The sequence below is a fragment of the Streptomyces sp. B15 genome (assembly GCF_018070605.1).
Taxonomy (GTDB): domain Bacteria; phylum Actinomycetota; class Actinomycetes; order Streptomycetales; family Streptomycetaceae; genus Streptomyces; species Streptomyces smyrnaeus.
Map to the genome: position 1 here is coordinate 1 of NZ_JAGPXJ010000042.1, position 57671 is coordinate 57671.

The window sequence follows — 57671 nt, forward strand, 5'->3', positions numbered from 1 at the left end:
TCGCCGAGCTCTCCGCCGCTCGCCTCGGCGACCTGGTGGAGCCCGAACTCACCGGGCTGACGCCCTTCCTCTCGGCGGGCCCGCCCGGCAGCTCCGGCATCATGATCCTCGAGTACGTGGCCCACGACGCCCTCAGCCGGCTGCGCCACGCGGCCGCTCCCGTCACCCTCGGCACCGCGGTCATCTCCCGCGGCCTCGAAGACCACGCCAGCTTCTCCACCCAGGCCGCCCGCAGCACCTCGGCGGCCATCGGCGCCTACCGCACCGTACTGGCCTGCGAACTCCTGGGCGCCGTGCGCGCCTTGCGGATGGGCTCGGTCGAACTGCCCGCGGCGCCCGTCGCGGAAGCCTTCCGCACCGCCGCGGAAGCCCTCCCGATGATCGCCGAGGACCATACGCTGACCGAGGAGATCGCCCGCGCCGAGAGCACGCTTCCCGAATGCGCTGGGCTGTGAGACCGACGGCCCACCGCGCCGCGCCTCAGCCCGCGCGGGAGGGGGTGCCCGTGGCGGGGGTGGTCCTGGGGTGCTCCCCGGGGAAGTCGAAGTCCCCCAGTGCCTGAGCGCCGCCGCGGCGGCGGCCCAGCAGATGGAGGAGGGGGCCGGCCATGGCGGTGGTGACCAGCGCCATGACGACCATCAGGCCGTACAGGTCGGGGCCGATGACGTCCAGTTGCAGCCCTACGGTGAGGATGACCAGCTCCGTCAGCCCGCGGGTGTTCATCAGCGCGGCCAGCACCCCGCTCTGCACGCGCGGCACCCGGTTGAGCCGGGCGCCCAGATACGCGCCGGCGAACTTTCCGGTGATGGCGGTCAGCAGGATCAGTACGAGCTCGCCCATGCCGCGGGTGCCGATGCCGGAGAGGTCGACCTGGAGCCCGGCGACGACGAAGAAGGACGGCAGCAGCAACAGCCGGGTCACATACTCCAGCCGGTCGGTGATCTGGTGCCGCAGCTGCCGGGAGGCGTCCCGTGGCATCACGGCACCGAACAGGAAGGCGCCGAAGACGAAATGGGCGCCCATCCACGCGGTGGCCAGGCAGGAGAGCAGCAGCCCGCCCAGTACGACGATCAGCTGGTCCGCGGTGACGTGCTCGCGCATCCACCCCTGCCAGCCGGCCCGCGGTCCGGACCCGCGCCGACCCTCGAACAGCCGCCGCAGCCAGGGCCGTACGACCAGCAGCATCGCCGCGAGGTAGACCGGAGCCAGCAGCAGCCGCCATTGGCCACCGCCGCCCGCGACGGCGGCGACGACGGCCAGCAGCGACCAGGCGAGGATGTCGTCGAGCGCCGCGCCGGCCAGGGCGATGCCGCCGATCCGGGTGCGTCCGAGTCCGCTGTCGGCCAGGATGCGGGCCAGTACCGGGAACGCGGTGACCGCCATGGCGGCGCCCAGGAAGAGGACGAAGGCGGCCCGGCTTCCGGTGGCGTGGCGTTCGGCGAGGTGGAGGGCGAGCAGCCCGCCGAGGCTCAGCGGCACCAGCACGGAGCACAGTGAGACGCTGACCGCGACGCGTTCCCTGCCCCGGAGCCGGGCGAGGTCCAGCTCGTAGCCGACGACGAACATGAACAGCACCAGGCCCAGCTCGGCCAGCGCGCCGAGCATGGGCCGGATGTCGGTGGGGAACAGGTGCCGGGCCAGGGCGCCGTCGAAGAGGGTGGGGCCGACGAGCACTCCCGCGAGCAGTTCCCCCACCACGGGCGGCTGTCCGATTCTGCGGGCCGCGGCGCCCAGCAGCCGGCTGAGCGCCAGGATCGCGGCGAGTCCGATGAAGAACGACTGGGCCTGCTCCGGAGTCATGAGTGCGCCCCCTGCGCGGTACCGAGCGGTGCGGCCGGTCGTCCGGCCGACCGGCTGTCACGCCGTGACCAGGCAGCATCCGGCGCCGGACGATGAGGCTAAGGGGGCGCGCTCGACGGCGCTTGGAGGTTTCAGCGGGACCGGCTCGCGGCCGCCTCGTGGTGCCGCCCGGCTTCAGGGCGGGGGTGGAGCTCGCCGGGGTCGGGCAGTACCGGCCAGGTGCCGTCGCGGTGTGCGGTGCGGCAGTCGTCGATGAACTCGCGGGAGAACATCGCGCTGAGGGTCGCGACGCCGCCGCGGGCGACGCGGATCTCGCTGCGCTGGAGGGTGCCGGTCAGCCGGACGACGCGGCCGTGGTGCGGCACATGCCGCTCGCGGTCCTTGATCTTGCAGCGTCCGACCAGCCGCAGCTCGCTCTCGTCGAGGACGGCGTCCTGGGGGAGCAGGAGCTTGAGCATGCTCCGCTCGCTCAGCAGCCGCAGTTCGATCTCGCCGTCGGGCAGTTGCGCCGAGCGCAGGTCGAGGTGGACGGCCGAGCGCCGGGTGCGTACCTCGACGGTGCGGGACCGTGTCCAGTGGCCCAGCCGTTTCACACTGGTGTAGAAGGCTTCGACCCGCTCGGTGTGGAGGTCCGGCGTGTGCTCGGTGTGCTGGTTGCTCATCGCAGTGTTCCTTCCTGGAACCCGGGCAACAACCCGATGGTGGAAGTACCTTGGAAACCGGCTATCTTGGCAATCAAGCTAACCGGTCGGTCTTTATTTTGAGAGTCGAGATACTTGTATGTCAAGTGAACAGGTTTCTCCGCCGCAGGAGTCGAAGGAGACCGAGCTGCGCCGACAGCTCGGTGAGCAGATCCGCGCGCTGCAGAGCGCGACCGAGGCCGTGGACGCCGCCACCGCCGACCGGCTCGGTATCAACCGCACCGACCTGCACTGCCTGGACGTCCTCACCCAGCGCGAGAGCGCGACCCCCAGCCAGCTGGGGACCGCCCTCGGGCTGACGACGGGCAGCGTCACGGCGATGCTCGACCGCCTGGCCCGGCTCGGCTACCTCACCCGCGAACCGGACCCGGACGACCGCCGCAAGTCCGTCGTCCGCGCCACCGCCGCGATCCGGCGCGGTGCCGACGACCTCTACGGGCCCCTCGCGGAGGAGGGTGCGGCGCTCCTGGAGCGCTACTCGCTGCCCGAACTGGAGCTCCTTCTGGACTTCGCCCGGCGCAGCCGCGAGATCCAGGAGCGGCAGGTGCGCAGGCTGCGGGACGCGGAGTGAGCTGAGCCGGCACCCGGGGGCGAGCCGACCGCCCCCGGGGCCGGGTGCAGGGGAGGGGGAGGGGGTACGAGACCGCTACCGACCGCTTGTCGAACCAAGACCGTTACCCGGCCAAGAAGGTTGCACAGCCAAGAGGTTGTACTTTGCATGAACGCACTCTTGACTTCACATGAACATTCTGTGGATCCAAGGAAGTAGAGCATGCGCTCAGACATACCGCCCCTGTCCGAAGTGCGTCGCATCACGCAGAAGAAGCGCGACGCATGGTGGACGGTGTTGCTCGTGGACCCGGTCGCCACCCCGCTGGTCCGGCTCACGGCACGCACCCGCATCACTCCCAACCAGATCACCTGGGGCGCCCTGCTGCTGGGACTGGGCTCGGCAGCCTGCTTCGCCATGGGCGACTGGCGCTGGCTCGTGGCCGGAGCCGTCGTCTACCACCTGAGCTTCATCCTGGACTGCATGGACGGGAAGACCGCCCGGCTCACCGGCACCGGCTCCGTCTTCGGCGCCTGGCTGGACTACATCTTCGACCGCGTCCGCGTCATGTTCTGCGCCGTGGCGCTGATGGCCGGGCAGTACCAGCGCACCGAGGACATCCGGTACGTCTGGCTCGCGGCGGCGGTCATCTTCCTGGACGGCCTGCGCTACATCAACTCGCTGGAGATCTTCAAGACCCGGCACACGATGCGCAAGCAGATCAAGGGCAGGATCCGGGCGGCCCGCCGGGCGGAGAACCAGGTCGAGCTCGCCTTCATGGAGGACCTGCTGCGCGACAACCCCGAGGCCGACGTCGAGCAGGATCTGCGCAGGGCGCACGGGGAGACGGTCGGTACGGTCTCGGAACCGCACGCGGTGCCGAGTACGGCGCCGGCGACGGGAACGGTGCAGGCAGCCGCCGGAGGCGTCGCCGGGCCCGGCACTTACGCGGCCTCCGACCGCGCGGAGCCGGCCGAGGAACAGCTGAGCGAGCAGGTCGGCGAGCAGGACCGGGAAACGGCGCGGTCCCGGCGACCGGTCATCGACCTGCACCAGGAGTTCCGGCACCGCTTCCCGTGGTACCTGCGGATGCGCTCCTTCCTGCTGCGGCACCGCATACGCACGCATCTGATCAGCGGTATCGAGTTCCAGATGGGGGTGTTCATCGTCGGCCCGCTGCTCGACCAGGTGCTGGCCGTCACGCTCGTCTCCGGGGTGCTGCTCCTGGTCTTCGAGCTCGCCATCGTCTACAAACTGCTGCTGTCCACCCGGGACTTCGCCAGGACCATCGACGCCTTCGACCGGGAGGCGCCCGCCGTCGAGACGCTGCCCCACGTCACCGAGGCCCCCCAGGGCGAAGCCAGCCCGGCGGTGGTGGCCTGAGAACGGCCCGCCCTCCCCTTACCCGTCACCGGGGAGGGAGGGCGGGACAGCGGAGTATGCGCGGTCGAGGCGGCGATCACGCCCTCTTGTGTGCGATCACAAGGGTGACGTCATGCCCGAGGGAGCGGTGCTCGACCGAGTCGAACCCCGCCTCGCGCATCCACGCCGCGCACTGCGCCAGCGTGTACCCCTTGCCGTGCGGGGTCATCAGCTGGAGGTTGAGGCTGCGCAACAGGTTGCGCAGATAGCTCTCCTCCTCCGGCACGATCACCGGGTCCCACACCAGGAAGGCGCCACCGGGCCGCACTCCGGCGAAGGCGTTCTTGACCAACTGGGCGCGCTGGTCGTCGTTCCAGTCGACCAGCGCGTGCCCCAGCATCAGCACATCGGCCTCGGGCAGCGGCCCCGCGAAGAAGTCGCCGCCCACGAAGCCGAGCTTGCCGGCCATTCCCAACGTCGCCATATGGGCTGCGAAGTCGCCCTCCAGCTGCGGCAGGTCGAAGACCCGTGCGTCCAGGTGCGGATGGGCCGCCACCAGGCCGGCCAGCACGTTGCCGCGGCAGCCGCCCAACTCCAGCACGGAGCCGTACGACGGCCAGTCGAAGACCTCCGTCAGCGCCGGGATGAGCGGGCGACTGGCGTCCTCCGCCATACCGACCAGCCCGTCCTTGTGCTCCTCGCTGTCGTAGAGCTGGTCGAACATGTCCTCACCGGAATACGTCGCCGCCTGCGGCTCGCCGGTGCGCAGGCCGTCGGCCAGCCGCTCCCACGCCGGGTACATCACCTGGTCGGCGAGGTGCAGGAAACCGCTGAGCGAGGCCGGGTCGCCGGGCACCAGCAGCTGGTCGGCCACCCGGGCGTTGGCCCAGGTGCCGTCCCGCCGGCGCTCCAGGAAGCCGAGTTCGGCCAGCGCCGCCAGGAAGTGGTCGCAGCCGCGCGGATGCAGGCCCAGCCGCTGCCGCAGCCGCTCCTCGGGCAGCGGGCCCTGGGCAAGCGTGCCGAAGAGGCCGAGCCGTACCCCGGCCAGCACCAGCTTCGCCGGCTGGAACGCCATGGCCTGGCCGAGCACCTGACCGGCGCGGGCCGTCATATCGTCACCCACGAAGCCACCTCCCGGTCACGAGCCGGCCTTCGCGCCGTCGGCGGCCGAGGCGCGTGCCACCACGTCGTCGAGCACCGCGTCCGGGTCCGTGACGGCCGAGGCGTCGCCCTCGGAGCGCCAGGAGACGAAAGCGTCGGGCCGCACCAGCACGGCGCCGCCCGCGCCCACCCCGTACGCCGCCGCCCAGTCCCGGTCCGCGGGCCGCAACTCCTCGTCCGGGCCCACGGCGTGGGTGCGCAGCGGCACCCCCAGCCGCTCGGCGGCCTTGACCGCCGCCTTCGCCCAGGCGCCGCCGGCGGGGCCGTGCAGCAGGACGAAGTCGTCCCAGAACAGGTCGACGGTGGAGATCCGCTCCTCGCCCCCGGCGCCCGTGCGGGTCAGCCACACGTGCGGGGCGCGGGTGCCCGGCTCGCCGGTCAGCTCCAGATCGGGAGTGAGGACCTTGGAGCCCTCGGCGCCGATGATGGACGAGGACCGGTAGCGGTAGCCGAGCGTGATGATCACATCGTCGACGAAGTTTTGCCGGTCCTGCTCGGTGGCGTAGCCGTGCCGGATGCGGTTGCGCACCAGCGCCTGCTCGGACATGGCGGTGCCCAGCGGGCGGCGCTCCGCGTCATAGGTGTCCAGCAGCGCCTCGGTGCCCCAGCCGGCCCGTACGGCGGCCAGCTTCCAGGACAGGTTGTGCGCGTCATGGATGCCGGTGTTGGCGCCGAAGCCGCCCGCCGGCGGGTGCACATGCGCGGCGTCACCCGCGAGGAAGACCCGGCCGACCCGGAAGGTCTCGGAGACCAACTGGGCGCCCTGCCACGGCACCTTGTCCATGATCTCGACGTCGATGTCCTTGCCCGCCGCACGGCGGACGATCTCCACACACCGCTCGTCGGTGTAGTCCTCGGGCCTCTCGCCCTTCTCCGGGTAGTAGATGGGCGCCGCCAGCCACGGGTCGCAGCCGTGCAGCCGGGAAAGCCCCATCAGGGAGCCGCCCGCCGAGGCGTAGCACAGGATGAACTTGCGGTCCTTGAGCAGCGTCTCCAGTTCGGGCGCGCGGAAGTAGATGCTCAGCGCGTTGAAGACGGTGCCGCGGCCGACCCGTTCGACACCCAGTGCCTGCCGGATGCGGCTGCCCGCGCCGTCGGCGCCCACCAGGTAGTCGGCGCGAATGGTCAGCCGGTTGCCCGTGGCGGCCTCCTCGGCGACGGCGGTCACGCCCTCGTCGTCCGCCTCGAAGGAGAGCAGCTTGGTGTTGAACCGCACATCGGCGCCGTACTCACGGGCCTTGGCGACCAGCACCTTCTCGTAGCGGTCCTGGCCGCAGCCCATGACCCGCTCCGGGCTGACGGTCGGGCCGTCCAGCGAGGGGGACTCCAGCAGCTCGGCGTTGTCTATGTCGGAGAAGGTGTCGACCTTGATGATCCCGCCCTCGAAATAGGCGTGCGAGTTGCCCTTCTCCAGCGCGCGGATGTCCTTCCCGAGCCCCGCGGCGCGGAACAGCTCCATCGTGCGGGCCTGCAGGCCGGGGGCGCGGGGAAGCATGGAGGTGCTGTCCCGCTTCTCCAGCAGCATCGTGCGGACGCCACGCCGGCCGCTGAACAGCGCGGTGGAGAGTCCGACGGGACCACCGCCGACGATCAGCACCGGGATCTTCACGTCATACATGCATGTCCCCTCTGAACGGCTGGGCTTGGCCGATTTCGGCACCCCTGATGAGTAGCCACGGCCCCTAGAGGGCCGCTGGAGATACGGCGGGGAGCGAACGGGGCGCGGCACGCCATGGGCGGGCCCCCACCGCCGTTCGAGGGGCGCTCAACTTCCCGGTGTGACCCTCCCGGGGCGGCCCTGGCGCCAGGCCATGTGCCGTTTCGGAAGGAGTCCTGCGCATGACGCACACCAGCCTGGATGTCAGCACCCCGGCCGGAATCATCCGGCTGAGCAACGCGTTCTGCGACGCGAAGGCGCTGCTGACCGCCGTCGAACTGGGCCTGTTCACCGCCCTCGCCGAGAAGGGCCCCGCCACCCCGGAGGAGATCCGCAAGGAGCTGGGTCTGCACGGCCGCGGGCTGAGCGACTGGCTCAACCTGCTGGCGGCGCTGGGTCTGCTCACCCGCGAGGAGGGCGGCAGGTTCGGCAACGCGGAGGGCGCCGGCACCTATCTGGTGCGCGGCAGCCACACCTACGTGGGCGGCTTCCTGGAGCGCTCCAACCGCAATCTCTACCCCGCCTGGGGCAAGCTCTCCGAGGCGCTGCGCACCGGCGAGCAGCAGTCCGGCAGCGACTTCGAGGAGGTCACCAGGAACCCGCACATCCTGCGGCAGTTCGTCGGCATGATGGACGCCCTCACCCATGTGGTCGGGCCGGAGCTGGTGGGCAAGTTCGACTGGAGCGGACACAGCTCCGTGCTGGACATCGGCGGCGCCCGCGGCAACCTGTGCTCCATCATCGTCAAGGCACAGCCGCATCTGCAGGGCCACGTCTTCGACCTGCCGCCCATGGAGCCGCTGTTCGACGAGAAGGTCGCCGAGTACGGGCTGACCGGCAAGGTCACCTTCCACGGCGGCAGCTTCTTCACCGACCCGCTGCCCAGCGCCGACGTCGTCACCCTCGGGCATGTGCTGCACGACTGGGACGAGAAGCAGCGCGGCGAGCTGGTCGCCAAGGCGTACCAGTCCGTCAACCCGGGCGGCGCCCTGCTGATCTACGACCGGATGCTGGACGACGAGCCCGACCACGTCGAGAACCTCGTGATCAGCCTCGACATGCTGCTGGTCACCGACGGCGGCTCCGAGTACCCGGTCTCCGAGGCCGTCGCGCACGCCGAGCGCGCCGGGTTCGCCTCCACCGAGGTGCTGCCGCTGAGCGACTACGACACCCTCGTGATCTGCCGCAAGGCCGGCTGAGCGCGCCGCCCGAGGAGAGGAGTCCGTACCCCATGAGCGACACCCAGCAGGCCCCGCAGCAGGTTCCGGTACTGGTCGTGGGAGGCGCGGTGACAGGACTGTCCACCGCGGTGTTCCTCGGCTGGCACGGCATCCGCTCGCTCGTCGTCGAACGCCACCCCGACACACTGAGCCACCCGCGCTCGCGCGGCGTCAACCCGCGCACGGTCGAGCTGTACCGGCAGGTCGGACTGGAGGGCCCCATCTGGTCCGAGGCGAGCCTGGCCACCGACTTCAGCAAGCTGCTGATGATCCGCGCCGAGACACTGGCGGGTCCGGAGATGTTCAGCGGCCCCACCGACCAGCCCGACCCCACCGGCGGCGTCAGCCCCTGCGAGTGGGCACCCATCGACCAGGACCGGCTCGAACACCTGCTGCGCGGCCGGGCCACCGAACTCGGCGCCGAGCTGGCCTTCGGCACCGAGCTGGTCTCCTTCACCCAGGACGACCACGGGGTCACCGCCGTTCTCAGGGACACCGCGACCGGTCAGGAGCGCACCGTGCGCGCGGCGTACCTCGTCGCGGCCGACGGCAGCCGCAGCCCCATCCGTCAGGAACTGGGCATCGTCGCGGACGGACCCGGCGAGTTCGCCACCACCCTCTCGGTGCTCTTCGAGGCGGACCTGAGCCAGGCGGCACGGGGCCGGGACGTCGGCGTCTGCTACCTGGACAAGCCCGCGCCCTCCACCATCCTGTTCGCGCACGACGGCAAACAGCGGTGGATCTTCGCCACCGCCATGCCCGAGGGCGAGACGCTGGAGACCGTCACCGAGGAGCAGGCGATCGGCCTCGTCCGTGCCGCCATCGGCCAGCGGGATCTGGAGGTGCGCATCGTCCCCCAACTGCCCGCCGGCGGCGCCAAGTGGCTGAGCTTCATCATCGGCGCCCAGGTCGCCCGCGACTACCGCAGAGGGCGGGTCTTCCTGGTCGGTGACGCGGCCCATCTGGTGCCGCCCACCGGCGGGTTCGGCGCCAGCCTCGGCATCCAGGACGCCAACAACCTCGCCTGGAAGCTGGCCGCCGTCCTCGACGGCGAGTCGGGACCCGAACTGCTGGACACCTACCAGGCGGAGCGCCACCCGGTCGCCTGGATGACGCTCCAGCAGGCCCTGGGCATGATGCAGGAGCGCACCGGTCCCGACGGCGACGGCGAAGGGGAGGGCCCCGACCCCGCGGAGGCGTACAGCACCACGGTCTTCGGCTACCGCTACGGCGACGGTCCGCCGGTTCCCCCGCACGGCCTGCGCGGTGAGCCCGGCACCCGGGCCCCGCACATCGAGCTCGACCGTGCCGGGGAGCGGATCTCCTCCCTCGACCTGTACGGCCGGGCGCCGGTACTCCTGACCGCCGAGGGCGGTCAGCCGTGGGTCGACGCGGCCACTGCCGTGGCCGCCGACACCGGTGTGCGGGTGGACGCCCACCGGGTGGGCGGTCCCGGCGCCATACTGACGGCCCCCGGTGGCCGCTCGGTTGCCGAGTCGCACGGCATCGCGGACGACGGCGCCGTGCTCGTGCGGCCGGACGGATTCGTCGCCTGGCGCTCCGAAGGGGCTGCCGCCGACCCGAAGGCGGCGCTGCGGGAGGCGGTGCGCGCCCTGTATCCGCGTACCTGACCGGTCCGGGGCCGCCCCGGCCGGCCCCGGACCGCTTCGGACAGGGCCCGGCAGCGTGCGAGGCTGCCGGGCCCGTTCGCGTGCGCGCGGCTGCGCTGCGGGCCAAGATGATCCCCATGGATGTGGCCGAGCTCGTTCTCAGGTACGTCGAGGCCGTGATCTGGCCGCTGGTGACACTTACGGTGGCCTGGTGCCTGCGCGCGTATCTGCGGGAGGCCTTCGCCCGTATGACGCGGATCGAAACCCCCGCCGGAGCCATCGAGTTCGAGACGGAGGCACGGCAGCTGCGCCAGCGGGCCGAGGAGTTGCGGCAGCAGCCCGCCGCGCCCCGAGAGCCGGCGCCCAGCCCCTGGAGTGTCCCGCAGCAGCCGCAACCCGGCGCCGGTCCGTATGCCGCGCCCCCGGCCAGGGACCGGCCCCAACCGGGTCCGCGCCCCCAAGGGCCGTCGCCCTCGCCCGCACCGCCGTCCCCCGCGCCTGCCCCCCGTCCGGCGCCCGCCGGGGATCCGGCGCCCTCCCGACCGCTGCCCCCGCCTTCGCAGCGGACGGCGGCGGACCCGCGTCGGACGGCCTTCCACGAGGCGTGGGAGACCGTCGAGGCCTCGCCCACGGCGGCGTTGGTGACGGCCTGGGCGACGACGGCCGGGATGCTGGCCGCTGTCCTGCCGCCGATCGTCCCCCGCCCCGGCGAGGAGGCACCGGCCGCGGCGGACCGCGCGCTGCGCAGCCGGCTGCAGCTGGGCGGGGCCCCGGCGGGGCTGGTCGCCGTCTTCGACGGACTGCACCGCCTGCGCGATGCGGCGGTGCAAGACCGCGCCCTCGTCACCCCCGAGGCGGCCCGGCACTACATCACCGGCTGCGAACGCCTGATCGAGGAGGTCGTCGACACCCACTAGGGTGTGCGCGGCAGTTGAATCTCCGTTGTGCACAGGGGGCACCGCATGACCGTCACGCCGAAGCCGCGCAGCACCGACAGCGACGCCGGACAGGGCCGCCGGCGCAAGTTGCGCTCCTCGACCGTCGTACTCGGCAGCATGGGCGCCCTCGCGGTGGCGCTGTCCGGGTACTCCTCGGAGCCGGACCGGCGGTGCGTGGACCCCGACAGCTACGACGCGGTGCGCGGCTACCGCGTCCTGCCCCCGAGCCAGTGCGAGACCGGCGGCGCCGGCGCTTCGGCCAGGACCGCGGCCTTTCCCGCCGCCGGGGGCGCCGAGGGGCGGGAGGACGTCTGGTACTACGGCGGCCGGGAGGCGAAGGGCCGCGCGAAGGGCGGTACGTTCATCCACGCCGCGGCCGTCGAACGGGCCGGCTTCGGATGCGACGACGATGACGACGGCAGCAGCGGTGGCGGCGGGTACGGCGGCTGAGACGGGCGCGGCTCAGGAGAGGAGACGCCCCGAGTGGAACGCCACACCCTCGCTCCGCGCCCCGGCTGGCAGGAGACCGTCGAGGAGCAGGGCTGCATCTATCCGCTGACGCGGTACCCCGACGGCTCGCTGCGCCCCTACTGGGACGAGAGCGCCTACTACGCCTTCACCCTGCCCGAGGTCGAGGCCCTCGAGGAGGTCGTGGAGGAGCTGCACGAGATGTGTCTGCGGGCCGCCGCGCACATCGTGGAGCAGGGCCGGTTCGCCGAACTGGGCATCACCGACCCGGCCCTGATGGCCCGGGTCGCCGAGAGCTGGCGGCGGCGCGACGAACTGCCCAGCCTCTACGGCAGGTTCGATCTGCGCTACGACGGCAGCGGTGAGCCGGCGAAGCTGCTGGAGTACAACGCGGACACCCCCACCTCGCTGGTCGAGGCGGCCTCTCCGCAGTGGTTCTGGATGGAGGAGCGCTTTCCCGGCGCCGACCAGTGGAACTCGCTGCACGAGCGGCTGGTCGACACGTGGAAGAAGCAGGCGGCGCTGCTGCCGCCGGGCGCACCCGTGCACTTCGCCCACTCGGCGCGCGACGAACTGGGCGAGGACCTGATGACCGTCGCCTACCTCCAGGAGACGGCCGAGCAGGCGGGCCTGGAGACCGTCGCGATACCGGTGGAGGAGATCGGCTGGGACCGGCTGTCGGGCCGGTTCGTCGACCAGCGGCTGAAGTTCATCCGCGCCTGCTTCAAGCTCTACCCGTGGGAGTGGCTGGCCTCCGACAGGTTCGGCCCGCATGTGCTGGAGACCCTCGACAACGGGGGCGGCACCGGCACCACGCTGTGGATCGAGCCGGCCTGGAAGATGCTGCTGTCCAACAAGGCGCTGCTGGCCATCCTGTGGGAGCTGTTCCCCGGCCACCCCAATCTGCTGCCCGCCTATCTGGACGGGCCGCGCGAGCTGGCGGCCACCACCGGATGGGCGGCCAAGCCGCTGCTGGGCCGCGAGGGCGCCGGGGTCACCCTGCACCAGCCCGGGACCGAGCCGTCGGTACGGGGCGAGCCGTGCTGCTACCAGGCCCTGTGCCCGCTGCCGGACTTCGACGGCAACCGCACGGTGCTCGGCACCTGGGTCGTCGACGGTGAGGCGGCGGGGCTGGGCATCCGCGAGTCGGCGGGGCCGGTCACGGACGAGTACGCGCGGTTCCTGCCGCACGTCATCCGCCAGTAGACCGGCGGACGGCAGTGGGCCGCCGGTTGCCGGGACACCGCCGGACGGCAAGGACAACGGTGTGCGGACCGGTCCCGGCTCGCGGGGAGGCGGGTGGCGGGGCCGGTCCGCAGGGTCATTCCTCCGTCACCCGGATGGACTTCGTCGGACAGCCCCGGGCCGCCCGGCGGACCTCCTCGTGGAGCTCCCCGTCAGGGGTCTCGTCGAGGACCACGACCAGTCCGTCCTCGTCCTGGTCGAAGACGCCGGGCAGCCGGTAGACACACAGGCTGCTGACCGCACAGGTCTCGGAGTTCGCGGTCACACGGAGCATGTCACCACTCCACAGGAATCTCGGTGAAGCCCTCCATGAACCCGCCCAGCGCCCGCGGCAGCTCCTCGGCGGGGGCCGCCAGCCGGATGTCGGGGAAGCGGCGCAGCAGCGACTCCGTGGCCACCTGGAGCTCCATCCGGGCCAGTGCGGCGCCCACGCAGTAGTGGATGCCGGCCCCGAACGTCATGTGGTGGTTCTCCTGGCGGCGGATGTCCAGCTCGAAGGGGTTGTCGAAGACCTCGGGGTCCATGTTGGCCCCTTCCTCCGACAGCAGCACGCTGGTGCCCTTCTTGATGACCGAGCCGTCCGAGAGGGGGATGTCCTCCACGGCGTAGCGCATGGTGCCGACCGAGGAGCCCATGATCTGGGTGCGCAGCAGCTCCTCCACCGTGGAGGGCACCAGCGACCAGTCCGCCTGGATCTGCCGCACCAGCTCCGGGTGGTGCAGCAGCACGGCGGTGCCGGTGCCGATCTGACTGGCGGTGGTCACATAGCCGGCGATGAGCAGCCCCTGGCACCAGAAGTGCAGCTCGTGGTCGTTGAGCCGGTTGTCCTCCTCGTCGCGGACCCGGATCAGCTCGCTGACCAGGTCGTCACCGGGAGCGGCCCGCTTGGCGTCGATCAGGTCGCCCAGGTACTTCCACAGGTTCTGGCGGCACTGCCCGACCTCCTCGGGCGGCAGCTTGGTCACGGACAGGAAGCCGTCCACATAGGCGCGGAACTGGTCGCGGTCCTCCGCCGGTACGCCCAGCAGCTTGCAGATCACCTTGATCGGCAGCGGGAAGGCCAGCGCCTCGTTGAGCTCCACCGGCTGCGGACCGGCGGCCATCTCGTCCAGCAGCTCGTCGGCGACCTGCTGCACATACGGCCGCAGGGCCTCGATCCGGCGGGCGGTGAACGCCTTGGTCACCAGCGAGCGCACCTGGGTGTGCTTGGGCGGGTCCGGGTCGATCTCCGGGTCCATGAACAGGTCGTTGTCCTTGGAGATGCGCGCGCAGTCGGGGCGTGCGATGTTCCGGGACAGACGCTTGTCGGCGAACAGGGCGCGCACGTCCTTGTAGCGGGTCACGAGCGTCGCCACGTCCCCGCTCGGCAGCGTCACCTCCATCGCGGAGCTGCTGTGCACATGCCGCAGCGCTTCGGGCACCTGCATGGGCGGGGTCCAGGCGAACGGATACCTGGGCGGGGTCTGAGTGCTCACGGTTGTCCCTTCGGGTTGCGGTGATCGGATACGGGAGGGGGGCAGGGGCGTACGGGCACGACGGACGCGCCGGTCACACGGGCCATTCGGGGCGCTCCCACGCGGACTCGGCGAACGCCCACTCGTGGCGGATACCGGTGCGGAAGTGCGCGACCAGCCGGTCGCGTTCGGCCGGAGAGGCCGTCTCGCCGAGTTCGTCGGCCAGCCCCATGAAGGCCCGCACCGCATAGCCGTAGCCCGGACCCGGGTGGTACGCCTCGATCCACTTCGCGTAGCGGGAGCCGGCCGTGTGGCGCTCCAGCAGATCGTCGGAGACCTGGAAGTTGAACCACACCATCGGCAGCAGCGCCCCGACGCCCGCGGTGAAGGACGCCGCGCTGGAGGCGTTGAAGAACGCGCAGTGCGCGTGGGTGACCGGGCCGACCGACGGTGTTCCGTGCCCCGGCCCGGGCAGCCCGAGACCGTCCGCCAGCTCCGCGTACTTCTCGCGCAGCCGGTCGCGGGCCTCCAGCGTGCCGGTGATCGAGCGGCCCAGCAGCGCCGTGTGCGCGTCCTGCTCGGCGGCCGCCGCCGTGCGGGCCAGCGCCCGTGCGTAGGCGGGCAGCAGATGCCCGGTGTCCTGCTCCACGAAGTACGTCAGTGACTCGCCCGGCAGGGAGCCGTCCCGAAGCCCCGACCAGAACGGGTGGGCCCGCACCTTCTCCAGCACCGGCGCGGCCAGCTCCTTCAGCTGATCGCTCAACAGCATCGATCTCGCCCCTCTTCCCTCGCTCCGTCGGCTCTCACAGGTCCAGCCGCACCCGGTAGTGGCGCAGCCACGCGTCGAGCTGGAGCACCATCTCGACGTTGCGCCGCTCGCCCCACCCGTCCACCGCGATCGGCCTGTCCTCGGCGGCCAGTTCGGCGCACGCCGGTCCGTCCAGCAGCGGCCTCACGGGGCTCGCCGGATCGGCGACGACCGCGTTGAAGCGCCGCCGCAGCACCTGCCCGTAGTGCGGGTCCTGGGTGATCGGGAAGGGGCTCTTGCGGCGCTGGGTGACCGACTCGGGGAGCAGGTCGGCGACGGCGGAGCGCAGCACGCTCTTCTCCCGGCCGTCGGCGGTCTTCATCGCCCAGGGAATGTTGTAGACGTACTCCACCAGCCGGTGGTCGCAGTACGGCACCCGCAACTCCAGGCCCACGGCCATGCTCAGCCGGTCGTCGCGGGCCAGCAGCAGCGGCAGCCAGCGCGTCAGATGGGCGTGGCCGACCCGCCGCATCACCCGCTCGGTCTCCGACTCCCCGGGTACGTCGGGTACCTCGGCGACGGTCTCGGACCAGCGCTGCGCCGAGTAGCCCGGCACGTCGATCTTGCGCAGCAGGCCCGGGTCGAGCAGCCCTGTGCTCATCCCGTGCGGTGCGACCCGCAGGCCCATCGTCACCCAGGGGAAGTTGGCGGTGTCCACCAGCGTGGGATCGCGGAAGGACTGGTAGCCGCCGAAGAGTTCGTCGGCGACCTCACCCATCAGCGCCACCGTCGAGCGCTGCCGTACCGCGCGCAGCAGCAGATACAGCGAACGGTCCATGTCGGGGATGGGCCGGGGCAGATCCTGGGCGCGCAGCGCCGCCGCGTCCACCACATGGTCGGCCAGATCGGCGGTACGCAGCACGACGGGCTCGTGGTCGGTGCCCACGTGCCGGGCGACCTCGGCGGCGTAGGGCGCGTCAGGGTCCTCGTGCCAGAAGTCCTTGCGGAACCGTTCGGTGTGCCCCTCGAAGTCGACCGCGAAGGTGCGCGGCCGCCCGGAACCCGAGCGGGCCGCGAAGGCGGCCAGCGCACTGGAGTCGACACCGCCCGACAGCAGCGTGCACAGCGGCACATCGGCCACCAGATGATCGCTGACCGACTCCTGGAGCAGCCCGCGCACCGTCTCCACGGTGCGCTCCAGCGGATCCGGGTGCGCGTGGTTGGGCAGCGACCAGTAGCGCGACTCGCGCAGCACGGCACCGCCGGCGCCCTCCCGCAGGAGCGCGGTGTGCCCGGCGGGCAGCTCGCGGATGCCGCGGTAGACGGCGTGCCCCGGTGTCGCGATGTAGGCCAGCAGCTCGGCGAGCCCCTCCGCGTCCACCACGCACTCCAGCGACGGGTGCGCCAGCAGCGCCTTGGGCTCGGAGCCGAAGAGCAGCCCCTGCGCCGTTCGCGCGTAGTACAGCGGCTTGATGCCCAGCCGGTCGCGGGCCAGCAGCAGCTGCCGGCTGCGCGGATCCCACACGGCGAAGGCGAACATGCCCTCCAGCCGCCGGGCGCACTCGGGCCCCCACTCCAGATAGGCCCGCAGCACCACCTCGGTGTCACCGGCGGTACGGAAACGGTGCCCCCGTGCCGTCAACTCGGCCCGCACCTCGCGGTAGTTGTAGACCTCGCCGTTGTGCACCAGGACGGCGAGGGTGCGCCCGTCGTGCTCGGCGGTCATCGGCTGGGTGGAGTCGTCGACGTCGATGACGGCGAGCCTGCGGTGCCCCAGCGCGGCGTCCGCGTCGGTCCACACCGCCTCGTCGTCGGGGCCCCGGTTGGCGAGGGTGCCGGCCATGGCCCGGACGGTGCTGCCCTCCTCGCTCATCTCCCGCGCGAAGTCGATCCAGCCCGCTATGCCGCACATGCGACCACCCGCTTCTCCAGTTCACCGACGACCGCGGCGGGCGCGGGCTGCTCCAGCATCCCGTCGCGCAGCGTCCGCGCCGCCTCGCGCCGCCCGGCGCCCTGTGTGCGGTCCAGCAGCCCGGCCGCCTCCTCACGAAGCCGTTCGGCGTCGGCCTCGTCCCTGGTGAGCACCTCACCGGCGCCGGCCGCCAGCACCCGCGCCGCGTGCCCGGCATGATCGGGCAACTGGGGTACGAGCAGCATCGGCAGACCCGCGCGCAGCGAGGTGAGCACGGTGCCCGCACCGCCGTGCGCGACCACCAGGCCGGCGCCGCCCAGCAGCGTGTGCAGCGGTGCGTCGACCACCACCCGGACCCTGTCGCCGTCGGGCACCCGGCCCAGCAGCGGGCGCTGCGCCGCGGTGACGGCCAGCACCAGCTCCGTGTCCGGCAGCGTGGCCAGCGCCCGCGCGGTGTGCCCGGCCAGGAACAGCGCGGGGTCCAGCCGCGCCATCGTGTGCCCCCAGGTGACGACGATCCTGCGGTGGCCGTCGCGCGGTGGGGCAAGCGGCGGATCGGGCGGGGTGCCGGGCCCGTTGAACGGCACGTACCGCATGGGCACCCGGGGGTGCTCCGCCGGGGCGGGGGCCTGGAATCCCGGCGGGCACGGGTCGATGGTGAAGTCCCCGAACGGGTGGTAGCCCTCCGGATCCACCCCCACCCGTTCGGCCAGCGGCGCCAGCGCCTGTGGCAGCAGGGCGCGGGCCCGCGCCATCAGATCGGCGCCGTACAGCAGCCGCACCGCCGGCACCCCGGCAGCGGCGGCGGCCAGCGGCCCCGCCAGCGCCGTCGGTTCGGAGACCACCACATCGGCGCCCCACTCGCGGGCCGTCCGCGTCACCCCGTCGACCATCGAGTCGGCGTGCGCGGTGAACATCCGCAGCGCCCGCGGCCCCTTGCCGCCGCGCGGTGCCCGCTGGTCGCCGGTCGGATCGTCCTGGCTCGGCAGCACATAGCCGCGCACCATGCCGACCCCGTCGACGTCCTTGCCGACGGCGGCGCCCGGCAGCCCCGTCCGCTCGATGAGGGGCAGCAGCTCCGGCTGGCTGACGACCAGCACCTCGTGGCCCGCGCTGCGGCAGGCCCACGCCAGTGGCACCAGTGCGTACAGATGTGAGGGCCAGGCCCAGGTGGTGAACAGTACCCGCATCGCAGCCCCAGCCCCTTCCGCCGCCAACATGACGAGGAAGACGGTGGCCGACCCGCCTAGGAGACGGGTCGGCCTTCGCTGGAGCCGGCTGTCACCACGGCCCGGGCCCTCGGTCGCAGGTGCTCACACCACGCGGAAGTCCGCCATCATCGCCATGTCCTCGTGCTCCAGGTTGTGGCAGTGGAACATGTACCGCCCCCGGTACCCGGAGAACCGTACGAGGACGTCCACCACCTCGTACGGCCGCACATCCACCGTGTCCTTCCATCCCGCGTCGGTGGCCGACGGCGACTTCCCGCCCCTGGCCAACACCTGGAAGTGCGCCAGGTGGAGGTGGACCGGATGGTGGAAGTCGCTGGTGAAGCGCCACCGTTCCACGGTGCCGAGCCGGGGCCTGGCGAGCGGCGCGCCGGGGTCGTACGGCTTGCCGTTGACGGTCCACATCCGCATCCCGTCGACCTGCTTGAGGCGGAAGTCGAACTGCCGCTCGGCCACCGCCTGCCCGGCCCGCAGCTTCCGCAGGTCGGCCAGCCGCCCGGGCACCTTCGGGGCGCCGTCCCGGCCGGCCTTCCGGGTCACCCGGAACCGCATCACATCCCGGGTGCCGCCACTGCCCAGCGTGTTGACGAGCCGCACCAGCGACCCCACGGGATACGCCCCGAAGTCGACGACGACATCGAACCGCTCGGCGGGCGAGACGGGCAGCGCCTCGTGCGAGCGGGGCGCGTCCAGCAGCCCGCTGTCGCTGCCGACCTGGACGAACGCGGCACCCTGGCGGGGGCCGGGATCGAGGGTGAGCCGGTAGCGGCGCGCGTTGGAGGCGTTGAGGACACGGAAGCGGTACCGCTCGGCGCTGACCTCCAGCTCCGGCCAGGGCGCCCCGTTGACCAGGACGACATCGCCCATCACCCCCTCCATGTACGCCTCGCGCACGCCGGGCTCCTTGGTCAGCGAGGGGTCGAGCGAGGGGTAGCGCAGCGAGCCGTCCTCCTCGAAGGCCCGGTCGCAGATCATCAGCGGAACGTCCCGGCTGCCCGCGGGCAGCGGCAGCCCGGTCTCCTCGTCGTCGTGTATCAGGAACATCCCGGCCAGCCCCCGCCACACCTGCGGAGCGCTGAAGTCCATCCGGTGATCGTGGTACCACAGCGTGGCCGCCGGCTGGTCGAGCGGATACACGTACTCCTTGTCGCCGCGCGAGACCGTCCACTCGGAGGGCTTCACCATGCTGTGCTTCCCGTGCCCGTGGCTCTTGCGCGGATCGGGGAAACCGGATGGCAGCACCAGATCGGTGGGGTGCCCGTCGAACTCCGGCTTCTGGACGCCGCCGTGCAGATGGGTGGAGGTCGGCAGCGCGAGCTTGTTGCGTACCCGCAGCCGCAGCTCACGACCCGACTCGCCGACGAAGGTGGGGCCGGGGAAGCGCCCGTCGTACCCCCACACCTCGGTCTTGAGGCCCGGCAGGATCTCCTGGCGCGCCGTGCGCTGCTCCACCTCGTGGACGGTCGCGCCGCCCCGCGTACGCACCGGCTCGGCCACCGGCGGCACCGGCAGCGGTACCTGGAAGGGCTCGGGCAGCTCGGCGCTGCTGCGCAGCAGTTCACCGGCGACCTCGTCACCGGGGCCCGGCGCACCGCATCCGGCGGTCCCGCCCAGCGCGGCGGCCGCTCCCGCGCCCGAGGCCAGCGCGAGGAAGCGCCGCCGGCCCGGGCCGCCGCGCATCGGGCCCGGCCCGCCGGCTTCCTCGGGTTCGCGCGGCGCGCTCATCCACGCCTCCCGCGTCCCGGCCGGTACCCGTAGGCCCAGTGGAGCAGGGCGGTGGAGGCGGCCACCATGAACACTCCGACCGGAATGTGCAGGTCCAGTTCGCGCGCGTACCCCCAGCCGTCCTGCATGACGACGGTGAAACTCAGCAGCACGGTGGCCCCGATCGGCCACAGCGGGCCGCGGCCCGGCCGCCACACCAGCACGGCCGCCAGCACCTGGAACCAGCTGGTGATGGAGATGACGAACGAATTGGTCTCGTGCAGCTTGAGCAGATCGACATCGCCGCTGATGAACATGCCGGCCAGCACCGGCTGGATCAGCAGGAGCAGGAAGAAGAGCGTCGCCACTGTCCGCAGCGCGACGACGGGCCAGCCGCGCACCATGGGCGAGGGCGCGGCAGCGGTGCCGTCCTCGCCGGTGGTCGCCGTGGTGGCGGCTGCGGTGGTGGCGGGCGGCGGGGCCTCTCCCGGGGCGGACCCGCGAGCAGCGTCCGGGGCGCCGGTGAGGCCCCCGTCGGGAATGTGTGCCATGGCGTGATCTCTCCGGGGTCGGGGTCTGCACCGAGCGTAGAAAGACGCCCTCGAGCAAGACTTGAGCCGCCTGCCCGCCGGTGCCCGCCGCCCGGTCCGGAGCGTGCCTCGATCGGATGTCGAGCGCGGACGGCGACCGTGGAGGGCGATCCCACGCATTGGAGGCCGCACCATGGAAGCTGACTCCCGGCCACCGTTCCGCGTCATGCTGCGGATGGAGGTCCACCCCGGCAGGCGGCAGGAGTTCGAGCGCACCTGGCGCCAGGTGGCCACCGGCATCGCGCGCGAGCCCGCCAACCGGGGCCAGAAACTGGTGCGTTCGGTCGACGACGAGCACGTCTACTACGTCTTCACCGACTGGGCCGACGAGCCCTCCTTCCGCGCGTTCGAGCTGAGCGAGGCCCACGTCGAGAACCGGCGCAGGCTGCAGCCTTTCCGGCGGGGCGGTGAGATGGTCGTCACCGAGACCGTCCACGACCTGCCACCGACGCCCGCGGCAGGCACCGGGACCGCGGCACAGGACGCGGCCGACCGGCCGAGCCCCGGGTCCGCCACCGGGGAACCGCTGGCCTTCGTCGGTCTGGGCAACATGGGCGGCGGCATGGCGCACCGGCTCCTGGCGGCGGGACGCACCCTGACCGTCCACAACCGCACGGCCGCCAAGGCGGCGCCGCTGGCCGAGGCGGGCGCCACGGTGGCCGCGAGTCCCGCCGAGGCCGCGAAGGGCCACGGCGTCGTGCTGCTCAGCCTGGCCGACGAGGCGGCCGTCGAAGAGGTGCTCTTCGGGCAGGTGGCCGAGGTGCTGGCGCCGGGCGCCGTGGTCGTCGACACCTCCACCGTCTCGCCCGCGTACGCGCGCGAGTGCGCGCAGCGGCTCGACCGGCTCGGGTTGCGCCGGGTGGAGGCGTGCGTGGTCGGCAACCCCTTCCAGGCCCGTGAGGGCAAGCTGCGCGTCTACACCAGCGGCGAGCAGAGCGACATCGCCCGGGTCGGCGACATCCTCGACACCCTCGGCGCGCAGGTCGTCCACCTCGGAGCACCCGGCACCGCCGCCACCCTCAAGCTCATCTTCAACCTGCTGCTCGGCGCGCAGGTGGCCTCCCTCGCCGAGGCGGTGGCCTACGGCGTCGCCGCCGGGCTGGACCGCGACCGGCTGCTGGCCTCCGTCGCCGAGAGCGGATTCAGCTCGGTGGTACTGCGCTTCCGCGCCGAACTGATGCGCAAGGCCAGCTACGAGCCCGCGTTCTTCCGCTCCACGCTGATGGAGAAGGATCTGCGCCTCGCCCTCGGCGACGCGGCGGTGGCCGGTGTGCCGCTGCCCGTCCTCGACTCCGTACGCGAGCGCTTCGCCGACGTCAACGCGGCCGGCGACGGCGACAAGGACGCCTCCGTACTGCTGGAGCACACGGTCCGCGACGGCGGCGCCAAGGCGGTGTCGTGACCGCGCGCGAGGCGATGTTCCACCAACTGCGCAACATCGCCCGCTCCAGCACGGCCGCCACCCCCTCGCCGCCGCCCGACGAGGTGGAGGCGCTGCTGGACCTGGTCTTCGAATGGTTCCGCGCCCGGTTCAGCCCCCGGCGCGCCGGGCGCGCTTCCGGCACCTTCCACTACGAGATCGACACCCCGCTCGGCGTACGGCACCGCTATGTCGTCGTGTGCCGGGGGACCTGCACCACTCCCGCCACGCTCGACGGCGCACCCGACGCCACCATCGGCGTGGCGCTGCCCGATCTGGTGGCACTGGCGGTGGGGGAGTTGAAGGGCACCGACGCGTTCGTGGGCGGCCGGCTGAAGGTCTCGGGCGACGCGTTCTTCGCCATGAACTGGATCGAGTGGTTCGGCGCCCGCAGCGGTCACCCGCCCGGCCCCGGCGCGGACCCGGCCTGACCCTCATCCGACCCCCACCCCCACCGCAAAGCTTCCAGCCGGCAAGGAGATTCCCGTGCGGATAGCCGTGACAGGTTCGATCGCCACGGACCACCTGATGACGTTCCCCGGCCGCTTCAGCGACCAACTCCTGCCCGACAGCCTGCACACGGTCTCGCTCTCCTTCCTCGTGGAGGAGCTGGAGATCCGGCGCGGCGGGGTCGCGGCCAACATCGCCTTCGGCCTCGGCGGGCTCGGACTGACCCCGGTGCTGGTCGGGGCGGCGGGCAGCGACTGGACGGACTACCAGCTGTGGCTCAAGGAGCACGGCGTCGACACCGACTCCGTGCACGTGAGCGGCAGCCGCCACACCGCCCGCTTCGTGTGCACCACCGACGCCGACCACAACCAGATCGGCTCCTTCTACCCGGGCGCCATGAGCGAGGCCCGTCACATCTCGCTGCATGAGGTGGCGCGCCGCACCGGCGGACTCGACCTGGTCGTCGTCGCCCCCGACGACCCCGAGGCGATGCTGCGCCACACCCGCGAATGCGCCGAACTGGGCGTCCCGTTCGCCGCCGACATCTCCCAGCAGCTCGCCGTCCTGGACCGCGACGGTGTACGGGCGCTGCTGGCCTCACCCGCGTATCTGTTCACCAACGCCTACGAGGCGGTGCTGCTCCAGGAGCGCACCGGATGGACCGAGCAGCAGATCCTCGGCCGCGTCGGCACCTGGATCACCACCCGCGGCGCCGACGGGGTGCACATCGAGCGGGTCGGGGTCCGCCCCCTCGACGTCCCCGCCGTGCCCCTGGAACCGTCCGCCACCGTCGACCCGACCGGCGCGGGCGACGCGTTCCGCGCGGGTTTCCTGGCGGGTCTCGCCCGGGCCCTCGGCCACGAACGCGCGGCCCGGCTCGGCAGTGCCCTGGCGACCACGGCACTGGAGGTGACCGGCACCCAGACCTACGCCCTGGACCGGGGCCTGCTGGCGCGCCGGTTGCGTGACGCGTACGGCCAGGTTGCGGCACAGGAGCTGGCCCCGTGTCTGTCGTCACTCGACTGACGCCTGTTGCCTGACGCCTGGGACGTTCGGCCGACCCCGTCTGCGGCAGGGGGCCCGGGGGGTCGGCAGCGCCCTCAGGAAGCCAGCCGGGCCGGGAACCCGCCCTTGGCGATCGGCCCCCACCTGCGCGGCGTCACCCGGATCAGCGACTTGCCCTGCTTGAGCATGGCCGTCCGGTACTCGTCCCAGTCCGGGTGCTCACCGGAGACGGACCGGTAGTACTCGACCAGCGGCTCCACCGCCTCGGGCACGTCCAGGACCTCGGCCTCCCCGTCGATCTGCACCCACGGCCCGTTCCACTCGTCGGACAGCACGATCACGCTCACCGCGGTGTCGCGCCGCGCGTTGTGCGTCTTGGCGCGCTCCGGGTACGTCGCGACGACGATCCGGCCCTCGGCGTCGACCCCGCACGTCAGCGGCGACGCCTGCGGTGTGCCGTCCGCCCGGCGCGTCAGCAGGATGGCCCGGTGCCGGGGCCGCACGAACTCCAGCAGTTCCTCGACCCCGACCCGGGTGTTGGTGGCAATGGAAGGGCTCATCCTCCGAACCTACGCCATGGCGCGCCCCGCCACGAGAAGCTGCGGCGGAAGGGACGGGCCGGGGCTGCCTAGGTGTCGCAGGGCCACACCGAGCCGCACAGCCCGCACCGGGCCCGCACATGTCCGCGTACCGGCACCCGCACCCGGCAGGTGGGGCATGGGAAGGAGACCCGCAGCGCCGAGCCGTCGCCCGGCTCGAAGGAGTACCCGGCGGCGCCCGGGCCGGCGTCGGTGCCGCCGCCCTGCCCGTGCCGCCGGTCGCGCACATAGCGCCGCCGCTCCAGCCACGGCGCCGCCGCCAGCGGCGGCATCTCCTCGTCCCGGTCGGCCACCTTCCGTCCCCGCTCGTAGGCCTCGTACGCCTGCGGGCTGGTGAACCAGATCGCCGGGTCCTCCCCGAACAGCCGCGCCCGCTTGGCCAGCACGTAGCCGAACTCCTCCGGGGTCAGATAGCCGAGCTTCTGCGAGGTGAGGGCGTCCTGCCGGAACGCGTCCAGCAGCAGCCAGCCGGCGCCCAGATAGGTGGTGGCGGTGTCGGTGAGGATCTCGTTGGCCCGGGTGCCGTCGAACGCCAGGCCGAGGCGGTGCAGCCAGACATGGGTGACCTCGTGGGCGAGGGCGGCGCCGATGTCGTGGCGGTGGCGTTTGAAGCGGGAGTTCAGCTCCACGAAGTACTCGGGCCCGGCCGTCAGTTCGACGTTCGCCGCATGTGTCATCTCGCGGAAGGTGACGATCACCCGCGCCTCGGGCAGCCGCAGGTGCCGCACCATCACTCCCGCGACGCGCTGCGCCCCCAGGTAGAGATCGTCGGCGTCCGCGAAGGCGACATCCCCCGGGGCCACGCTGGTGTCGAAGCCGCGGACGGAGTCCGCCGACATCCGCCGATACAGCGCGGTGATCGCCTCGCGCACCGTCTCCAGGTGCGGAAACCCCCGCTCCACGGGGTCAGCCACCGAACCACCCATCCCACACCCCCAGCACGCGGCCTACCGCCACGATAACTCCGCCCCGGGCGCCCCGCCGGGCATCCTCGGCCACGGGCATCACGGACGCCACCGGCACCAAGGGACAACAGGCGGCAACCGTTGTCCCTTGAGAAAAGTTGCGATCACCGGGGTTTGCGGCCGGTGCTGCCGGTAAGACGAAACGCCAGGTGCTTGGGAGGACAGGCACATCCGCGGGAGGTGACCGCCAACGGTCGCCCCGGGTGTGTCACCCGAGCCGCCTCCCGCGGTTGCCGGGGATGTTCGAGACCGGGAGGAGCGAGATCCTATGTGCGCCGCACGCCACCGTCACGTCCGTGACCGCCGGGACCTGCACACGCCCCACCAGGTGCGTGAGCTGAGTGAGAAGGTGCGCGCCGCTGTCCGAGAGCTGAGCGGTACCACCCGGGCCCAGGCCCCCACCGTCGAACGGATCGCCCGGCAGGCCGGGCTGGCCGGGGACGAGGTGCGCGCCGTGCTGGAGGCCATGGACAACGGCTGCGTCCTGGGACGGCACCGTGCCGCCGGGCCCGGGCACCACACCGTCCGCCGGCACGCGACCGGGCGCGTGCCGGCCGCCTGACGGCCGCGGCCGCGGGGCGCTCTCCCCGTCCCGCGGCCCCCGTGCGCCCCACGGCCACTGACGGGCCCCGGGCCACGGGCAGGCGAGGGCGAGGTACGGTCGTCGGTGGGAGGTTTCGGCTTGCGCGTGGGGGTACTGGATGTCGGTTCGAACACCGTACGGCTGGAGATAGCCGACGCCACCGGAGCGGTTCCCCTCCCGGTGCACACCGTCAAGTACCGGCTGCGGCTGGCGGACGACGTGGACAGCGAGGGCCGGCTGCCCGAGTACGCGGTCGAGCGGCTGGCCGAAGCGGCCACGGCGGCCGAGGAGGAGGCCCGCTCCTGGGGAGTGACCCGGCTGGCGGCCTTCGCGACGGCCATCGTCCGAGAGGCGCCCAACCGCGACCAGATCGTGGAAGCCGTACACAAACGCTCGGGGCTTCAGCTGCGGATCATGTCCGGCCGCCGCGAGGCGGAGCTGACATTCCTGGCGGCCCGGCGCTGGATGGGCTGGCGGGCCGGACCGATGGTGCTGCTCGACATCGGCGGCGGCTCCGTGGAGGTGGCCTTCGGCCGCTCCGGAGTGCCGGACCTCGCCGTCTCGGCCCCGCTGGGCGCCGGCCGGCTCACCCGCGAGCACTTCGGCCCCGCCGACCCGCCGCCCGCCGAGCAACTGCGGGCCGTACGGCGCCAGGTACGGCACCAACTGCGCGATGTCACCGCCCGCATCCGCTGGGAGCAGCCGCACACCGCGGTGGCCACCTCCCGCACACTGCACCAGCTGGCCCGGCTGTGCGGGGCGGCGCCCGGCAGGGAAGGCCCGTTCACCCCGCGCTATCTCAAGCGCGGCCGGCTGCGCAAGGAGCTGAGCAGGCTGGCGCGGCTCCCGGCCGCCGAACGCGCCGAGCTGCCCGGTATCTCCCCCGCCCGGGCCGGCCAGGCACTGGCCGGCGCCCTGGTCGCGCACACCACCATGACGCTGCTGGACATCAAGACGCTCCAGCTGTGCCCCTGGGCACTGCGCGAGGGCGTCCTGATCCACGAGCTCGAACAGGACGCCCCCGGCGCATCCGGAAGTCCAACAACCGCCCACACTTGTCCATAGGCAGCCGCACATCCGTCGGCGAAGGCTGGGTCGCCCAACCGGACCGTAGGGCGACAGCCGAGCGGAGGCGGACCCATGGCGAGCGGCGAGGCGAGCACAGACGCGACCCGTAGTGTGACCCGCAGAGCGGTGGTGGCGGCAGGCGCGGCGGTGGGAGCCGGCACCGTACTGGCCGGCTCCGCCCACCCGGCGGCGGCGAGCGCGGCGGCGCCGCGCACCCACACCCTGCGCACCCCCGCCCTCGACGTCACCGTCGACACCGGATTCCCCCGCGTCGTCGGCTACACGGACCGCGAGACCGGCAAGACCCTCCACGGCCAGCAGGATCCCGTCGACAGCCTCCTCGTCGACGGCGCGGAACACCGGCCCCACGTCACGAGCAGACCGGACGCCCGCAGCATCACCTACACCCTCACCCTGGACACCGGCACCGTACTCACCGTCGAGATCGAGGCCGACGGCCACCAGGTGCACTGGCGCGTCACCCGCATCGAGGAGAGCGCCACCGGCCGCATCGGCACGCTCGGCCTCCCGCGGCTGGCCTTTCTGTCCGTCCGCTCCGACCAGCGGCCCGCGCCCGTGCTGTACGCCGCCCGTATCGAGCTGGACAAGGCCGCGAGCGGCGACACCCTCGTCGAACTGGCCGACGGCACCCGGACCGATCCGGAACCGGTCGGCTGCGCATACGCGGTCGTGGCCACCGGCGATCTCGCCGCGGCCGTCGAGACCAACACCAGCTACGACAAGCCGACCGGGACCAAGGGCGCCACCTGGGAGAACGGCAGGCTCTGGCGGCAGACGGTCAGCGACCGGGGAGCGGTGGTGGCCCGGCTGACCTGCGGCCAGTGGACGTACCGCGCCGCCACCGCCGGGCCCGAGCAGACCGAGCCGCTGCCGCAGGTCACCGTCGTCGTCACCCGGGACCGCAACGGCGACGGGGTCGCCGACTGGCAGGACGCGGCCATCGCGATGCGGGACATCATGGTCGAACCGCGCGGCGCCGACGAACAGCATCTGCGGGTGGTCCCGCACATCCCGTTCAACTTCGCCAGCCAGGCCACCAACCCGTTCCTGACCACCCTCGACCACGTCAAACGCATCCACCTGGCGACCGACGGGCTGCGTCAGTTCACCCTGCTCAAGGGCTACCAGTCCGAGGGCCACGACTCCGCGCACCCCGACTACGCGGGCAACTACAACAAGCGCGCCGGCGGGCTGGCGGACCTGAACACCCTGCTGCGCAACGGCAAGCGGTGGAACTGCGACTTCGCGGTGCACGTCAACGCCACCGAGTCGTACCCGGTCGCCCACGCCTTCTCCGAGACCCTCGTCGACAAGACGGACGAACAGTGGGACTGGCTGGACCAGTCCTACCGCATCGACCAGCGCCGCGACCTGGTCTCCGGCGACATCGCCGCGCGCTTCCGCAAGCTGCGCGAGGACACCGACGAGGGACTGAACTGCCTCTACATCGATGTCTTCCGCGAGTCGGGCTGGACCTCCGACCGCCTCCAGCGGGTCCTGGACGAACAGGGCTGGATGGTCAGCACCGAGTGGGGCCACGGTCTGGAGCGGTCGGCGCTGTGGTCGCACTGGGCGACCGAGACCGACTACGGCGGCGACACCTCGCGCGGCATCAACTCCCGCCTGATCCGCTTCATCCGCAACCACCAGAAGGACGTCTTCGCCGACAAGTGGCCCACCCTGCTCGGCGCGCCCCGGATGGGCAACTACGAGGGCTGGCGGGGCAAGACCGACTGGCACGCCTTCTACCGGCTCATCTGGACCCACAGCCTCCCCGCCAAGTACCTCCAGGCCAGACCCATCCGCACCTGGCGGGAGCACGAGATCACCTTCGAGGGCGCCGAGGCCACCACCGTCACCGACACCGACGGCAGGCGCCGCATCACCACCGACGGCCGGAAGGTCTACGACGACGGCACGTACCTGCTGCCCTGGGAGCCCCGCAAGGCCACCGACCCGCCGAAGCTCTACCACTACAACCCCCGCGGCGAACGCACCACCTGGCGGCTGCCCGCCGGCTGGTCGGACGCCCGCACGGTCCACCTCCACCCGCTGACCGGCCAGGGCCGGGGCGCGCCGCGCCGGGTGGCCGTCTCGGGCGGCGAGGTCACGCTGACCGCCGAACCCGACCAGCCGTACGTCCTGTACCGCACCCCCGCGCCGGCACCGCCCGACCCGCGCTGGGGCGAGGGCACCCCGCTGGCCGACCCCGGCTTCCACGCGGGCGACCTCGTGGCGTGGACCGTCCAGGGCGCGGCGAGCGTGGCGGCCGGCGAACGCGGCGACAACGAACTCGTCTTCCCGCCGGGCGGCGCCGCCTCCGTCAGCCAGCGGCCGGCCCGGCTGCGGCCGGGCAGCTACGCCGCCTCGGTCCAGGTGCAGGTGGGCACCGAGACGGGCCACCGGCGCCGCGCCGCCCTCACCGTCCGCACCGCGGACGGCGTCACCGCGCAGAACTGGACCACGTCGTCCACCGCCACCAACCACGTCGCGGCCGACCTCAAGCACGGCACCCGCTTCCAGCGGATGACGACCTGGTTCACCGTGCCCGAAGGCGGCGGACCGGTCACCCTCGCCCTCACGGTGGGGAAGGGCGAGGTACCGGTCCGCTTCGACGACGTACGGATCGTCCCCGGCACTCCCTCCGGGCGGCGCGGCACGCTCGTGCACGAGGACTTCGAGCATGTGCCGCACGGCTGGGGACCGTTCGTCAAGGGCGACGCGGGCGGCACCACAGACCCGCGCACCCTCCCCCAGCTAACGCTGGGAGGTGCCCCCAGCCCAGCGGCACGCGCCCTACACCCAGCGCGGCTGGAACGGCAAGTCCATAGATGACGCGATCGACGTGATCGAGGGGAGCGAGTCGCTCAAGTCCCGGGGCGAGAACACCGGCCTCGTCTACCGCACGGTCGCGCACACCGCCCGCTTCGAGCCGGGGAAGACCTACCGCGTCGCGTTCCGCTACCAGAACGAGAAGGCGGGCCAGTACGCCTGGGTCACCGGGGTGGACGAGCCGGACGCACGGGAGCTGGGGCGCACACCGCTGCCGGTCGCCACCGAAACGGCCACCCACACCTACGAGTTCACCGCACCCGAGCAGGGCGAGGCGTGGGTCGGCCTGCGCAAGGTGGGTGACGACGGCAAGGCCGAGTTCGTACTGGACACCTTCACGGTGACCCGGGTGAGCGCATGAGCGGCGGTCGCCGGCCGACGGACCGGTGACCGACCGGGGGTGATCACCGTACGCTGCTGCCCTGAACGAGTGAGGGGAGCGCCTGCGGTGGCCGAGCACCGGTACCAGTCCTGGATGCGGTACTTCACCCCGGGGCCCGTTCACCACCGCCTCGGCCTGGTCTGCCTCGGCGTCGGAATGCAGCACGGCGCTCTGCCCCCGGTCGGTCCCCGCACCCTCGACCACCATGTCGCCGTCGTCGTCAGCGGCGGCCGCGGCTGGTACGTCGACCCCCGCGATCCGGAAGGGGCCCGCCAGGAGGTGGTGGCCCCCGCGCTGCTGTGGATCGTCCCCGGCGTACCGCACCACTTCGGCGCCGACCCCCGCGAGGGCTGGGACGAGAGCTTCGTCGACTTCACCGGCTCCGCCGTGACCGCCTACACCGAACTGGGCTGCATCGAGCCGGCACGCCCCCTCGTCCCGCTCACCGACGCGGACCCGGCCCGCGCCGCCATAGCGCGCGTCGCCCGCGCGGCACGCCCCGGGAACCCGCTGCTGGAGGTGGAGGCGGCCGCTGCCGTCCACGAACTCCTCGTCGCCCTGCGCAGGGCCCGCGCCGACACCACGGCCGACGGCGCACCCGTGCTGGAGGCCCTGGCCCGCGACGCGTTCCTCCCGCTCTCCGTGGCCGACCACGCCGCCCGGCACGGTATGACCCCCGCCGAGCTGCGCGCCGCCGTACGCCGCGGCGCCGGGTGCAGCCCGAAGGACTATCTGCTGGGTATCCGGCTGGGCCGCGCCAAGGAACTGCTGGCCGGCACCCAGCTGCCCGTCTCCACGGTCGCCCGCCGCGTCGGCTACGACGACCCGGCCTACTTCTCCCGCCTCTTCACCCGCCGGGTGGGCACCCCGCCCGTGCACTTCCGCGCCACCCAGTCCCGCAAGGTCCCCGGCGGCTACGCCAGCCGCGTCCCCGACCCGGACCACCCGCCGACCATCCCGTGCAGTCGGCTCAGCGGATAGGGTCGAGCGATGACCAGCAGCAACATCCAGCAGCCCGACGAGTCCGTTCGCGCGGAGCTGACCGCGCTGCGCGACAGCATCGACAACATCGATGCCGCCGTGGTGCACATGCTCGCCGAGCGTTTCAAGTGCACCCAGCGTGTCGGCCGCCTCAAGGCCGACCACCAGCTGCCCCCGGCCGATCCGGCCCGTGAGGCCCGGCAGATCGCCCGCCTGCGTGAGCTCGCCAAGGACGCCAAGCTGGACCCGGCCTTCGCGGAGAAGTTGCTGAACTTCATCATCGCCGAGGTCATCCGCCACCACGAGCAGATCGCCGGGGGAGCCGGGCAGCAGGACCGCTGACCCGGCCGCCGTCCCGCGGCGGCCGGGTCGCACCGGTCCGGCGGCGAACGGCTCGGCCCCTGCTTGTCATGGGCCGCCGACTGTCAGGGCTCCGTCTGTCAGGGCCCCGTCTGGCAAAGGCTCTCGCCGGCCCTCAGGAATCGTCCCTCAGAAGTCCTCCCTCAGGAGTCCTCCTCGCCCAGCCGGTGCACCCGCACCAGGTTGGTCGAGCCGGGGACGCCGGGCGGCGAGCCGGCGGTGATGATGACCAGGTCGCCGCGGTCGCAGCGGCCCAGCTTCAGCAGCATCTCGTCGACCTGGTCCACCATCTCGTCCGTCGTCTGCACCATCGGGCCGAGGAAGGTCTCGACGCCCCAGGTGAGATTGAGCTGCGAACGGGTCGACGCGTCCGGGGTGAACGCCAGCACCGGGATGGGGGAGCGGTAGCGGGACAGCCGGCGGACCGTGTCGCCGGACTGGGTGAAGGCCACCAGGTACTTGGCGCCGAGGAAGTCGCCCATCTCCGCTGCCGCCCGCGCCACGGCGCCGCCCTGGGTGCGCGGCTTGCTGCTCTGCGTCAGCGGCGGCAGCCCCTTGGCGAGCATGTCCTCCTCGGCCGCCTCGACGATCCGGCTCATCGTGCGCACCGTCTCGATCGGATACTTGCCCACGCTCGTCTCGCCCGAGAGCATCACCGCGTCGGTGCCGTCCATCACCGCGTTGGCGACATCGGAGGCCTCCGCGCGGGTGGGGCGGGACGCGTCGATCATCGAGTCCAGCATCTGCGTCGCCACGATCACCGGCTTGGCGTTCCGCCTGCACAGCTTGATGGCCCGCTTCTGCACCAGCGGCACCTGCTCCAGCGGCATCTCCACGCCCAGGTCACCGCGGGCGACCATCACACCGTCGAACGCGTCGACGATGGACTCCAGATTCGCCACCGCCTGCGGCTTCTCCAGCTTGGCGAGGACCGGCAGATGGCGGCCCTCCTCCGCCATCACGCGGTGCACCTCCTTGATGTCGTGCCCGCTGCGCACGAAGGAGAGCGCGATCAGGTCGGCACCCGTGCGCAGCGCCCAGCGCAGGTCCTCGACGTCCTTGTCGGAGAGCGCGGGCACGGAGACGGCGACGCCCGGCAGATTGAGGCCCTTGTGGTCGGAGACCATCCCGCCCTCGATGACCATGGTGTGCACCACGGAGCCCTCGACGCGGGTGACTTCCAGGGTGACCCGGCCGTCGTCCACCAGGATCCGCTCACCGGCCGTGACATCGGCGGCCAGCCCCGGGTAGGTGGTGCCGCACATCGAGCGGTCACCCTCCATGTCCTCGACGGTGATGGCGAACTCGTCGCCCCGTTCAAGGAGTACAGGACCTTCCTGGAAACGACCCAGCCGGATCTTCGGACCTTGAAGGTCCGCGAGCACCCCCACGTTCCGCTTCGTCTCCTCGGCGGCGGCGCGCACCCGGTGGTAGCGCTCCTCGTGCTCGGCGTGCGTGCCGTGGCTCATGTTGAACCGGGCGACATCCATTCCCGCTTCCACGAGCGTCTTGATCTGCTCGTACGAGTCGGTGGACGGGCCCAGGGTGCTGACGATTTTCGCTCGGCGCATAGCCAGAGCCTAAGACTTACCGACGCGTAAAGAACCGGCACTGGACAATTGTCCAACCGCCCTTTACCGAAAAGCCATTGAATCCCGAGGACAACTAATAAATTGGGCGCCCATTCGCTCTGATGAGCATGCACCGGGCTGTTCCGTCTCGACCGCCGAGACGGAACAGCCCCCGCACACCCCTCGCCCGCTCCTCGCGCACCGCCCCCCTCGCGGAGCTGCGACGGACCCGCGCACACCAGCCGTGCACCAGCCGCAGACCTGCCGCGCACCAACCGCCGATCAGTCCAACTGCGGCGGACTCATCACAAAGCGCGCATTCACCTGCGCGGAGACCGTCTGCCGCTGCGGTTCCAGATCCAACTCCGGCGGCGGCCCCGCCGCCCTGCCGTACCCGCGCATCCCCCCGGGCGCCGCCGGAAACGGCGGCGGAACGCTGTTCTCCGCACCGAGATCCGCCAGCTCCACCAGCGCCACCAGCCGCGCCCCCAGCGCCTCCGCGTACTCCCGGGCCCGCGTCACCGCCTCCCGCACCGCCTGCTGCCGCGCCTCACGGTGCGCCGGCGAATTCCGCCACAGCCCCCACCACGGGCCCTGCACCTGAGTCAGCTCCAGATCGGCGAGCCGCGTCGTCAACTCGCCCAGCACCGTGAAATCCGTGACGGTGGCGTTCAGCCGCACCCGCCCGTCGTAGGCGTGCACCCGCTCCCGCTTGCTGCCGTCCCGCATCTGAGGCTGCACACTGAACGTACCCGTCGACAACTTCTGCACCGCGTCGCCGTAACTCTTGATCAGCTCCAGCGCCCGCGCGTTGCGCCGCGTCAGATCCTCCAGCGCGGCGCGCCGGTCGGTACCGCGAGCGGAGACCGAGACACCGATGCGCGCGTAGTCCGGGTCGAACTCCAAGCTCGCCTCCCCGCGCACCGCCACCCGCGGCGCCTGAGGAGTGCCGTAGGGAAGCGCCCCGAAGCCGCCGTCCGCCTCGGCGGAGGCCGGCCCTGCGGCGGAGCCGGCACCGTGGGGCGGCGGATCGGGAGTCGGCCACGTTCCGGGTATCTGCGTCATACGCCAACTGTGGCAGACCGGTCCGCGGGCCCCGCGGCACCGGCGGCGCCCGACCGCTCCTCCCGGAGCCCGAAGCGGGTGAAGGCCGTACGCCTCGGCAGCGGATAGCTCTCCCGCCCCGTCACCGCGTTGAGGATCACCGCGCTGCGATGCGCCGCCAGCCCCAGATCCGGCGCGCCCACCCCGTGCGTGTGCCGCTCCGCGTTCTGCACGAAGACCGCACCGGTGACCGCGCGCTCCAGCACCAGCCGGTACTCCTCGTCCACCAGCGGACGGTCCGAGCCGTCCCGCCGCAGATACGGATGGAGCGCCGCCAGCATCCCGTCCGTCGCACGCTCGGTGTAACCCGTCGCCAGCACCACCGCGTCCGTCGTCAGGACACCGCGCTCCTCCTGCTCCGTGTGCTCCACGTGCAGCTCCAGCCCCGACCTGCCGCCCCTCCCGGCCGTCCGCACCCGCACCCCCGGGGTGAGCACCGCGTCCGGCCAGCCGCCGCCGTCACCGTCACCGTCGTTCAGCGCCTGCGTCCTGCGGTACAGCTCGTCGTGCACCGCCGCGAGCGTCTCGGCGTCCACCGCCTTGTGCAGCTGCCACTGGCGCGGCAGCAGCCCGTCGCGCACCCGCTCGGACAGACCGTGGAAGTACCGGGTGTAGTCGGGGGTGAAGTGTTCGAGCCCCAGCTTGCTGTACTCCATCGGCGCGAAAGCACCGCTGCGCGTCAGCCAGCGCAGCCGCTCCCGCCCCACCGGCCGCCTGCGCAGCAGATCCAGGAACACCTCCGCACCCGACTGACCCGAACCGATCACCGTCACATGCCCGGCCGCCAGCAGCTCCTCGCGGTGCTCCAGATACTCCGAGGAGTGGTACACCGGAACCGACGGCGCCTCCGCCAGCGGCCGCAGCGCCTGCGGCACATACGGTGCCGTACCGACCCCCAGCACCACGTTGCGCGCGTACGATCTGCCCAGCGCCTCCGCCTCGCCATGCGCGTCCAGCTGAGTGAAGTCGACCTCGAACAGCGCCTGTTCGGCGTTCCAGCGCACCGCGTCCACCTGGTGCCCGAAGTGCAGCCCCGGCACCCCCTCGCTCACCCAACGGCAGTACGCGTCGTACTCGGCCCGCTCGATGTGGAACCGCTCCGCGAAGTAGAACGGGAACAGCCGCTCCCGCTCCCGCAGGAACCGCAGGAACGACCACGGGCTCGCCGGATCCGCCAGCGTCACCAGGTCCGCCAGGAAAGGCACCTGCAGCGTCGCCCCCTCGATCAGCAACCCGGGATGCCAGCGGAACGCGGGCCGCTGCTCGTAGAACGCGCACCGCAGCCCCGGCACCCCTTCCCCCAGCGCCGCCAGCGAAAGGTTGAACGGGCCGATCCCGACCCCCACCAGATCCAGCGGCTCCGCCGCCGACTCGGCCGCCGCCCGCGCTTCCTCGCCGTCCCTCACGCGTCCACTCCCTCGCATACCGATCCCTCCGACTCCGCTCCCGCCGCCTGCCCCGCCGCCGTACGACCCGCCGCCGTTGCCGCGCCTGCCGCCGCACCAGGCGACGCAGCCCGAGCCACCAGCTCCAGCAGCGCGGCCAGATCACTGCCCCGCACCGCCGGGTTGAGCAGCGTCACCTTCCACCACAGCCGACCGCCCAGCGCGGCCCGGCCCAACACCGCCTGACCAAGCTCCAGCAACTGCCGCCGCACCCCCGCCACCAGCGCGTCGTCCCCGCCCACCGGGCGGAAGACCACCGTGGAGATCACCGGACGTGCGTACAGCTCGAACCGCTCGTCCCGCGCCAGCCGGTCCGCGAGCTCCGCCGCCGCCGCACAGGTGCGCTCCACCAACCGGGCCATCCCCGACCGCCCCAGCGCCCGCAGCGTCACCGCCACCTTCAGCACGTCCGGGCGCCGCGTCGTGCGCAACGAGCGCCCCAGCAGATCCGGCAGCCCCGCCTCGGTGTCGTCGTCCGCGTTGAGATAGTCGGCGCGATGGTCCAGGACGCCCAGCGCCGTCCGGTCCGGCACGGCCAGAAATCCGGCGGCCACTGGCTGCCAGCCCAGCTTGTGCAGATCGAACGTCACACTGTCGGCGCGCTCCAGACCCGCCAACCGCCCCCGCAGCGCCGCACTGAACAGCAGCGGACCGCCGTACGCCGCATCCACGTGCAGCAGCGCGCCGTGCCGGTGCGCCACCTCGGCGAGCCGCGGCAGCGGATCCACCGCACCCGTGTCCGTCGTCCCCGCCGTCGCCACCACCCATGGCACCGCGCCGCCCTGCCCCGGCGCAGCCTGATCCGGTGCCGCCTGCCCCGCCGCCTGGTCCGGTGCCGCGTCGCCGCGCGCCAGATCCTCCAGCGCCGTCTCCAGCGCCGCGGGATCCAGCACCCCGCGGGGCGTCGGCACCACCAGCGGCGGCGCCATCCCCAGCAGCCACGCCGCACGGTGCACGCTGTGGTGCGCGTTCGCGCCGCACACCACGCGCACCGGGCCGCCACCACCCTCCGCCGCGGTGCTGGCCCGCTCCCGGGCCAGCAGCAGCGCGAGCTGGTTCGCCTCCGTACCACCGGTCGTCACCAGCGCGTCCGGTCCCACCGCCGAGGCGTCCGGCCCCGCCGCCGCACCCGCCGTGGGGAAGACCAGCCGCGCCAGCGCACGGCACACCAGCGTCTCCAGCTCCGAGGCGGCGGGCGCCTGATCCCACGAGTCCAGCGACGGGTTCAACGCGCTGGCCGCCACATCGGCGGCCGCCGCCACCGCCAGCGGCGGACAGTGCAGATGAGCGGCGCACAGCGGGTCCGCGGGGTCGGCGGCCCCCCGCGCCACCGCGCCGACCAGGACGTCCAGCGCCTCGGCGGCCCCCGCTCCCCGCTCCGGCAACACCGCACCCACAGCCGCCCGCACCCGCGCGGCGACCGCCTCGGGGCCGCCGGCCGGCAGCGGCCCGCCGCGCTCCACCGCCCCCCGCGACAACGCCCCCACCACCGTGCCGAGCAGTGGACGCAGCGCGGCCGGACCGGCGGCCCCGCCCGCGAGCAACTGACCGGTGTCCGGGCCCGGACCCGGTTCGGGACCTGCCCTTCCCTCCGGTCCCGGGGCGACATCCTGCAGGCCATCGACGGTGAACGCAGACATGGCGGCTCTTTCGTACGCGGCGGCCGAACCGAACACGACGGCGGCCTTGGGCGGTTAGGGCGACCTAACTTAGGTGCCGTGCGACCCATGACCCGACGATCTCCGCGCTACTTCGCCCGAAGGAGGTAGCCGGGAGCCGACCCGCGCGACGGATCTGATAAAAGGGTCACCGCGTGCACCTGCCGCCCGCCGCCGGCGGGCCCCGCAGCCGCGTCGCCGCTCAGGAGATCGCCGCGCGCACCCCCAGCGCACGCCGCAGATCATCGAGCTGATCCTCCAGCCGACGCCGCAGCGCCGGGACCGGACGACCCGAGGCCAGACACTCCTCACCCCGGGTCAGCGTCTCCTCGTCCACGAAGACGGCCGGGAACGCGTACCGTCCCGCCGCCTCCGCCAGAGCCGGGCCCCGCCGCGCCGCCAACGGCACCACATCCGTGAAATACCGCGCCACGAACCCGTGCAGCAGCCCCGACTGCTCCGGCTGCCAGAAACCCTGCGCCGTCGCCGTGAACAGATAGTTCGACAACGCGTCCGCAGGACCGAACATGTCCTCCCACGCCTTCTCCTTGGCCGCCGCCTCCGGCAGCGCCGCCCGGCACCGGGCAGCGGCCTCCGCACCGCGCGCACTCGCATCGGCCGCCCGGGCCTCCTCGATCTCGGCAGCGCCCACCGCACCCAGCACCGAAAGCCGCAACAGCAGCCGCCACCGCAGCTCCACATCCAGGGCCGGACCGCCCCCCGGCACCTCGCCCGCCGCCTGCCACGCCAGCAGCTCCTCCGGCCCGGTCGCGCAGTCGATGAAATACCGCGCAGCCGTCAGCCGCACCCCCGAACCACCGGCACCCGCCCCACTCCCGACACCGTCGCCACCCCCGGCGGCCAGCAACTCCCGACACACCTCGCCCAGCAGCCCCAGCGCCTCCGTGCGCTGCGCACCCGACAGACAGCGGTCGGCCGCATACCCCCGCGCGAACGCCAGCACCCCCTGCACCACCGCGTTGTCCGTCTCGAACGGCAGATGCGCCCGCGCCATCCGCACATACTCCAACGGGCCCAACTCGGCCTCCCGCAGCATGTCCCGCGCCGCGTTCCACACCACCGCACGCGACAACTGCCCCGGCAACCCGGACAGCACCGAACGCACCGTTCCCCACGAGACGGGATCCAGCCGCACCTTCGCATACGTCCAGTCCAGATCATTGACCAGCACCAGATCCGGACGCGGCCCGTCCAACGTCACCGTCAACCGGCCCCCGTCCGGCGGCACATCCCGCTCCAGCCGCTCCCGCAGCACCAACCGCGACTCGTCCGCCGCAGCCCGGTCGTACAACCCCACCGCCAACCGGTGCGGACGATCGCCCCGATGCTCCACATCCACGTACCAACGCCGGGCCTCCGACTCGCCCACCCGCGGCACCAGCGTGTCCACCCCCGTCGTACGCAGCCAGCTCTCCGCCCAGCCACGCACATCCCGGTCCGAAGCACGGGCCAGCGAGTCCAGGAAGTCCCCGAGCGTCGCGTTGCCGAACCGGTGCCGGGCGAAATGCTCGTTGATGCCCGCCAGGAAACTCTTCTCGCCCAGCCACACCACCAGCTGCCGCAGCGCCGACGCGCCCTTCGCATACGAGATCCCGTCGAAGTTGCCCAGCGCCGCCGCCGTGTCCGGCACCGCGTCCGGATCCGGCGCCACCGGATGCGTCGAAGGCCGCTCGTCCGCGTCGTAACCCCAGCTCTTGCGCGCCACCGCGAAGTCCGTCCAGGTGTCGCCGAAGCGCGTCGCCTCGCTCAACACCTGATACCCCATGTACTCCGCGAACGACTCGTTCAGCCAGATGTCGTCCCACCAGCGCAGCGTCACCAGATCGCCGAACCACATGTGCGCCATCTCGTGCGCGATCACCATGGCCCGCGTCTGCTGCTCGGTTTCCGTGACCGCCGAACGGTGGATGAACTCGTCCCGGAAGGTAACCAGACCAGGATTCTCCATCGCACCCGCGTTGAACTCCGGCACGAAAGCCTGATCGTAGGAGTCGAACGGATACGGTTCGTCGAAGATCTCGTGATAGCGGTCGAAGCAGCGCCGCGTCACCTCCAGCAACTCCGCCGAGTCCGCCTCCAGATACCGACCGAGCGAGCTGCGCACATGCAGCCCGAACGGCAGCCCCGCGTGCTCGGTGCGCACCGAATGGAACGGGCCCGCCGCCACCGCCATCAGATAGGTACTGAGCGGAGGCGTGGGCGCACACTCCCACCGGCCGGCGCCGCTGCCGCCCTCCCCGACGCGGGCGGCCACACCGTTGCCCAGCACCGTCCACCCCTCCGGCGCCGTCACCGACACCCGGAAGACCGCCTTCAGATCCGGCTGATCGAAACAGGCGAACACCAACGGCGCATCGGTGACACAGCACTGCGTGTACACGTACACATTGCCGTCCTCCGGATCCGTGAACCGGTGCATGCCCTCGCCCACCCGCGAGAACGGCATCAGCGCCTCGACCCGCAGCACATGCTCCCCGGCCGCCAGCCCGCGCAGCGGCAACCGCCCCTCGCGCAGCTCACCCGGATCGATCGGCGCCCCGTCCAGCTCCGCCCGCACCAGCCGGCTCGGCCGCAGCTCCACGAAGGTGTCCACCCCCGCCTCCAGCGCGGCGAACCGCACCACGGTCGTGGACCCGAACACCTCCTCCCCCCGGGTCAGGTCAAGATCCACCGCATACTGCTCGACCCTCACAACCCGGGCCCGCCCCTGCGCTTCCGCACACGTCAACACGACCATGCGCGCCATAGTGCCCCACACAGGTACATCGCGCACCGGTATCCACGCACAGCGGATCACCACCGGGCGCCACCGCCCACCACCGGGCGCCACCCCGCGACGGCCTCCGTCCGCCGCCCCTCCGCGAGGGGCGCCGCACCGTGTCCGGATCCGACAGAAGACCGTCATTGCCGCCATGACCGACCAGGCGTGACGATGAACGCATGACCACAACCCGCCGGGTCGTCATCGCGGTCTTCACCGATGTCGACCTCCTCGATGTCACCGGCCCGGCCGAGGTGTTCGCGCTCGCCAACCGGGAGACCGGCGGCCGGGCGGGCTACCAGGTGCAGCTCGCGGGCCCCGCCGCCGGAGTGATCACCACCTCCGCGGGGGTACGGCTGGTCGCGGACCTCTCGTTCGCCGAGGTCGACGGCGTTCTCGACACGCTGCTGGTGCCCGGCGTCGTGGACATGCCCCCCGAAGGGCCGGTCGCCAGGATCGACCCCGACATCGTGACGTGGCTCAAGACGACCGCGCCGCTGGCCCGGCGCGTGGCGTCGGTGTGTGTGGGCGCACACCTGCTGGCCGCGGCCGGCCTGCTGGACGGCAAGACGGCCACCACCCACTGGACGACCGCCGCACAACTGGCAACCGACCACCCGGCGGTGACGGTGGACCCCGACCCGATCTTCGTACGGTGCGGAAACGTGTGGACCGGCGCCGGTATCAGCGCCTGCATGGACCTCGCGCTGGCACTGGTGGCCGAGGACCTGGGCGAGGACATCGCCCTGGCAGTGGCCCGGCAACTGGTCATGTACCTCAAACGCCAGGGCGGCCAGAGCCAGTTCTCGGTTCCGCTGAGCCGACCACCGGCCACCCGCCGGGACATCGACGAACTCCGGATGTTCATCGCCGACCACCTGGACGGCGACCTGTCCGCAGCCGCCCTCGCCGCACACATGTGCCTGAGCGAACGGCACTTCGCCCGGGTCTTCCGCCAGGAGACCGGCACCACCCCCGCCGCATACGTCGAGGCCGCCCGGGTGGAGGCGGCCCGCCGCCTGCTGGAGAGCACCGACCAGCCGCTGGACCGGATCGCCACCGCCTGCGGACTCGGCTCGGTGGAAACGCTCCACCGAGCGCTGCGCAAGCAGATCGGCACCACCCCGGCGGCCTACCGCCGCCGCTTCCGCACCGCCGGCTGAACCCCTGCCGAACCGACACCCATGAAACGGAGCCCTGCCATGACCGCTGCCCCGACTGCTTCCCCGACCCCTTCCCCGAGCCTGCGGGAGGTGATCGGCCTCGACAACCGACTTCCCCGGCTCGCCGAGTCCACCCTCGTCATGATCGACTTCCAGAACACCTACCGCACCGGCGTCATGACCCTCGAAGGCGCCGAGCCGGCCCTCGCAGCCGGGGCCCGCCTGCTGGCCGCCGCCCGCGCCGCGGGCACCCCCGTCGTCCACATCGTCAACGACGGCGGCGAGGACACCCCCTACGACATCCGCGCCGACATCGGCGCCATCAGCCCCGAAGTCGCCCCCGCCGACGGCGAACCCGTCGTGGTCAAGCACCACCCCGACGCCTTCCACGACACCGATCTGGACAAGACCCTGCGAGAACTCGGCGCGGGCACACAGTTGGTGCTGGCGGGCTTCATGACCCACATGTGCGTCACCTTCACAGCCCAGGGCGCCTTCAACCTCGGCTACCGCCCCACCGTCGTCGCCGAGGCCACCGCCACCCGGTCCCTGACCGCCCCCGACGCCACCGTCATCCCCGCCGCCACCCTCCACCTGGCCGCCCTCACCACCATCGCCGACCTCTTCGGCCCCATCGCCCCCACCGTCGCCGACCTCACCCCCTAATACTTGGCCCCGACGTGCGCGTCCATCAGCGCCACGGAGGCACGACGGGCGACGGAGATGTTGCAGCCGCCTCTGCTGTGGGGTGTGCTGGTCCACTCGACGCCGAGTGTGTCCAGGGTGCGGCAGTAGAGGCGCAGGATGTCGGGGGACTTGTTGGTGAAGAAGTAGCGCGGATACTCGTACCGTTTGCGCTGCCCGCCCACCATGCGCGTGGTCCAGTTGGTGATCCGGCAGCCGTCGGAGTGGATGAGTCCCCGGACCAGCTCCCAGGGGTACACGTCGACGATCTCCTGCTGCCAGGGGGCCAGTACGATCCGGCGCTCGTGCTTCCTGCCGGGTCCGTGCTGGGGAAATAGACAGGGCCAGTGACTGGAGTAGGCGGTCACATTGACGCAGCCAGGACGCTGGACGCGGCAGACCTTGTTCTCCGGCCGGACCAGGCGCATCGCATGCTCGCATGCGTCGATGAGCCCGGGCCAGGCGTCCGCACACGCGATCCGGAGGGTGTAGGTGCGGGCCAGCCGACTGACGCAGCCGTCGCCGAGGTAGAGGCCTAAGAGGTAGCTGTAGGCAGCGACGTCCGCCGGTGGTCGAGGAGGAGAGGAGCACCGCTCGCATGTGGTGGTGCATCGGCGGCTCGGGCGCATCCTCTGCTGCCACGAGCGGAGGCACCACCGCGAGATGCCGGTCTGCTTGCTGACGGAGTTGAGGCTGCGGCCCTGCGCGACGAGAGCGAGAGCGCGCCTCCTCGTGTCGATGTCGTACATGCGAGCAGCATTCGCTGACACGTGCGACACGGGAGGGTGAAAAGGGCTCCGTTAGCTCGATAGAGCGGAATCAGTCGCTTCCGCTTGCCACCTTGGAATCGAAGGTGAAGTGCCCCGGGTCGGACTCGAACCGACACTGTATGGGTTTTGAATCCATTGCCTGCTGCCAATTGGGCTACCGGGGCCAGTGGAATCGAAGGCTAACGCCCACCCGCTGTGCTCTTACTTTACAGGACCTGGGTAGGCTCGAAGGTCCCACCTGTGCGGAAACGAGGAGCCAAGTGAGCGCGGCGGACTTCCCCGAGCCTGAGAGTGCCCAGAGTGCAGAGTCCGTCGAGGCGGAGGCCTCGACGGACGGTAGTGCGCATGTACCTCCGGCGACGACCCGGGTCGTGATCGCGGAGGACGAGGCGCTGATCCGGATGGATCTCAAGGAGATGTTGGAGGAGGAGGGCTACACCGTCGTCGGCGAGGCCGGAGACGGTCGGCAAGCTGTGGAGCTGGCTCGTGAGCACCGCCCTGACCTGTGCATTCTCGATGTGAAGATGCCGGTGCTCGACGGTATCTCCGCGGCCGAGAAGATCGCGGAGGAGAGCATCGCTCCGGTGCTGATGCTGACGGCGTTCTCCCAGCGGGAGCTGGTCGAGCGGGCTCGGGACGCCGGGGCGATGGCCTACCTGGTGAAGCCGTTCAGCAAGAGCGATGTGGTGCCGGCCATCGAGATGGCGGTCTCCCGGTTCACGGAGTTGAAGACGCTGGAGAAGGAGGTCGCCGACCTCTCCCAGCGGCTGGAGACGCGGAAGCTGGTGGACCGGGCCAAGAGCGTGCTGCAGACGCAGTACGGGCTGACGGAGCCGGCCGCTTTCCGGTGGATCCAGAAGACCTCGATGGACCGTCGGCTGTCGATGCAGCAGGTGGCGGAGGCGGTCATCGCCGACGCCGAGGAGCGCAAGAAGCAGCAGTAGGCCGGATGCGGTGGCCGGGGCCGGGGCGGGGTCGCCCCGGCCCCGGCCCCGTTCCCTGCTGGGGCCCCGGCCCCGGCCACCGCCGACTCCCTCAGTCCTCGCCGAGGTACGCCTTGCGTACCGACTCGTCGTGCATCAGTTCCTCACCTGTTCCCGAGAGGGTGATGCTGCCGGTCTCCATGACATGGCCGTGGTCGGCCAGGGAGAGCGCGGCCTGGGCGTTCTGTTCGACGAGCAGGATCGTCGTGCCCTGTTCCTTCAGCTCGCTGATGGTCGACATGATCTTCTGCATCATGATCGGTGAGAGCCCCATGGAGGGCTCGTCGAGCATCAGCAGCTTGGGGCGGGACATCAGGGCGCGGGCCATGGCGAGCATCTGCTGTTCTCCGCCGGAGAGGGTGCCGGCGGCTTGGCGACGGCGTTCTCCGAGGATGGGGAAGCGCTCGTAGGCGCTGTCGATGTCCTTGGCCACGGCGTCGGCGTCCTTCCGGAGGAAGGCGCCGAGCTGGAGGTTCTCCGCGATGCTGAGCCGGGGGAAGATGCGACGGCCTTCGGGGGAGTGGGCCAGGCCCATGGAGACGATCTTGTGGGCGCCGACCCCGTTGAGCACTTCTCCGCCGAAGGTGATCTTCCCGGTGACGGGTTTGAGCAGTCCGGAGAGGGTGCGCAGGGTGGTGGTCTTGCCGGCGCCGTTGGTGCCGATGAGGGTGACGACTTCGCCGGCGTCGACGGTGAACGAGATGCCTTTGACGGCCTCGATCTTGCCGTAGGCGACGCGTAGGTCCTCGACTTCGAGCAGGGCCATCAGTCCGTCTTCCCTTCCTGCTGTCCGTGCTGCGCGCCGGGGGTGTCGGCTTCTTCGGCCGCCTGTACTTCGGCTGCCTCCGCCTCGCCCGGTTCGCCTTCGAAGGGGGTGCCGAGGTAGGCGGCGATGACGCGTTCGTCGCGCTGCACGGTTTCGGGGGTGCCTTCGACGAGTTTCTCGCCCTGGACGAGGACGGCGACCCGGTCGCAGAGGTTGAAGATGAACCGCATGTCGTGCTCGATGACGAGTACGGCGGTGCCCTGTTCGCGGACGGCGAGGACGAGTTCGCGGGTGGCGGTGGTCTCGACGGCGGTCATGCCCGCGGTGGGTTCGTCGAGCAGCAGCAGTCCGGGTTCGCTGGCGAGGGCGCGCGCGATCTCCAGCTTGCGCTGTTCTCCGTAGGGGAGGTTGCGTGCGAGGTGTTCGCGTTTGTCCTGGAGGCCGGTGAACCGGAGGAGTTCCATGGCGCGTTCTTCGGATTCCTGCTCGGCTCTGCGGAAGCGGGGGCCGCGGATGAGGGCGGAGAAGAGGCCTTCGTGGGTGCGGGTGTGCCGGCCGACGAGGACGTTCTCCAGGACGGTCATGTTGGCGAACAGGCGGATGTTCTGGAAGGTCCGGGCGATGCCTGCCTGGGTGACCAGGTGGGAGCGGTGGGGCAGGACGGTGCCTTTGTAGCGCACCGTTCCTTCGGTGGGGATGTAGAGGCCGGTGAGGCAGTTGAAGAAGGTGGTTTTGCCGGCGCCGTTGGGGCCGATCAGTCCGACGATCTCTCCGGCGTGCACATCGAGGTTCACGTCCCGTACGGCGGTGAGGCCGCCGAACCGCATGGTGACCCCTGAGGCGTCGAGTACGACCTCGCCCGGGGCGGGTCCGGATCCGGGTGCGGGCGCGTCGGCTGGTGTGGTGGTCGTCATCTCGTCTCACGCCTCCGTCTTGCCGAGGCCGGGGGTGGCTGCCGTGGGGGAGTCGGTTTGTTCCGTCTCATGGAATTCGAGCTGTTTGCGGCGGTCGGCGATCAGGCCCTCGGGCCTGAAGCGCATCAGCAGGATGAGCGCGATCCCGAAGAGCAGCAGCTGGTAGTCGGCCATGAACTGGAGTTTGGCCGGGATGAGGTAGAGCAGTGCGGCGCCGATGAGCGGCCCGCTGACGGTGCCCATGCCGCCGAGGATGACGGCGATCAGCAGGAACGCGGAGTTGGGTGGTGCGGTGTGCACGAATTTGTACGACTCGGGGGTGACGGAGAACTCGACGTGGGCGAGGACGGTGCCCGCCATGCCGGCGAGGGTGGCGCCGAGGGCGAAGGCCATGAGCTTGAGCCGGAAGGCGTTGACGCCCATGGCGCGGGCCGCGGTCTCGTCCTCGCGGATGGCGATCCAGGCGCGGCCGATGCGGGAGTCGTCGGAGCGCCGGAAGACGGTGACGACGATGGCGGTGAACACCAGCATCAGCAGGTAGTAGTTGGCGAAGCGGCCGAGTTCGAAGCCGAGGATCGTGTGGGGTTGTCCGAGGTCGAAGCCGAGGATCTTCAGGTCGGGGACGTTGGGGATGCCGTTGGGGCCGTTGGTGATGTTGGGGCCGGAGTCACCGTCGAGGTTCTGTACGGAGATACGGAAGATCTCCCCGAAGCCGAGGGTGACGATGGCGAGGTAGTCGCCGTGCAGCCGCAGCGAGGGGAAGCCGATGACCAGGCCGAAGACGAGGGCCACGGCGGCGCCGATGAGCACGGCGGCCCAGAACGGCACGTGGATGCCGAGCGAGGAGGTCTCGGCTCCGGAGACGAGTGCCGCGGTGTAGGCGCCGACGCCGAGGAAGGCGACGTAGCCGAGGTCGAGGATGCCGGCGAGGCCGACGACCATGTTGAGGCCGAGGGCGACGGTGGCGAAGATCAGCACGCTGACGGCGATGTTGGTGTAGGCCTCGTTGCTCTGGGTGACGGGGAAGAGCAGCGCGGCGACGAAGGCGGCGGCCAGGGTGGTGTTGCGGTTGCGGCCGGCCAGTACGGACAGCCGTTTGGGCAGTCCGGCCCGGGCGAGCGCGGGGAAGGCGAACGCGGCCAGTACGAGGAAGCCGATGAAGGGCGGTCCGTCCTCGGCTTCGATGCCGTAGGCGAAGACGTAGAGCCCGATGGCGCAGGCGGCGCAGATCACCACGATCTCGGCCCAGCCGGGGAGGGGTGCGGCGGTGCCGGGCGCGGGTGCCTTGAGCGCGTGGCGGAGCCGCTGCCAGTTCCCGGGCCGCTCGTCCGTCCCGGCTGCGGACGAGGTGGGTGACGTGGACGAGGTGGCGGGGTCCGGCGGGAGGTCGGTGGGCAGGGCGAGGGCGCCGACGACGGCCAGGGCGGTGCCCGCGACGGCGATCCACATGCCGGGTTCGAAGTTGACGATGCCGCCCAGTTCGACGGCGATGGCCGCGGCCGTGTACCAGGTGGTGGCGAGGTTGCCGACGGTGAGCAGCAGCAGGGTGCTGTGTTTGCCGCCGGGGGTGAGCCAGCGCAGTCCCCTCACGCCGGTGGTGGCCAGCAGCACGGCCGCGGTCAGTACGGCGGCGGCCAGGGTGAGCAGCTGGAGCCCGGCGGGGTACATGGCGATGGTCAGATCGCCGGGGAACGCGGAGGTCCAGGTCCACGGGAGCATGGTGCTCGCGAAGGAGACGACGGCTCCGGCGCCGACGAGGATGCGGCCCAGCTTGCGGCTGGTGTGCGGATCGGGGTTGAGTGGCAGGGGCGGTGGGCCCGCGGTGGAGGTGTGCGGCGCGGTGGTGGCCGCTTCGCCGGGGGCGGGGGTGCCGGTGGTGTGCTGAGTCGTCATGGGTATCACGCCCGATCCGCGAGGCGTTCGCCGAGTATTCCTTGGGGCCGTACGAGGAGGACGAGGATGAGCAGGATGAACGCCCATACGTCCTTCCAGGAGCCGCCGCCGAACTGTTCGAGCCCTGGGATGTCGCCGATGTAGGCGGTGGCCAGGGCTTCGGCGACGCCGAGGACGAGACCGCCGACCATGGCGCCGTAGATGTTGCCGATGCCGCCGAGTACGGCGGCGGTGAACGCTTTGAGCCCGGCGATGAAGCCCATCCGGAAGTTGACCTCGCCGGTCTTGAAGCCCTGGGCGATGGCGGCGACGGCGGCGAAGGCGGCGCCGATGGCGAAGGCCATCACGATGATGCGGTCGGTGTTGACGCCCATCAGCTTGGCGGTGTCGGGGTCCTGCGAGGTGGCCTGCATGGCGCGTCCGGTGCGGGTCTTGGCGACGAACAGGCCGAGCGCCAGCATGCACACGGGTGCGGAGACGAAGATGAACAGGTCCTCGCGGGAGAGGGTGACGAAGCCGAGGTCGAAGTCGCTGCCGCCGAGTTGCGGGAAGGGCCGGGCCTTCTTCGCGTCGGGGTAGAAGGCCCAGACGGCCTGCTGCAGCGCGAGGGACAGCCCGATCGCGGTGATCAGCGGGGAGAGCCGGGGCCCGCCGCGCAGCGGCCGGTAGGCGAAGCGTTCGGCGCCGATGGCGACGAGCACGGCGCATACGACGGCGAGCAGGATCATCAGGGGGAGGGCGACGGCCAGGCCGGTGCCGTCGGGCAGCCACAGGTAGGCGGTCAGCGCGCCGAAGCCGCCGATCATGAATATCTCGCCGTGGGCGAAGTTGATGAGCTGGACGATGCCGTAGACCATCGTGTACCCGATCGCGATGAGGCCGTACAACGCGCCGAGTGCGAGTCCGTTCGCCAGCTGATCCGGCAGATCTTGCACCGGGACTCCTTGGGGTGTGTCAGATACGGCTGCGCGGGGGCGCGCTCGGCGCCCCCGCGCGGCCTTGAGGTGAAGGGCGGGGCGTGCGTGCCGGATCAGCCTTCTTCGAAGGTGCCTGTCTGCACGGGCTTGTGCTTGCCGCCCTTGACCTCGTAGACGGACAGCTGCTTGTTGGTGGTGTCGCCGTACTCGTCGAAGGCGACGTCACCGGTGACACCCTTGAACTTGACGTCCTGCATGGCCTCGGTGACCTGCTTGCGGGTGTCGTCGATGTTGTCGGGCAGCTTGCCGTCGTTCTTCTCCACGACGGCCTTGACCGCCTGGATGATCGCCCAGGTGCTGTCGTAGGAGTAGCCGCCGTACGCCTCGTAGGGGAGCTTGTACCCGGCCGACTTGTAGTTCTCCATGAACGTCTTGGCGGTGTCGAGCGTCTCCAGCGGGGCGCCGACCGAGGTGGCCAGGTCGCCCTCGACGTTCTTCTTGCCGAGCTTGATGTACTCCTCGCTGTAGAGGGCGTCACCGCCGACGACCGGGGCCTTGGAGCCGGCTTTGGTGATCTGCGCGCTGAGCGGGGCGCCTGCCGGGTATTCGCCGCCGTAGTAGACGAAGTCGGCCTTGGACTTGGCGACCTTGGTGCCGACGGCGGAGAAGTCGCGGTCGTCGGGGTTGATGTGGTCGGTGCCCACGACCTTGCCGCCGAGTTTCTTGAACTCGTCGGAGAAGGTGCCGGCCAGTCCCGCGCCGTAGGTCTTCTTGTCGTCGATGATGTACGCCTTCTTCAGCTTCCGCTTGTTGAACAGGTACTGGGCGGCGTACGGGCCCTGCACGGCGTCGGTGGTGGAGGTGCGGAAGTAGGTGTCGAACAGCCGCTTCTTGTCGCCCTTCTGCCAGTTGGGGCCCTGGCTGAGTTCGGGCGCCGTGTTGGCGGGGGAGACCTGCACCAGGTCGGCGTTGCCGAAGACCTTCTGCATGGACTGGCCGACGTGCGAGTTGAGGGGGCCGACGACGCCGACGACCTTGTCGTTGCCCACCAGCTTGGTGGCGTTCTGCTGACCGGTGCCCGCCTGGGCCTGGTCGTCCAGCGACTCCAGCTTGAAGGTGACGCCCTCGACCTCGTTGTTCTTGTTGGCCGTCTTGACGGCCAGGTCGCTGGAGTTCTTGATGCCCTGCCCGAGTGCGGACAGGTCGCCGGTGAGCGGGGCGTCGACGCCGATGACGACAGTGGTCTTCTCACCGCTGTCGCCGCCGCTCTTGTCGTCGCGCGAGCCGCACGCTGACAGGGTGAGACCCGACACCGTGACGGTGGTGGTGAGTATGAGCAAGGAACGGTGACGCACGATCAGTCCTTTCCCCAAGGCGCGGCCCCCAAGGAGTGGTGGCCGTATCGCGCGCCGGGCCGTACGGGTAGTACAGAACGGAGCTCGTCGTGCGCGCCCGGCGGCGCGGTGACTGGCGGTGACTCTATGGCCGCTGCCGTACGGTCGGGCAGAGGTCGGATCCAGGATGTGACTCTCTTGTTATGACCGTCACGGAACCGGCAGCCCGGTAGTCGGCGCTCCTCAACGCGCCCCGTATGACGGGGAGATGGCGGACGCGTATCCCGCCCCGAAGTCGCAGTTGGGTCAACAGGTCGTCGATCAGGAGCGCGAAGCGGGTCCGCATACCGTACGGAACACGCGGGTGAGTGCCCGGGCGTAGCGGTCGCCGGGGATGAAGCTGAGATCCTGCGACGCACGCGCGTTACGCAACGTGACGTCCAGGAAGGGGAGCCGTGCCCGCACCGGCAGGTCCCGGCAGGAGGTGACCCGCGCCGTCACCCGCACCCGCCTCGCCTGTCCGGGCCGTACCGTGACCGCCTGCGGCGGGGAGAGCTCCATCGTCAGCGCTTCGTACTGCTGGGTGACCCGCCGCACCAGTACGAGGTGCTTGGTGACTGCCCGCAACTCGATCCGGAATGAGCGCCTCTGGGCGTCGATGTCGAAGACGCGCACGAAAGTGATCCGCGTACTGTGCACCGGGTACGGCACCTTGTGCGGTGCATCCCGCCGTGCCGCCTCAGCGGGGGGCGCTTCGCGCCCGGGCTCGGCGAGCACCACATATGCCGCCGCGCCGACGGTGACGCAGCCGAGGGCGAGGCCGGCGACCAGGTACCGCACGCGCCGGGTCAAGGAGTGCCACCGCTCGACGAGCCGGGGCCTGTCGCCGCCTCCGCCGCTGAGTACGTCGGCCATCTGTCCCCCACTCGGTCCGCCGCATTGGTGCCGCGCCGTGATGTGGGGGGTCTTCGTGGCGAAGGCTGGGGGAGGGCCGGTGCCGGCCGCAGCCCCTATGCGTCACGCAGCAGGCAGGTCAGGCGCGCGGAGCACACCCGCCGCCCCTCCTCGTCGCTGACGACGATCTCGTAGCCGGCCGTCGTCCGCCCCCGGTGCACCGGCGTGGCCACGCCGGTCACCACTCCGGAGCGCGGCCCGCGGTGGTGGGTGCAGTTGAGGTCCACTCCCACGGCGACCTTGCCGGGCCCGCCGTGCAGCATGGCGCCCACGGAACCCAGCGTCTCGGCGAGCACCGCGGAGGCCCCGCCGTGCAGCAGCCCGTACGGCTGGGTGTTGCCCTCGACCGGCAGGGTGCCGACCACCCGCTCGGGCGAGGCCTCGAGGATCTCCAGGCCCATCCGCTCGCCCAGCTTCCCGGCCGAGAACAGCGCGGGCAGGTCGACCCCCGACCCCTTCCACTGGTCCAGGACCTCCTGGGGGAACGTGGTGGTGGTCTGCTGCTCACCCATGTGCCGCTGCTCCGATCATGTGCTGTTCAACCGGCCGGTCCGAGCTTAAGCCCGTTGAGCCGTCAGTCGGCTTCGGACGGAGTGAGCCTGATCACGATCGACTTGCTGGCGGGGGTGTTGCTCGTGTCCGCCGTCGCGTCGAGCGGGACCAGCACATTGGTCTCCGGGTAGTACGCGGCAGCGCACCCGCGCGCCGTCGGGTAGTGGACGACGCGGAACCCGCGCGCCACCCGCTCCCGGCCGTCGCTCCACTCGCTGGTGAGGTCGGCGTACGTCCCGTCCGCCAGCCCGTGGGCCGCCGCGTCCTCGGGGTGGACGAGCACCACCCGGCGGCCGTTCCTGATGCCCCGGTAGCGGTCGTCGAGCCCGTAGACGGTGGTGTTGTACTGGTCGTGGGAGCGCAGTGTCTGCAGCAGCAGCCGCCCTTGAGGAACCCGCGGGTACTCCACCGGCGCGGCCGTGAAGTTGGCCTTCCCCGTCGCGGTGGGGAAGCGCCGCTCGTCCCGCGGCGCGTGCGGCAGCGCGAACCCTCCGGGGCGGGCCACCTTGGCGTTGAAGTCCTCGAAGCCGGGCACCACACGTGCGATGCGGTCGCGGATCAGCCCGTAGTCGCCCTCGAACTGTGCCCAGGGTGTGCTCGACGCCTCGCCCAGCACGGCCCGCGCCAGCCGGGCGACGATCGCGGGCTCGGACAGCAGCTGCTCACCGGCCGGCTCCAGCCGTCCCCGTGAGGCGTGCACCATGCCCATCGAGTCCTCGACGGTGACGAACTGGTCACCGCCGCGCTGGGTGTCGCGCTCGGTGCGGCCCAGCGTCGGCAGGATCAGCGCCCGTGCGCCCGTCACACAGTGCGAGCGGTTGAGCTTGGTGGAGACGTGCACGGTCAGCCGCGCCCGGCGCATCGCCGCCTCGGTCACCTGGGTGTCGGGCGAGGCGGCCACGAAGTTGCCGCCCATCGCGAAGAACACCTTCACCAGCCCGTCGCGCATCGCGCGGATGGCCCGTACGACGTCGTAGCCGTGTTCGCGCGGTGGGGCGAAGCCGAACTCCTTCTCCAGCGCGTCCAGGAAGGCGGGCGCGGGCCGCTCGAAGATGCCCATCGTGCGGTCGCCCTGCACATTGCTGTGGCCGCGCACCGGGCACACCCCGGCGCCGGGGCGGCCGATGTTCCCCCGCAGCAGCAGGAAGTTGACCACCTCGCGGATGGTGGGCACCGAGTGCTTGTGCTGGGTCAGGCCCATCGCCCAGCACACCACGGTGCGGCGGGAGGCCAGCACCAGCTCCAGGGCACGCTCGATCTCGGCGCGCTCCAGGCCCGTCGCGGCCGGCGTCGCGTCCCAGTCGGTGGCGCGCGCGGCCTGCGCGAACTCCTCGAAGCCGTGTGTGTGCTCCCGTACGAACTCCGTGTCGACGGCGCCGTCCCGCTCCAGGATCATGCGGTTCAGTGCCCGGAAGAGCGCCTGGTCGCCACCGAGGCGGATCTGCAGGAACAGATCGGTCAGCGGGGTGCCGCCAGCGGCCAGCCCCTTGGCGGTCTGCGGGTTCTTGAACCGCTCCATTCCCGCTTCGGGCAGCGGGTTGACGGTGATGATCTTCGCGCCGCCCGCCTTGGCCTTCTCCAGCGCGGAGAGCATCCGCGGATGGTTGGTGCCCGGGTTCTGCCCGGCGACGATGATCAGGTCCGCCTTGTACAGGTCCTCCAGCAGCACGCTGCCCTTGCCGACACCGAGCGTCTCGGTCAGTGCGGAGCCCGACGACTCGTGGCACATGTTCGAGCAGTCGGGCAGGTTGTTGGTGCCGAATTCGCGGACGAAGAGCTGGTAGAGGAACGCGGCCTCGTTGCTGGTGCGGCCCGAGGTGTAGAAGACCGCCTCGTCGGGTGAGGCAAGAGCGCGCAGTTCCCCGGCGATCAGGGCGAAGGCGTCGTCCCAGCTGATCGGCTCGTACCGCTCCCCGCCCTCGGGCAGATACATCGGCTCGGTCAGCCGTCCCTGCTGCCCCAGCCAGTACCCGGACCGCTGGGCCAGGTCGGTCACCGGATGCGCGGCGAAGAAGTCCCGGGTGACCCGGCGCGTGGTGGCCTCCTCGGCGACCGCCTTGGCCCCGTTCTCGCAGAACTCCGCGGTGTGCCGCTTGTCACCCTCCGGCCACGCGCACCCCGGACAGTCGAAGCCGTCCTTCTGGTTGACACGCAGCAGCGTGAGCGCGGTCCGCTTCACCCCCATCTGCTGCCGCGCCATCCGCAGCGAGTGCCCTACGGCAGGCAACCCCGCCGCAGCTCGCGCGGGCGCCGCCACCTGGGGCGCGTCCTGAACCGGGTCATCGGAGGGAGCCTTCCGCTTCATAGCACCTGATGGTGCCACTGATCAGCGTCCGTGGGCAGCCCGCTCCCCGTGGATTTCGGGCAGGGCGAGCCAAGGGCCCGGGGCGGGCAGAACCCCGCCCACCGGGCCGGCGCCCGGCGCCGAGACCTGAGCCACAACGCAAGCGTGCCCCGCCATTGTCGGACCCGCATGCGAGGATCGGGCACGTGGCTAAGAAGGCAGCACCGAAGACGGCACCAACAGCACCCTCTCGGCAGAGCGGCGAGGCGCAGCCCCGCCTGATGCTCATGGATGGGCATTCCCTGGCATACCGGGCATTCTTCGCGCTACCCGCGGAGAACTTCAACACGACCACGGGCCAGCCCACCAACGCCATCTACGGCTTCACGTCGATGCTGGCGAACACTCTGCGCGACGAGGCTCCCACCCACTTCGCCGTCGCCTTCGACGTCTCCCGCAAGACCTGGCGCTCCGAGCAGTTCGCGGAGTACAAGGCGAACAGATCCAAGAGCCCGGACGAGTTCAAGGGCCAGGTGGAGCTGATCGGCGAGCTGCTCGACGCGATGGGCGTCCGCCGCTACGCCATCGACGGCTACGAGGCGGACGATGTGATCGCCACGCTCGCCACCCAGGCCGAGGCCGAGGGCTTCAAGGTGTCGATCGTCACCGGTGACCGGGACACCTTCCAACTCGTCAGCGACAACGTCACGGTGCTGTACCCGACCAAGGGCGTCTCCGAGCTGACCCGCTACACCCCCGAGAAGGTGCACGAGAAGTACGGGCTGTCCCCGCAGCAGTACCCGGACTTCGCGGCGCTGCGCGGTGACCCGTCGGACAACCTTCCCGGCATTCCCGGCGTGGGGGAGAAGACGGCCACCAAGTGGATCAACCAGTTCGGCTCCCTCGCCGAGCTGGCCGAGCGCGTCGACGAGGTCAAGGGCAAGGCGGGCGAGAACCTGCGTGCCCACCTGGAGTCCGTGCTGCTCAACCGCCGGCTGACCGAGCTGGTCCGCGACGTGGCGCTGCCGGACCGCCCCGAGGATCTGGTGCGCGCTCCCTACGACCGCGACGCGCTGGCCGTCATCCTGGACACCCTGGAGTTCCGCCACCAGAACTTCCGCGACCGCCTCTTCGCCGTGGACCCGGGCGCGGCGGCCCAGGCCGAGGAGCCCGCCTCGGCGGAGGGTATCGAGGTGGACGGCACGGTGGCGCAGGCCGGCGAGCTCGCCCCCTGGCTGGAGCAGCACGGTGCCGCCCCGCTCGGGGTGGCCACCGTCGATGTGTGGAAGCAGGGCAGCGGCAGCGTCAGCGAGATCGCGCTGGCCACCGGCGCGGGCCCGGCCGTCTGGTTCGACCCGGCCGAGCTGACCGAGGCGGAGGAGCGGGCGTTCGCCGCCTGGCTGGCCGACGCCGACCGCCCCAAGGCCATGCACGACGCGAAGGCGCTGATGCGGGTCTTCGCCGACCACGGATGGCAGGTGGCCGGCGTCTGGATGGACACCGCGCTGGCCGCCTATCTGGACAAGCCGGGCCGCCGCTCCTTCGCGCTGGACGCGCTGTCCGTGGAGTATCTGGGCCGCGAGCTGGGCCCCACGGCCGAGGCCGACGGCCAGCTGGCGCTGGGGGTGGACGAACAGGCCGAGGCGCAGGCCCTCATGATCAAGGCGCGGACCATCCTCGATCTGGGGGGCGCCTTCGAGGAGCGCCTGGAGCAGGTGGGGGCCGCCGATCTGCTGCGCGAGCTGGAGCTGCCGACCTCCGAGGTGCTCTCCCGGATGGAGCGTGCCGGTATCTGCGCGGACCGCGAGTGGTTCACGGGGCTGGAGCAGCAGTTCGCCGACGCGGTGCAGCAGGCGGTCGGCGAGGCGCACGCCTCGGTGGGCCACGAGTTCAACCTGGGCTCGCCCAAACAGCTCCAGGAGGTCCTCTTCGGCGAGCTGGGCCTGCCCAAGACGAAGAAGACGAAGACGGGCTACACGACGGACGCGGACGCGCTGGCCTGGCTGGCGGCCCAGACCGAGCACGAACTGCCGGTCATCATGCTGCGCTACCGCGAGCAGCAGAAGCTGCGCACCACGGTCGAGGGTCTGATCAAGACCATCGCCCCGGACGGGCGTATCCACACCACGTTCAACCAGACGGTCGCCGCCACCGGCCGGCTGTCCTCCACGGACCCGAATCTGCAGAACATCCCGATCCGCACGGACGAGGGCCGCGCGATCCGCCGCGGTTTCCGCGTCGGTGAGGGCTACGAGTCGCTGATGACGGCCGACTACAGCCAGATCGAACTGCGGGTGATGGCGCACCTGTCTCAGGACGAGGGTCTGATCGAGGCGTTCACCTCCGGCGAGGACCTGCACACCACGGTCGCGGCGCAGGTCTTCAGCGTCGAGAAGGCGGCCGTCGACGCGGAGATGCGCCGCAAGATCAAGGCGATGTCCTACGGACTGGCGTACGGGCTCTCGGCCTTCGGGCTCTCGCAGCAACTGGGGATCACCCCCGACGAGGCGCGCAAGCTGATGGACACCTACTTCGAGCGCTTCGGCGGAGTGCGGGACTATCTGCACCGCACGGTCGAGGAGGCCCGCGCCACCGGCTACACCCACACGATCATGGGCCGCCGCCGCTATCTGCCCGACCTCACCAGCGACCACCGGCAGCGCCGCGAGATGGCCGAGCGGATGGCGCTGAACGCGCCGATCCAGGGCGCGGCCGCCGATATCGTCAAGGTCGCCATGCTCAAGGTCGACGCGGCGCTGCGCGATGCGGCGCTGCGCTCCCGGATGCTGCTCCAGGTGCACGACGAGATCGTGCTGGAGATCGCGCCGGGGGAGCGGGAGCAGGTCGAGAAGCTGGTCCGCTCCGAGATGTCCACGGCCGTCTCGCTGCGGGCGCCGCTGGATGTGTCGGTCGGCGTCGGCCTGGACTGGGAGTCGGCGGCACACTGAGAGCCGCGAGGGGAGGCGCCCCCGGCCGAGGGCATGCCGGGGGCACCCGAAGGGGGCGCTTCGGTGCCCCGGCAGGGAGTCGCCTCGCGGACGTTGGGGACACCACGGGACAAACTCCGCGAAAACCGGCCGGGAAAGCGGGTCAGAGGCGCCATAAGTGGCCGGAGGCCGCTGACTTGGGGCCTGACTCTGCCGTAAGGTCGCGGTGATTGCGTCCGAAGGGGAGAGGACGGGGACTGACCTATGGCGCGAAACCGGGGCAGGCACGCCGCACAGCGGGCGGCCACCACAGCGACGGGACACCGGCGTCGCGGCGGGCTTCGCAGCACCAGATACCGCAGGGGCCTGGGTGGTACAGCGATCGCGGCCGTCGTCATGGCGGCGCTGACCGCCTCCCAGGCACCCGGTGTGGAACTCGGCGGCGACCACGACGACGGCCGTTCGGGTGCCGCGAGCGACCGCACGCCCGGTGACGACAGCTACGAGACGGAGCTGCCCCCGCTGGAGTCCCCGCACCCGCCCGGCGCCTCCGAGCCCGGCGCGGGTGGCGAGTCCGGCATACCGGCCTCCGTGCTGGCCGCCTACAAGAAGGCCGCCAAGTCGCTCGCCTCCCGTACGCCCGGCTGCGGGCTGCGCTGGGAGCTCCTCGCGGGCATCGGCAAGGTCGAGTCGGGTCATGCCCGCGGCGGCGCCGTCGACAAGGAGGGTACGACGCTGCGTCCCATCCTGGGTCCGGTGCTCAACGGCCAGGGTTTCGCCAATATCAAGGACACCGACGGCGGCAGGTGGGACAGCGACGCCGACTACGACCGCGCGGTCGGCCCCATGCAGTTCATCCCCTCCACCTGGGACCGGTGGGGTGCCGACGGCAACGGCGACGGCCGCAAGGACCCCAACAACATCCACGACGCCGCGCTCGCCGCCGGCGACTATCTGTGCGCGGGGGGCCGTGATCTGTCGACCGGTGCCGATCTGGACCGGGCGATCCTCAGCTACAACAACTCCAGCGACTATCTGCGCACCGTGCTGGCCTGGTACGAGTTCTACCGCAAGGGCACCCATGCGGTACCGGACCGGGACCTTTCGGTGCTGCCCACCGCTCCCGGCCTCGGCGAGTCCGGTGGCGGTCCGGACAAGGGCTCGCCGGAGCGCGGCGGCAAGGGGCCCGGCAAGGGCGGTGGCTCCGACGACAAGCCGAACAAGCCGGGCAACCCGGGCGGCGGCAACAACGGCGGCAACAACGGCGGCGGCAACCCGGGCGGCGGTCACGAGAATCCCAGCCCCAGCCCCGAGCCGACGAAGCCGCACGCCATCAAGCGGGTCGGCGCCGAGAACCTCACCGCGGTCGCGGGCGAGAACTTCGCGGCGCGCCCCGCGGTCAAGGTCGTGACCTCCAAGGGCAAGGCCGTCAAGGGCGTCAAGGTCCGCTTCGCCATCAACGGCAAGACGGAGGCGACGTTCCAGGGCGGCGGCAAGAGCGAGACCGTCAGCACGAATGCCGACGGCGTCGCGACGGCACCGGCGCTCAGCGCGGGCAGCAGAACCGGCTCTTTCACCGTCAACGCGACGGTCCCCGGCAAGGACCTGGGCAAGGTCGGCTTCACGGCCTCGGTCACCGCACCGAAGGCCGACACACTGGCCCGTACCAGCGATGTCGTGCTGGAGGCCGCCAAGAACGCGAAGTTCGCCCACGCTGTGGAGGTCAAGGCCACCCGCAAGGGCAAGGCCGTCGCGAACACCACGCTGACGGCGACGTTCGGCCAGGACGCCAAGGCCGGCCCGTACTTCGGCAAGGACGAGCAGGGCGACCCGATTCGCAACCTTACGGACCTGAAGACGGACGCCAACGGTGTGGTCAAGCTGCCCGACCTGTTCGCCGACGACCAGACCGGCACCTACACCCTGACGCTGACGGCCGACGGCGGCGCGACCCT

At 71.5% G+C, this 57671-nt stretch carries 47 protein-coding genes, 1 tRNA gene and 1 pseudogene (1 of these 49 running past the window's edge); 21 read left to right on the plus strand and 28 right to left on the minus strand.

What is annotated here, in order from left to right:
• Nucleotides 1-455: aromatic amino acid lyase (locus KBY19_RS19550; protein WP_210966314.1), on the plus strand; the 455-nt coding region annotated here is incomplete at its 5' end.
• A 25-nt stretch (nucleotides 456-480) separates the two neighbouring features.
• Here KBY19_RS19550 and KBY19_RS19555 read toward each other — a convergent pair.
• Both KBY19_RS19555 and KBY19_RS19560 read right to left on the minus strand, forming a co-directional pair.
• Nucleotides 481-1800 carry a cation:proton antiporter gene (locus KBY19_RS19555; RefSeq protein ID WP_099879600.1) on the minus strand — a complete coding sequence of 440 codons (1320 nt, stop codon included), beginning with the start codon at nucleotides 1798-1800 and terminating at the stop codon, nucleotides 481-483.
• Nucleotides 1801-1931: 131 nt separating this feature from the next.
• Complete coding sequence (locus KBY19_RS19560) at nucleotides 1932-2462, minus strand: hypothetical protein (protein WP_099879598.1); 531 nt, start codon at nucleotides 2460-2462, stop codon at nucleotides 1932-1934.
• A gap of 118 nt (nucleotides 2463-2580) precedes the next feature.
• Here KBY19_RS19560 and KBY19_RS19565 point away from each other — a divergent pair, with 118 nt between their 5' ends.
• Entirely contained in the window at nucleotides 2581-3072 is a 492-nt protein-coding gene (locus KBY19_RS19565; RefSeq protein ID WP_099879596.1) for a MarR family winged helix-turn-helix transcriptional regulator, read from the plus strand.
• Nucleotides 3073-3273: 201 nt separating this feature from the next.
• Entirely contained in the window at nucleotides 3274-4434 is a 1161-nt protein-coding gene (locus KBY19_RS19570; RefSeq protein ID WP_185016548.1) for a CDP-alcohol phosphatidyltransferase family protein, read from the plus strand.
• A 76-nt stretch (nucleotides 4435-4510) separates the two neighbouring features.
• Here the strand turns inward: KBY19_RS19570 and KBY19_RS19575 are convergent, their stop codons facing one another.
• Nucleotides 4511-5536, minus strand: a complete 1026-nt coding sequence (locus tag KBY19_RS19575; RefSeq protein ID WP_185016547.1) for a methyltransferase — start codon at nucleotides 5534-5536, stop codon at nucleotides 4511-4513.
• 15 nt (nucleotides 5537-5551) lie between these two features.
• The gene (locus tag KBY19_RS19580) at nucleotides 5552-7192 is read right to left on the minus strand and encodes an FAD-dependent monooxygenase (protein ID WP_210966315.1); all 1641 of its coding nucleotides are present in this window, start codon (nucleotides 7190-7192) and stop codon (nucleotides 5552-5554) included.
• Nucleotides 7193-7413: 221 nt separating this feature from the next.
• Here KBY19_RS19580 and KBY19_RS19585 point away from each other — a divergent pair, with 221 nt between their 5' ends.
• The 5 genes from KBY19_RS19585 (at nucleotide 7414) to KBY19_RS19605 (ending at nucleotide 12673) form a co-directional block, all read left to right on the plus strand.
• Nucleotides 7414-8430: a methyltransferase gene (locus KBY19_RS19585; RefSeq protein ID WP_099879588.1), complete on the plus strand. Its 1017-nt coding sequence runs from the start codon at nucleotides 7414-7416 to the stop codon at nucleotides 8428-8430.
• Between the two features lie 32 nt (nucleotides 8431-8462).
• Nucleotides 8463-10082, plus strand: coding sequence for an FAD-dependent monooxygenase (locus KBY19_RS19590; protein WP_210966316.1), 1620 nt, complete (start codon nucleotides 8463-8465; stop codon nucleotides 10080-10082).
• Between the two features lie 116 nt (nucleotides 10083-10198).
• On the plus strand, nucleotides 10199-10978 hold the full coding sequence (locus tag KBY19_RS19595) for a hypothetical protein (protein ID WP_210966317.1): 780 nt from the start codon (nucleotides 10199-10201) through the stop codon (nucleotides 10976-10978).
• Between the two features lie 45 nt (nucleotides 10979-11023).
• The gene (locus KBY19_RS19600) at nucleotides 11024-11449 is read left to right on the plus strand and encodes a hypothetical protein (protein ID WP_099879582.1); all 426 of its coding nucleotides are present in this window, start codon (nucleotides 11024-11026) and stop codon (nucleotides 11447-11449) included.
• Between the two features lie 33 nt (nucleotides 11450-11482).
• Entirely contained in the window at nucleotides 11483-12673 is a 1191-nt protein-coding gene (locus KBY19_RS19605) for a glutathionylspermidine synthase family protein (RefSeq protein ID WP_099879580.1), read from the plus strand.
• 115 nt (nucleotides 12674-12788) lie between these two features.
• On the opposite strand, the gene KBY19_RS19610 is transcribed toward KBY19_RS19605, so the two are convergent.
• The 7 genes from KBY19_RS19610 to KBY19_RS19640 all read right to left on the minus strand — a co-directional run bounded on the left by KBY19_RS19610 (nucleotide 12789) and on the right by KBY19_RS19640 (nucleotide 20310).
• Nucleotides 12789-12986, minus strand: a complete 198-nt coding sequence (locus KBY19_RS19610) for a ferredoxin (protein WP_099879578.1) — start codon at nucleotides 12984-12986, stop codon at nucleotides 12789-12791.
• Nucleotide 12987: 1 nt separating this feature from the next.
• Nucleotides 12988-14187 carry a cytochrome P450 gene (locus tag KBY19_RS19615; protein WP_180289598.1) on the minus strand — a complete coding sequence of 400 codons (1200 nt, stop codon included), beginning with the start codon at nucleotides 14185-14187 and terminating at the stop codon, nucleotides 12988-12990.
• 73 nt (nucleotides 14188-14260) lie between these two features.
• A complete protein-coding gene (locus KBY19_RS19620; protein WP_210966318.1) occupies nucleotides 14261-14935 on the minus strand; it encodes a TenA family protein in 675 nt (224 codons plus the stop codon).
• Nucleotides 14936-14969: 34 nt separating this feature from the next.
• The gene (asnB, locus tag KBY19_RS19625; protein ID WP_185016542.1) at nucleotides 14970-16826 is read right to left on the minus strand and encodes an asparagine synthase (glutamine-hydrolyzing); all 1857 of its coding nucleotides are present in this window, start codon (nucleotides 16824-16826) and stop codon (nucleotides 14970-14972) included.
• A complete protein-coding gene (locus KBY19_RS19630) occupies nucleotides 16814-18016 on the minus strand; it encodes a nucleotide disphospho-sugar-binding domain-containing protein (protein ID WP_210966319.1) in 1203 nt (400 codons plus the stop codon). Before KBY19_RS19630 ends, asnB begins: the two co-directional genes overlap by 13 nt.
• Before the next feature lie 123 nt (nucleotides 18017-18139).
• Entirely contained in the window at nucleotides 18140-19780 is a 1641-nt protein-coding gene (locus tag KBY19_RS19635) for a multicopper oxidase family protein (protein WP_210966320.1), read from the minus strand.
• Nucleotides 19777-20310 (minus strand): hypothetical protein, encoded by a 534-nt coding sequence (locus KBY19_RS19640; protein WP_210966321.1) that lies wholly within the window; start codon nucleotides 20308-20310, stop codon nucleotides 19777-19779. Before KBY19_RS19640 ends, KBY19_RS19635 begins: the two co-directional genes overlap by 4 nt.
• Nucleotides 20311-20482: 172 nt before the next feature.
• Here KBY19_RS19640 and KBY19_RS19645 point away from each other — a divergent pair, with 172 nt between their 5' ends.
• Genes KBY19_RS19645 through KBY19_RS19655 form a run of 3 tightly spaced genes read left to right on the plus strand, consistent with a single transcriptional unit; the run spans nucleotide 20483 to nucleotide 23245 of the window.
• Nucleotides 20483-21751 carry an NAD(P)-binding domain-containing protein gene (locus KBY19_RS19645; RefSeq protein WP_185016538.1) on the plus strand — a complete coding sequence of 423 codons (1269 nt, stop codon included), beginning with the start codon at nucleotides 20483-20485 and terminating at the stop codon, nucleotides 21749-21751.
• Nucleotides 21748-22200, plus strand: a complete 453-nt coding sequence (locus KBY19_RS19650; protein ID WP_099879563.1) for an SCP2 sterol-binding domain-containing protein — start codon at nucleotides 21748-21750, stop codon at nucleotides 22198-22200. The genes KBY19_RS19645 and KBY19_RS19650 overlap by 4 nt, the downstream gene beginning before the upstream one ends.
• A 55-nt stretch (nucleotides 22201-22255) precedes the next feature.
• Nucleotides 22256-23245: a carbohydrate kinase family protein gene (locus KBY19_RS19655; RefSeq protein ID WP_185016537.1), complete on the plus strand. Its 990-nt coding sequence runs from the start codon at nucleotides 22256-22258 to the stop codon at nucleotides 23243-23245.
• 74 nt (nucleotides 23246-23319) lie between these two features.
• On the opposite strand, the gene KBY19_RS19660 is transcribed toward KBY19_RS19655, so the two are convergent.
• Together KBY19_RS19660 and KBY19_RS19665 are read right to left on the minus strand one after the other, a co-directional pair.
• Nucleotides 23320-23784: a PPOX class F420-dependent oxidoreductase gene (locus KBY19_RS19660; protein WP_099879559.1), complete on the minus strand. Its 465-nt coding sequence runs from the start codon at nucleotides 23782-23784 to the stop codon at nucleotides 23320-23322.
• Nucleotides 23785-23852: 68 nt separating this feature from the next.
• Nucleotides 23853-24749: a hypothetical protein gene (locus KBY19_RS19665; RefSeq protein ID WP_210966322.1), complete on the minus strand. Its 897-nt coding sequence runs from the start codon at nucleotides 24747-24749 to the stop codon at nucleotides 23853-23855.
• Nucleotides 24750-25116: 367 nt separating this feature from the next.
• Between KBY19_RS19665 and KBY19_RS19670 the strand changes: the two genes are divergently transcribed.
• The 5 genes and pseudogenes from KBY19_RS19670 (at nucleotide 25117) to KBY19_RS19690 (ending at nucleotide 30997) form a co-directional block, all read left to right on the plus strand.
• Entirely contained in the window at nucleotides 25117-25350 is a 234-nt protein-coding gene (locus KBY19_RS19670; protein WP_185016536.1) for a hypothetical protein, read from the plus strand.
• A 120-nt stretch (nucleotides 25351-25470) separates the two neighbouring features.
• Entirely contained in the window at nucleotides 25471-26436 is a 966-nt protein-coding gene (locus tag KBY19_RS19675) for a hypothetical protein (protein WP_099886397.1), read from the plus strand.
• 75 nt (nucleotides 26437-26511) lie between these two features.
• Nucleotides 26512-29653: pseudogene (locus KBY19_RS19680) on the plus strand (endo-alpha-N-acetylgalactosaminidase family protein).
• A 114-nt stretch (nucleotides 29654-29767) separates the two neighbouring features.
• The gene (locus KBY19_RS19685) at nucleotides 29768-30655 is read left to right on the plus strand and encodes an AraC family transcriptional regulator (protein WP_185019351.1); all 888 of its coding nucleotides are present in this window, start codon (nucleotides 29768-29770) and stop codon (nucleotides 30653-30655) included.
• A gap of 9 nt (nucleotides 30656-30664) precedes the next feature.
• Nucleotides 30665-30997 carry a chorismate mutase gene (locus tag KBY19_RS19690; RefSeq protein ID WP_099879553.1) on the plus strand — a complete coding sequence of 111 codons (333 nt, stop codon included), beginning with the start codon at nucleotides 30665-30667 and terminating at the stop codon, nucleotides 30995-30997.
• 161 nt (nucleotides 30998-31158) lie between these two features.
• Here the strand turns inward: KBY19_RS19690 and pyk are convergent, their stop codons facing one another.
• From pyk to pepN, 5 genes are all read right to left on the minus strand, one after another.
• Nucleotides 31159-32586, minus strand: a complete 1428-nt coding sequence (gene pyk / locus KBY19_RS19695) for a pyruvate kinase (protein ID WP_099879551.1) — start codon at nucleotides 32584-32586, stop codon at nucleotides 31159-31161.
• A 282-nt stretch (nucleotides 32587-32868) separates the two neighbouring features.
• Complete coding sequence (locus KBY19_RS19700; RefSeq protein WP_185016535.1) at nucleotides 32869-33651, minus strand: SIMPL domain-containing protein; 783 nt, start codon at nucleotides 33649-33651, stop codon at nucleotides 32869-32871.
• The gene (locus tag KBY19_RS19705) at nucleotides 33648-35096 is read right to left on the minus strand and encodes a SidA/IucD/PvdA family monooxygenase (protein WP_307843563.1); all 1449 of its coding nucleotides are present in this window, start codon (nucleotides 35094-35096) and stop codon (nucleotides 33648-33650) included. Before KBY19_RS19705 ends, KBY19_RS19700 begins: the two co-directional genes overlap by 4 nt.
• A complete protein-coding gene (locus tag KBY19_RS19710) occupies nucleotides 35093-36775 on the minus strand; it encodes a pyridoxal-dependent decarboxylase (RefSeq protein WP_185016533.1) in 1683 nt (560 codons plus the stop codon). Before KBY19_RS19710 ends, KBY19_RS19705 begins: the two co-directional genes overlap by 4 nt.
• 220 nt (nucleotides 36776-36995) lie before the next feature.
• Complete coding sequence (gene pepN, locus KBY19_RS19715) at nucleotides 36996-39551, minus strand: aminopeptidase N (protein ID WP_210956107.1); 2556 nt, start codon at nucleotides 39549-39551, stop codon at nucleotides 36996-36998.
• A 203-nt stretch (nucleotides 39552-39754) separates the two neighbouring features.
• Here pepN and KBY19_RS19720 point away from each other — a divergent pair, with 203 nt between their 5' ends.
• Together KBY19_RS19720 and KBY19_RS19725 are read left to right on the plus strand one after the other, a co-directional pair.
• Nucleotides 39755-40738 carry a GlxA family transcriptional regulator gene (locus KBY19_RS19720; protein WP_210966324.1) on the plus strand — a complete coding sequence of 328 codons (984 nt, stop codon included), beginning with the start codon at nucleotides 39755-39757 and terminating at the stop codon, nucleotides 40736-40738.
• Nucleotides 40739-40777: 39 nt separating this feature from the next.
• Nucleotides 40778-41404 (plus strand): isochorismatase family protein, encoded by a 627-nt coding sequence (locus tag KBY19_RS19725; protein ID WP_185016530.1) that lies wholly within the window; start codon nucleotides 40778-40780, stop codon nucleotides 41402-41404.
• Here KBY19_RS19725 and KBY19_RS19730 read toward each other — a convergent pair.
• Both KBY19_RS19730 and KBY19_RS19735 read right to left on the minus strand, forming a co-directional pair.
• Complete coding sequence (locus KBY19_RS19730; RefSeq protein ID WP_210956109.1) at nucleotides 41401-42171, minus strand: helix-turn-helix domain-containing protein; 771 nt, start codon at nucleotides 42169-42171, stop codon at nucleotides 41401-41403. The two genes, KBY19_RS19725 and KBY19_RS19730, sit on opposite strands and share 4 nt — an antisense overlap.
• 110 nt (nucleotides 42172-42281) lie before the next feature.
• Nucleotides 42282-42356: transfer RNA gene (locus KBY19_RS19735), tRNA-Leu, on the minus strand.
• A gap of 96 nt (nucleotides 42357-42452) precedes the next feature.
• Here KBY19_RS19735 and KBY19_RS19740 point away from each other — a divergent pair.
• Nucleotides 42453-43136: an ANTAR domain-containing response regulator gene (locus KBY19_RS19740; RefSeq protein ID WP_099879537.1), complete on the plus strand. Its 684-nt coding sequence runs from the start codon at nucleotides 42453-42455 to the stop codon at nucleotides 43134-43136.
• Nucleotides 43137-43227: 91 nt separating this feature from the next.
• Here KBY19_RS19740 and KBY19_RS19745 read toward each other — a convergent pair whose 3' ends face one another.
• The 8 genes from KBY19_RS19745 to KBY19_RS19780 all read right to left on the minus strand — a co-directional run bounded on the left by KBY19_RS19745 (nucleotide 43228) and on the right by KBY19_RS19780 (nucleotide 52810).
• A complete protein-coding gene (locus KBY19_RS19745) occupies nucleotides 43228-43944 on the minus strand; it encodes an ABC transporter ATP-binding protein (protein WP_099886395.1) in 717 nt (238 codons plus the stop codon).
• A complete protein-coding gene (locus tag KBY19_RS19750; protein ID WP_099879535.1) occupies nucleotides 43941-44855 on the minus strand; it encodes an ABC transporter ATP-binding protein in 915 nt (304 codons plus the stop codon). The genes KBY19_RS19745 and KBY19_RS19750 overlap by 4 nt, the downstream gene beginning before the upstream one ends.
• Before the next feature lie 6 nt (nucleotides 44856-44861).
• Nucleotides 44862-46748 (minus strand): branched-chain amino acid ABC transporter permease, encoded by a 1887-nt coding sequence (locus KBY19_RS19755; protein ID WP_210966325.1) that lies wholly within the window; start codon nucleotides 46746-46748, stop codon nucleotides 44862-44864.
• 5 nt (nucleotides 46749-46753) lie between these two features.
• Complete coding sequence (locus KBY19_RS19760) at nucleotides 46754-47683, minus strand: branched-chain amino acid ABC transporter permease (protein ID WP_185016527.1); 930 nt, start codon at nucleotides 47681-47683, stop codon at nucleotides 46754-46756.
• A gap of 95 nt (nucleotides 47684-47778) precedes the next feature.
• Entirely contained in the window at nucleotides 47779-49020 is a 1242-nt protein-coding gene (locus KBY19_RS19765) for a branched-chain amino acid ABC transporter substrate-binding protein (RefSeq protein WP_210966326.1), read from the minus strand.
• Nucleotides 49021-49320: 300 nt separating this feature from the next.
• Entirely contained in the window at nucleotides 49321-49914 is a 594-nt protein-coding gene (locus KBY19_RS19770; RefSeq protein WP_210966327.1) for a hypothetical protein, read from the minus strand.
• Between the two features lie 95 nt (nucleotides 49915-50009).
• Complete coding sequence (locus tag KBY19_RS19775) at nucleotides 50010-50465, minus strand: PaaI family thioesterase (protein ID WP_099879528.1); 456 nt, start codon at nucleotides 50463-50465, stop codon at nucleotides 50010-50012.
• 62 nt (nucleotides 50466-50527) lie between these two features.
• Complete coding sequence (locus KBY19_RS19780) at nucleotides 50528-52810, minus strand: FdhF/YdeP family oxidoreductase (protein ID WP_210966328.1); 2283 nt, start codon at nucleotides 52808-52810, stop codon at nucleotides 50528-50530.
• A 260-nt stretch (nucleotides 52811-53070) separates the two neighbouring features.
• Between KBY19_RS19780 and polA the strand changes: the two genes are divergently transcribed.
• Both polA and KBY19_RS19790 read left to right on the plus strand, forming a co-directional pair.
• A complete protein-coding gene (gene polA / locus KBY19_RS19785; protein ID WP_099879525.1) occupies nucleotides 53071-55737 on the plus strand; it encodes a DNA polymerase I in 2667 nt (888 codons plus the stop codon).
• A 243-nt stretch (nucleotides 55738-55980) separates the two neighbouring features.
• On the plus strand, nucleotides 55981-57671 hold the 5' portion of the coding sequence (locus tag KBY19_RS19790) for a lytic murein transglycosylase (RefSeq protein ID WP_210966329.1). It continues 28 nt past the right edge of the window; only the first 1691 of its 1719 coding nucleotides appear in the window; it begins with the start codon at nucleotides 55981-55983; its stop codon lies off the right edge, out of view.

What these genes read in the sequence shown, in the direction of transcription:
- KBY19_RS19710 (WP_185016533.1), bottom strand. Translation starts at nt 36,775, where the DNA reads ATGTCTGCGTTCACCGTCGATGGCCTGCAGGATGTCGCCCCGGGACCG.
- KBY19_RS19750 (WP_099879535.1), bottom strand. Translation starts at nt 44,855, where the DNA reads ATGACGACCACCACACCAGCCGACGCGCCCGCACCCGGATCCGGACCC.
- pepN (WP_210956107.1), bottom strand. Translation starts at nt 39,551, where the DNA reads ATGGTCGTGTTGACGTGTGCGGAAGCGCAGGGGCGGGCCCGGGTTGTG.
- KBY19_RS19580 (WP_210966315.1), bottom strand. Translation starts at nt 7,192, where the DNA reads ATGTATGACGTGAAGATCCCGGTGCTGATCGTCGGCGGTGGTCCCGTC.
- KBY19_RS19560 (WP_099879598.1), bottom strand. Translation starts at nt 2,462, where the DNA reads ATGAGCAACCAGCACACCGAGCACACGCCGGACCTCCACACCGAGCGG.
- KBY19_RS19590 (WP_210966316.1), top strand. Translation starts at nt 8,463, where the DNA reads ATGAGCGACACCCAGCAGGCCCCGCAGCAGGTTCCGGTACTGGTCGTG.
- KBY19_RS19595 (WP_210966317.1), top strand. Translation starts at nt 10,199, where the DNA reads ATGGATGTGGCCGAGCTCGTTCTCAGGTACGTCGAGGCCGTGATCTGG.
- KBY19_RS19600 (WP_099879582.1), top strand. Translation starts at nt 11,024, where the DNA reads ATGACCGTCACGCCGAAGCCGCGCAGCACCGACAGCGACGCCGGACAG.
- KBY19_RS19565 (WP_099879596.1), top strand. Translation starts at nt 2,581, where the DNA reads ATGTCAAGTGAACAGGTTTCTCCGCCGCAGGAGTCGAAGGAGACCGAG.
- KBY19_RS19780 (WP_210966328.1), bottom strand. Translation starts at nt 52,810, where the DNA reads ATGAAGCGGAAGGCTCCCTCCGATGACCCGGTTCAGGACGCGCCCCAG.
- KBY19_RS19730 (WP_210956109.1), bottom strand. Translation starts at nt 42,171, where the DNA reads ATGTACGACATCGACACGAGGAGGCGCGCTCTCGCTCTCGTCGCGCAG.
- KBY19_RS19570 (WP_185016548.1), top strand. Translation starts at nt 3,274, where the DNA reads ATGCGCTCAGACATACCGCCCCTGTCCGAAGTGCGTCGCATCACGCAG.
- KBY19_RS19630 (WP_210966319.1), bottom strand. Translation starts at nt 18,016, where the DNA reads ATGCGGGTACTGTTCACCACCTGGGCCTGGCCCTCACATCTGTACGCA.
- KBY19_RS19620 (WP_210966318.1), bottom strand. Translation starts at nt 14,935, where the DNA reads ATGCTGTTGAGCGATCAGCTGAAGGAGCTGGCCGCGCCGGTGCTGGAG.
- KBY19_RS19640 (WP_210966321.1), bottom strand. Translation starts at nt 20,310, where the DNA reads ATGGCACACATTCCCGACGGGGGCCTCACCGGCGCCCCGGACGCTGCT.
- asnB (WP_185016542.1), bottom strand. Translation starts at nt 16,826, where the DNA reads ATGTGCGGCATAGCGGGCTGGATCGACTTCGCGCGGGAGATGAGCGAG.
- pyk (WP_099879551.1), bottom strand. Translation starts at nt 32,586, where the DNA reads ATGCGCCGAGCGAAAATCGTCAGCACCCTGGGCCCGTCCACCGACTCG.
- KBY19_RS19755 (WP_210966325.1), bottom strand. Translation starts at nt 46,748, where the DNA reads ATGACGACTCAGCACACCACCGGCACCCCCGCCCCCGGCGAAGCGGCC.
- polA (WP_099879525.1), top strand. Translation starts at nt 53,071, where the DNA reads ATGCTCATGGATGGGCATTCCCTGGCATACCGGGCATTCTTCGCGCTA.
- KBY19_RS19555 (WP_099879600.1), bottom strand. Translation starts at nt 1,800, where the DNA reads ATGACTCCGGAGCAGGCCCAGTCGTTCTTCATCGGACTCGCCGCGATC.
- KBY19_RS19700 (WP_185016535.1), bottom strand. Translation starts at nt 33,651, where the DNA reads ATGACGCAGATACCCGGAACGTGGCCGACTCCCGATCCGCCGCCCCAC.
- KBY19_RS19585 (WP_099879588.1), top strand. Translation starts at nt 7,414, where the DNA reads ATGACGCACACCAGCCTGGATGTCAGCACCCCGGCCGGAATCATCCGG.
- KBY19_RS19660 (WP_099879559.1), bottom strand. Translation starts at nt 23,784, where the DNA reads ATGAGCCCTTCCATTGCCACCAACACCCGGGTCGGGGTCGAGGAACTG.
- KBY19_RS19725 (WP_185016530.1), top strand. Translation starts at nt 40,778, where the DNA reads ATGACCGCTGCCCCGACTGCTTCCCCGACCCCTTCCCCGAGCCTGCGG.
- KBY19_RS19690 (WP_099879553.1), top strand. Translation starts at nt 30,665, where the DNA reads ATGACCAGCAGCAACATCCAGCAGCCCGACGAGTCCGTTCGCGCGGAG.
- KBY19_RS19770 (WP_210966327.1), bottom strand. Translation starts at nt 49,914, where the DNA reads ATGGCCGACGTACTCAGCGGCGGAGGCGGCGACAGGCCCCGGCTCGTC.
- KBY19_RS19775 (WP_099879528.1), bottom strand. Translation starts at nt 50,465, where the DNA reads ATGGGTGAGCAGCAGACCACCACCACGTTCCCCCAGGAGGTCCTGGAC.
- KBY19_RS19720 (WP_210966324.1), top strand. Translation starts at nt 39,755, where the DNA reads ATGACCACAACCCGCCGGGTCGTCATCGCGGTCTTCACCGATGTCGAC.
- KBY19_RS19665 (WP_210966322.1), bottom strand. Translation starts at nt 24,749, where the DNA reads ATGGGTGGTTCGGTGGCTGACCCCGTGGAGCGGGGGTTTCCGCACCTG.
- KBY19_RS19645 (WP_185016538.1), top strand. Translation starts at nt 20,483, where the DNA reads ATGGAAGCTGACTCCCGGCCACCGTTCCGCGTCATGCTGCGGATGGAG.
- KBY19_RS19685 (WP_185019351.1), top strand. Translation starts at nt 29,768, where the DNA reads ATGCGGTACTTCACCCCGGGGCCCGTTCACCACCGCCTCGGCCTGGTC.
- KBY19_RS19610 (WP_099879578.1), bottom strand. Translation starts at nt 12,986, where the DNA reads ATGCTCCGTGTGACCGCGAACTCCGAGACCTGTGCGGTCAGCAGCCTG.
- KBY19_RS19635 (WP_210966320.1), bottom strand. Translation starts at nt 19,780, where the DNA reads ATGAGCGCGCCGCGCGAACCCGAGGAAGCCGGCGGGCCGGGCCCGATG.